At 68.5% G+C, this 54606-nt stretch carries 58 protein-coding genes and 1 pseudogene (2 of these 59 running past the window's edge); 21 read left to right on the top strand and 38 right to left on the bottom strand.

The genetic code is table 11. The features are described 5' to 3' along the window. A protein-coding gene (eccCb, locus tag AC5Y30_RS20385; protein WP_499920620.1) for a type VII secretion protein EccCb crosses the window boundary here: on the bottom strand, positions 1 to 1691 show its start. The gene continues 1966 nt to the left of window position 1, outside the view; the window shows 1691 of its 3657 coding nt (coding positions 1-1691); it begins with the start codon at positions 1689 to 1691; the stop codon falls past the left edge of the window. 128 nt (positions 1692 to 1819) lie between these two features. On the opposite strand from eccCb, the gene eccD reads away from it, so the two are divergent. Together eccD and mycP are read left to right on the top strand one after the other, a co-directional pair. Next, complete coding sequence (gene eccD / locus AC5Y30_RS20390; protein WP_499920622.1) at positions 1820 to 3190, top strand: type VII secretion integral membrane protein EccD; 1371 nt, start codon at positions 1820 to 1822, stop codon at positions 3188 to 3190. Beyond that, positions 3190 to 4500 carry a type VII secretion-associated serine protease mycosin gene (mycP, locus tag AC5Y30_RS20395; RefSeq protein ID WP_499920623.1) on the top strand — a complete coding sequence of 437 codons (1311 nt, stop codon included), beginning with the start codon at positions 3190 to 3192 and terminating at the stop codon, positions 4498 to 4500. Before eccD ends, mycP begins: the two co-directional genes overlap by 1 nt. On the opposite strand, the gene eccB is transcribed toward mycP, so the two are convergent. Continuing rightward, positions 4465 to 5835 (bottom strand): type VII secretion protein EccB, encoded by a 1371-nt coding sequence (gene eccB, locus AC5Y30_RS20400; protein WP_499920625.1) that lies wholly within the window; start codon positions 5833 to 5835, stop codon positions 4465 to 4467. The two genes, mycP and eccB, sit on opposite strands and share 36 nt — an antisense overlap. A gap of 181 nt (positions 5836 to 6016) precedes the next feature. On the opposite strand from eccB, the gene AC5Y30_RS20405 reads away from it, so the two are divergent. From AC5Y30_RS20405 to AC5Y30_RS20415, 3 genes are read left to right on the top strand one after another with little or no spacing between them, the layout of a single operon-like run. Then, positions 6017 to 6844 (top strand): cutinase family protein, encoded by an 828-nt coding sequence (locus AC5Y30_RS20405; protein WP_499920776.1) that lies wholly within the window; start codon positions 6017 to 6019, stop codon positions 6842 to 6844. Positions 6845 to 6886: 42 nt separating this feature from the next. Continuing rightward, entirely contained in the window at positions 6887 to 7522 is a 636-nt protein-coding gene (locus tag AC5Y30_RS20410) for a cutinase family protein (RefSeq protein ID WP_499920627.1), read from the top strand. Positions 7523 to 7524: 2 nt separating this feature from the next. Continuing rightward, positions 7525 to 8175, top strand: a complete 651-nt coding sequence (locus AC5Y30_RS20415) for a cutinase family protein (protein ID WP_499920629.1) — start codon at positions 7525 to 7527, stop codon at positions 8173 to 8175. Positions 8176 to 8179: 4 nt separating this feature from the next. On the opposite strand, the gene truA is transcribed toward AC5Y30_RS20415, so the two are convergent. The 8 genes from truA to infA all read right to left on the bottom strand — a co-directional run bounded on the left by truA (position 8180) and on the right by infA (position 12872). After that, on the bottom strand, positions 8180 to 9091 hold the full coding sequence (gene truA, locus AC5Y30_RS20420; protein WP_499920631.1) for a tRNA pseudouridine(38-40) synthase TruA: 912 nt from the start codon (positions 9089 to 9091) through the stop codon (positions 8180 to 8182). Beyond that, a complete protein-coding gene (rplQ, locus tag AC5Y30_RS20425) occupies positions 9021 to 9653 on the bottom strand; it encodes a 50S ribosomal protein L17 (RefSeq protein WP_499920633.1) in 633 nt (210 codons plus the stop codon). Before rplQ ends, truA begins: the two co-directional genes overlap by 71 nt. 58 nt (positions 9654 to 9711) lie before the next feature. Next, entirely contained in the window at positions 9712 to 10755 is a 1044-nt protein-coding gene (locus AC5Y30_RS20430) for a DNA-directed RNA polymerase subunit alpha (protein WP_007773471.1), read from the bottom strand. Positions 10756 to 10886: 131 nt separating this feature from the next. Continuing rightward, entirely contained in the window at positions 10887 to 11492 is a 606-nt protein-coding gene (gene rpsD / locus AC5Y30_RS20435) for a 30S ribosomal protein S4 (protein ID WP_067833946.1), read from the bottom strand. 9 nt (positions 11493 to 11501) lie between these two features. Further along, a complete protein-coding gene (gene rpsK, locus AC5Y30_RS20440) occupies positions 11502 to 11921 on the bottom strand; it encodes a 30S ribosomal protein S11 (protein WP_499920635.1) in 420 nt (139 codons plus the stop codon). Positions 11922 to 11927: 6 nt separating this feature from the next. After that, positions 11928 to 12302 (bottom strand): 30S ribosomal protein S13, encoded by a 375-nt coding sequence (gene rpsM / locus AC5Y30_RS20445; RefSeq protein WP_067129331.1) that lies wholly within the window; start codon positions 12300 to 12302, stop codon positions 11928 to 11930. Between the two features lie 183 nt (positions 12303 to 12485). Then, positions 12486 to 12599 (bottom strand): 50S ribosomal protein L36, encoded by a 114-nt coding sequence (rpmJ, locus tag AC5Y30_RS20450; protein WP_003879483.1) that lies wholly within the window; start codon positions 12597 to 12599, stop codon positions 12486 to 12488. A gap of 51 nt (positions 12600 to 12650) precedes the next feature. After that, complete coding sequence (gene infA, locus AC5Y30_RS20455) at positions 12651 to 12872, bottom strand: translation initiation factor IF-1 (RefSeq protein WP_003418601.1); 222 nt, start codon at positions 12870 to 12872, stop codon at positions 12651 to 12653. A gap of 252 nt (positions 12873 to 13124) precedes the next feature. Here infA and AC5Y30_RS20460 point away from each other — a divergent pair, with 252 nt between their 5' ends. The 5 genes from AC5Y30_RS20460 to rfbC are packed head-to-tail and all read left to right on the top strand — an operon-like array spanning position 13125 to position 18859. Continuing rightward, entirely contained in the window at positions 13125 to 14789 is a 1665-nt protein-coding gene (locus tag AC5Y30_RS20460; RefSeq protein WP_499920637.1) for an NAD(P)/FAD-dependent oxidoreductase, read from the top strand. A 7-nt stretch (positions 14790 to 14796) separates the two neighbouring features. Further along, positions 14797 to 16332 carry an ATP-binding protein gene (locus AC5Y30_RS20465; protein ID WP_499920638.1) on the top strand — a complete coding sequence of 512 codons (1536 nt, stop codon included), beginning with the start codon at positions 14797 to 14799 and terminating at the stop codon, positions 16330 to 16332. Between the two features lie 28 nt (positions 16333 to 16360). Next, positions 16361 to 17212, top strand: coding sequence for an LLM class F420-dependent oxidoreductase (locus AC5Y30_RS20470; protein ID WP_499920640.1), 852 nt, complete (start codon positions 16361 to 16363; stop codon positions 17210 to 17212). Positions 17213 to 17238: 26 nt separating this feature from the next. Next, positions 17239 to 18234: a dTDP-glucose 4,6-dehydratase gene (rfbB, locus tag AC5Y30_RS20475; protein WP_499920641.1), complete on the top strand. Its 996-nt coding sequence runs from the start codon at positions 17239 to 17241 to the stop codon at positions 18232 to 18234. Position 18235: 1 nt separating this feature from the next. Continuing rightward, positions 18236 to 18859, top strand: a complete 624-nt coding sequence (rfbC, locus tag AC5Y30_RS20480) for a dTDP-4-dehydrorhamnose 3,5-epimerase (protein ID WP_499920778.1) — start codon at positions 18236 to 18238, stop codon at positions 18857 to 18859. Here the strand turns inward: rfbC and AC5Y30_RS20485 are convergent. The 6 genes and pseudogenes from AC5Y30_RS20485 to AC5Y30_RS20510 form a co-directional block, all read right to left on the bottom strand. After that, positions 18831 to 19217: a hypothetical protein gene (locus AC5Y30_RS20485; protein ID WP_499920642.1), complete on the bottom strand. Its 387-nt coding sequence runs from the start codon at positions 19215 to 19217 to the stop codon at positions 18831 to 18833. The two genes, rfbC and AC5Y30_RS20485, sit on opposite strands and share 29 nt — an antisense overlap. Further along, positions 19214 to 20149 carry a metallophosphoesterase family protein gene (locus tag AC5Y30_RS20490; RefSeq protein ID WP_499920644.1) on the bottom strand — a complete coding sequence of 312 codons (936 nt, stop codon included), beginning with the start codon at positions 20147 to 20149 and terminating at the stop codon, positions 19214 to 19216. The genes AC5Y30_RS20485 and AC5Y30_RS20490 overlap by 4 nt, the downstream gene beginning before the upstream one ends. Further along, positions 20146 to 20535: a cupredoxin domain-containing protein gene (locus AC5Y30_RS20495; RefSeq protein ID WP_499920646.1), complete on the bottom strand. Its 390-nt coding sequence runs from the start codon at positions 20533 to 20535 to the stop codon at positions 20146 to 20148. The genes AC5Y30_RS20490 and AC5Y30_RS20495 overlap by 4 nt, the downstream gene beginning before the upstream one ends. A 41-nt stretch (positions 20536 to 20576) precedes the next feature. Further along, entirely contained in the window at positions 20577 to 21284 is a 708-nt protein-coding gene (locus AC5Y30_RS20500) for a QcrA and Rieske domain-containing protein (protein WP_499920648.1), read from the bottom strand. After that, positions 21281 to 21820 carry an RNA polymerase sigma factor gene (locus AC5Y30_RS20505; protein WP_499920650.1) on the bottom strand — a complete coding sequence of 180 codons (540 nt, stop codon included), beginning with the start codon at positions 21818 to 21820 and terminating at the stop codon, positions 21281 to 21283. Before AC5Y30_RS20505 ends, AC5Y30_RS20500 begins: the two co-directional genes overlap by 4 nt. A gap of 124 nt (positions 21821 to 21944) precedes the next feature. Then, positions 21945 to 22244: pseudogene (locus tag AC5Y30_RS20510) on the bottom strand (DUF7956 family protein); the annotation flags it as partial. A gap of 119 nt (positions 22245 to 22363) precedes the next feature. Here AC5Y30_RS20510 and AC5Y30_RS20515 point away from each other — a divergent pair. The 3 genes from AC5Y30_RS20515 to mmsB are packed head-to-tail and all read left to right on the top strand — an operon-like array spanning position 22364 to position 25959. Further along, positions 22364 to 23884 carry a CoA-acylating methylmalonate-semialdehyde dehydrogenase gene (locus AC5Y30_RS20515; protein ID WP_499920652.1) on the top strand — a complete coding sequence of 507 codons (1521 nt, stop codon included), beginning with the start codon at positions 22364 to 22366 and terminating at the stop codon, positions 23882 to 23884. Positions 23885 to 23893: 9 nt separating this feature from the next. Then, positions 23894 to 25060, top strand: a complete 1167-nt coding sequence (locus AC5Y30_RS20520; protein ID WP_499920655.1) for an acyl-CoA dehydrogenase family protein — start codon at positions 23894 to 23896, stop codon at positions 25058 to 25060. Between the two features lie 14 nt (positions 25061 to 25074). Further along, complete coding sequence (mmsB, locus tag AC5Y30_RS20525) at positions 25075 to 25959, top strand: 3-hydroxyisobutyrate dehydrogenase (protein WP_499920657.1); 885 nt, start codon at positions 25075 to 25077, stop codon at positions 25957 to 25959. Here the strand turns inward: mmsB and AC5Y30_RS20530 are convergent. From AC5Y30_RS20530 to secY, 14 genes are all read right to left on the bottom strand, one after another. Next, entirely contained in the window at positions 25934 to 27052 is a 1119-nt protein-coding gene (locus AC5Y30_RS20530) for a methyltransferase (protein ID WP_499920659.1), read from the bottom strand. The genes mmsB and AC5Y30_RS20530 overlap by 26 nt on opposite strands. Continuing rightward, positions 27052 to 28266 carry an FAD-dependent oxidoreductase gene (locus tag AC5Y30_RS20535; protein ID WP_499920661.1) on the bottom strand — a complete coding sequence of 405 codons (1215 nt, stop codon included), beginning with the start codon at positions 28264 to 28266 and terminating at the stop codon, positions 27052 to 27054. Before AC5Y30_RS20535 ends, AC5Y30_RS20530 begins: the two co-directional genes overlap by 1 nt. 75 nt (positions 28267 to 28341) lie before the next feature. Further along, complete coding sequence (locus AC5Y30_RS20540) at positions 28342 to 28848, bottom strand: MarR family winged helix-turn-helix transcriptional regulator (RefSeq protein WP_499920663.1); 507 nt, start codon at positions 28846 to 28848, stop codon at positions 28342 to 28344. A 33-nt stretch (positions 28849 to 28881) separates the two neighbouring features. Next, entirely contained in the window at positions 28882 to 29919 is a 1038-nt protein-coding gene (locus tag AC5Y30_RS20545) for a pyridoxal phosphate-dependent aminotransferase (protein WP_499920665.1), read from the bottom strand. Beyond that, positions 29919 to 30938 carry a 3-oxoacyl-ACP synthase III family protein gene (locus tag AC5Y30_RS20550; protein WP_499920667.1) on the bottom strand — a complete coding sequence of 340 codons (1020 nt, stop codon included), beginning with the start codon at positions 30936 to 30938 and terminating at the stop codon, positions 29919 to 29921. Before AC5Y30_RS20550 ends, AC5Y30_RS20545 begins: the two co-directional genes overlap by 1 nt. Before the next feature lie 10 nt (positions 30939 to 30948). Next, positions 30949 to 31614 carry an SRPBCC family protein gene (locus AC5Y30_RS20555; protein WP_499920669.1) on the bottom strand — a complete coding sequence of 222 codons (666 nt, stop codon included), beginning with the start codon at positions 31612 to 31614 and terminating at the stop codon, positions 30949 to 30951. Next, positions 31595 to 33337, bottom strand: a complete 1743-nt coding sequence (locus AC5Y30_RS20560) for a thiamine pyrophosphate-binding protein (RefSeq protein WP_499920671.1) — start codon at positions 33335 to 33337, stop codon at positions 31595 to 31597. Before AC5Y30_RS20560 ends, AC5Y30_RS20555 begins: the two co-directional genes overlap by 20 nt. A 92-nt stretch (positions 33338 to 33429) precedes the next feature. Continuing rightward, positions 33430 to 34770, bottom strand: coding sequence for an FAD-binding oxidoreductase (locus tag AC5Y30_RS20565; protein WP_499920673.1), 1341 nt, complete (start codon positions 34768 to 34770; stop codon positions 33430 to 33432). A gap of 9 nt (positions 34771 to 34779) precedes the next feature. Next, positions 34780 to 35970: a flavin-containing monooxygenase gene (locus AC5Y30_RS20570; protein ID WP_499920675.1), complete on the bottom strand. Its 1191-nt coding sequence runs from the start codon at positions 35968 to 35970 to the stop codon at positions 34780 to 34782. Positions 35971 to 36015: 45 nt separating this feature from the next. Next, positions 36016 to 36726 (bottom strand): anti-sigma factor family protein, encoded by a 711-nt coding sequence (locus AC5Y30_RS20575; RefSeq protein ID WP_499920780.1) that lies wholly within the window; start codon positions 36724 to 36726, stop codon positions 36016 to 36018. Positions 36727 to 36765: 39 nt separating this feature from the next. Continuing rightward, positions 36766 to 37284, bottom strand: coding sequence for a sigma-70 family RNA polymerase sigma factor (locus tag AC5Y30_RS20580; protein ID WP_499920782.1), 519 nt, complete (start codon positions 37282 to 37284; stop codon positions 36766 to 36768). An 88-nt stretch (positions 37285 to 37372) separates the two neighbouring features. Continuing rightward, entirely contained in the window at positions 37373 to 38173 is an 801-nt protein-coding gene (map, locus tag AC5Y30_RS20585; protein ID WP_499920677.1) for a type I methionyl aminopeptidase, read from the bottom strand. 2 nt (positions 38174 to 38175) lie between these two features. Beyond that, positions 38176 to 38721, bottom strand: a complete 546-nt coding sequence (locus tag AC5Y30_RS20590) for an adenylate kinase (protein WP_499920679.1) — start codon at positions 38719 to 38721, stop codon at positions 38176 to 38178. After that, the gene (gene secY / locus AC5Y30_RS20595) at positions 38718 to 40043 is read right to left on the bottom strand and encodes a preprotein translocase subunit SecY (RefSeq protein ID WP_499920784.1); all 1326 of its coding nucleotides are present in this window, start codon (positions 40041 to 40043) and stop codon (positions 38718 to 38720) included. Before secY ends, AC5Y30_RS20590 begins: the two co-directional genes overlap by 4 nt. A 230-nt stretch (positions 40044 to 40273) precedes the next feature. Between secY and AC5Y30_RS20600 the strand changes: the two genes are divergently transcribed. After that, positions 40274 to 41188, top strand: coding sequence for a class I SAM-dependent methyltransferase (locus AC5Y30_RS20600; protein ID WP_499920681.1), 915 nt, complete (start codon positions 40274 to 40276; stop codon positions 41186 to 41188). Between the two features lie 4 nt (positions 41189 to 41192). Here AC5Y30_RS20600 and AC5Y30_RS20605 read toward each other — a convergent pair whose 3' ends face one another. After that, positions 41193 to 41858 carry a GNAT family N-acetyltransferase gene (locus tag AC5Y30_RS20605; RefSeq protein WP_499920683.1) on the bottom strand — a complete coding sequence of 222 codons (666 nt, stop codon included), beginning with the start codon at positions 41856 to 41858 and terminating at the stop codon, positions 41193 to 41195. Positions 41859 to 41867: 9 nt separating this feature from the next. After that, the gene (locus AC5Y30_RS20610) at positions 41868 to 43238 is read right to left on the bottom strand and encodes a xylulokinase (protein ID WP_499920685.1); all 1371 of its coding nucleotides are present in this window, start codon (positions 43236 to 43238) and stop codon (positions 41868 to 41870) included. 30 nt (positions 43239 to 43268) lie between these two features. Between AC5Y30_RS20610 and AC5Y30_RS20615 the strand changes: the two genes are divergently transcribed. Genes AC5Y30_RS20615 through AC5Y30_RS20625 form a run of 3 tightly spaced genes read left to right on the top strand, consistent with a single transcriptional unit; the run spans position 43269 to position 45956 of the window. Continuing rightward, entirely contained in the window at positions 43269 to 44249 is a 981-nt protein-coding gene (locus tag AC5Y30_RS20615; protein ID WP_499920687.1) for an NAD(P)-dependent oxidoreductase, read from the top strand. Further along, the gene (locus AC5Y30_RS20620; protein ID WP_499920689.1) at positions 44246 to 44899 is read left to right on the top strand and encodes an L-fuculose-phosphate aldolase; all 654 of its coding nucleotides are present in this window, start codon (positions 44246 to 44248) and stop codon (positions 44897 to 44899) included. Before AC5Y30_RS20615 ends, AC5Y30_RS20620 begins: the two co-directional genes overlap by 4 nt. Before the next feature lie 22 nt (positions 44900 to 44921). Then, positions 44922 to 45956 (top strand): NAD(P)H-dependent amine dehydrogenase family protein, encoded by a 1035-nt coding sequence (locus AC5Y30_RS20625; protein WP_499920691.1) that lies wholly within the window; start codon positions 44922 to 44924, stop codon positions 45954 to 45956. Here AC5Y30_RS20625 and AC5Y30_RS20630 read toward each other — a convergent pair. Together AC5Y30_RS20630 and AC5Y30_RS20635 are read right to left on the bottom strand one after the other, a co-directional pair. Beyond that, a complete protein-coding gene (locus AC5Y30_RS20630; protein ID WP_499920693.1) occupies positions 45953 to 47185 on the bottom strand; it encodes a zinc-dependent alcohol dehydrogenase in 1233 nt (410 codons plus the stop codon). The two genes, AC5Y30_RS20625 and AC5Y30_RS20630, sit on opposite strands and share 4 nt — an antisense overlap. After that, complete coding sequence (locus tag AC5Y30_RS20635) at positions 47182 to 47958, bottom strand: SDR family NAD(P)-dependent oxidoreductase (RefSeq protein WP_499920697.1); 777 nt, start codon at positions 47956 to 47958, stop codon at positions 47182 to 47184. The genes AC5Y30_RS20630 and AC5Y30_RS20635 overlap by 4 nt, the downstream gene beginning before the upstream one ends. Before the next feature lie 97 nt (positions 47959 to 48055). On the opposite strand from AC5Y30_RS20635, the gene AC5Y30_RS20640 reads away from it, so the two are divergent. Genes AC5Y30_RS20640 through AC5Y30_RS20650 form a run of 3 tightly spaced genes read left to right on the top strand, consistent with a single transcriptional unit; the run spans position 48056 to position 50829 of the window. Continuing rightward, positions 48056 to 49000: a class I SAM-dependent methyltransferase gene (locus tag AC5Y30_RS20640; RefSeq protein WP_499920699.1), complete on the top strand. Its 945-nt coding sequence runs from the start codon at positions 48056 to 48058 to the stop codon at positions 48998 to 49000. Continuing rightward, on the top strand, positions 48993 to 49889 hold the full coding sequence (locus tag AC5Y30_RS20645) for a class I SAM-dependent methyltransferase (protein ID WP_499920701.1): 897 nt from the start codon (positions 48993 to 48995) through the stop codon (positions 49887 to 49889). Before AC5Y30_RS20640 ends, AC5Y30_RS20645 begins: the two co-directional genes overlap by 8 nt. A gap of 10 nt (positions 49890 to 49899) precedes the next feature. After that, complete coding sequence (locus AC5Y30_RS20650) at positions 49900 to 50829, top strand: class I SAM-dependent methyltransferase (RefSeq protein ID WP_499920704.1); 930 nt, start codon at positions 49900 to 49902, stop codon at positions 50827 to 50829. Here the strand turns inward: AC5Y30_RS20650 and sppA are convergent. Continuing rightward, positions 50826 to 52598 (bottom strand): signal peptide peptidase SppA, encoded by a 1773-nt coding sequence (gene sppA / locus AC5Y30_RS20655; protein WP_499920705.1) that lies wholly within the window; start codon positions 52596 to 52598, stop codon positions 50826 to 50828. The genes AC5Y30_RS20650 and sppA overlap by 4 nt on opposite strands. Positions 52599 to 52636: 38 nt before the next feature. Between sppA and AC5Y30_RS20660 the strand changes: the two genes are divergently transcribed. Then, positions 52637 to 53563 carry an LLM class flavin-dependent oxidoreductase gene (locus AC5Y30_RS20660; RefSeq protein WP_499920707.1) on the top strand — a complete coding sequence of 309 codons (927 nt, stop codon included), beginning with the start codon at positions 52637 to 52639 and terminating at the stop codon, positions 53561 to 53563. Here the strand turns inward: AC5Y30_RS20660 and rplO are convergent, their stop codons facing one another. The 3 genes in view from rplO to rpsE are tightly spaced (each overlapping or abutting the next) and all read right to left on the bottom strand, a layout consistent with a single transcriptional unit that may run on beyond the window. Beyond that, complete coding sequence (rplO, locus tag AC5Y30_RS20665; protein ID WP_064950241.1) at positions 53564 to 54007, bottom strand: 50S ribosomal protein L15; 444 nt, start codon at positions 54005 to 54007, stop codon at positions 53564 to 53566. It lies immediately after the preceding gene. Beyond that, entirely contained in the window at positions 54004 to 54222 is a 219-nt protein-coding gene (rpmD, locus tag AC5Y30_RS20670; RefSeq protein ID WP_499920710.1) for a 50S ribosomal protein L30, read from the bottom strand. Before rpmD ends, rplO begins: the two co-directional genes overlap by 4 nt. Further along, positions 54219 to 54606: the 3' portion of a 30S ribosomal protein S5 gene (gene rpsE, locus AC5Y30_RS20675; RefSeq protein ID WP_067346345.1), read on the bottom strand. Its footprint extends 296 nt past the window's final position; only the last 388 of its 684 coding nucleotides appear in the window; its start codon lies off the right edge, out of view; its stop codon occupies positions 54219 to 54221. The genes rpmD and rpsE overlap by 4 nt, the downstream gene beginning before the upstream one ends.

A 54606-nucleotide genomic window follows, 5' to 3' on the forward strand; every position in this document is an offset into this window, starting at 1 on the left:
GCCAGCAGCAGATGCATGCCCAGCGACCGGCCGAGGCGGCCGATCGCGGCGAACGTGTCGGCGAAATCGGGATGCTGGCTGAGCAGTTCGGAGAACTCGTCGACGATGACGAACAGCGTGGGCAGTGGGGGTAGCCTTCGGACACCGCGTGCCCGTTCGTATGCCGCGACGCTGGGGCAGCCCGCCGTCCGCAGCAGCTGCTGGCGGCGGTTCATCTCACCGGAGAGGGCATCGCGCATCCGCGCCACCAGTGGCGCGTCGTCGGCCAGATTGGTGATCACCGCCGCGACGTGTGGGGCCTGGGCGTAGTCGAGAAAGGTTGCGCCGCCCTTGAAGTCGATGAGCAGCAGGTTGAGCGCGTCCGGCGGGTTGTGCGTCATCATGCCCAGCGCGATGGTGCGCAACAGCTCTGACTTGCCGGACCCGGTCGCGCCGATGCACAGCCCATGCGGGCCCATTCCGTCTTCGGCCGGCTCCTTGATGTCCAGCTCGAGCGGGGCGCCTCCGGCCGTGGTTCCGATCGGTACGCGAAGTCGGTCGCGGCCTCGTCGGCGGCGCCACCACGCGACCGGGTCGAGTCGGTCCAAGTCGGAAAGCCCCATCAACTGCAGCCAATTCGGCTCAGCGCCGCCCGGGCGCGGGTGATGCCGGGCCAGCCGGCGCGCACATATCAGCGCATCCAAGGGCGCCATCCGGTCCGGACACCATCCAGGTGCCGGACCGGCGGGCGTCCGGATCGTCAGCGGGGCGCCGTCGCAGCTGGTGCCTATCCCGATCGTGGTGACGTCGGCGATCGGGTCGATGCCCGGGGCCAGGTCCGTGACCACCACCGCTTCGGGTCCTCGGATCGCGGCGAGCGCGCGCTGAGCTTCCGTCGTGCTCGGGTAGATCATCCGCACCGGGCCCGCCTCATCAATGTCGACCGGGTGTTGATTGTGCGGAAGCCATTTCAGCCAATCCCAGTGACCGCGATTCTCGTCGTCGACAACCGCGACGATCAGCATCTGGTCGGGCGCGTGCAGCACGGCGATTTGGCAGAGAATCGCGCGGAGCAGCCCGCGCACCTCGTCCCGATCGCCGTCGATCGTCACGCGTGTCCCCGCATGCAGGCCGATCGCGACGGGAGCGCGGACCGTCGAGCGCACATGCAGGAAACGTTCGAGCGCGGTGGCGGTGACCGGGTCGCGGAGTTCTTCCGACGGAAGCCGCGGCGCCACCAAGCGGCGGGCGAGCGGCTGTGTCCCCATGCCCACACGCACGAGGCCGAAGTCCGTGTCGGTTGGCCGCCGCTCCCACATCCGCGAGCCGCCGATCAGCGTCCACAGCGTGTCGGGATCCGGATGCCGACCGATCGATGAACGGTATTGTGCCACAGCGATTTCGGACACGGACCGGTCCAGCTCGCTGAGGTAGCTCAAATATCGATCGCGGTCGGCATCGACGCTACCGCCCTGCCTGCGGGCACGACCGGCCAGCCCCGTCACCACGGTCGAAACCAGCATGGTGGCCGGGAATGCCAGAAACACGGGGCTACGGGCCGCACCAGTCCCAGCGGTGAACATCGCGGCCATGGCGCCCAGTCCCACCAGAGACAGCGCAACCGGCAGCAACCGCGCGAGTGTGCCCGGCGCTGTAGGTGACGGCAGGTCCGGGGGCGCCTCGACAATGATGTCCGCGGCAGCCTCGGTCACCTCATCCCCTTCCCGTGCGACGACGCTAAGTAGCGCCGACGCCGGCGGCAAGTCACCTGTGCACAACCGGATACCGGGTCGTACCGGCCTGGCTATGTTTCTTCGCAATCCGACGGAAGGGTTCGCTGTTGCCTGCATCCGATACCGGACTGCGGCGCGTCTCGGTGTATTGGGACGCTGCGGTCGCCGATGTCACGCTGCCCGCGAAAATCTCTATCGCCGTGCTGATTCCCTCGGTCGTCGACATCCTCGGGGCTGCCCATCACGGCAACGAGGCCTGGCGCTACCGCTTGTCGCTGCCCGGCGCATCCGGGTTGGATCCGTCGATGACGCTGGCGCAGCACGGCATCGAGGACGGCGCAACCCTGGTGCTGAGCCGGAGCACCGCGCCGTTGCCCGACGTCCGCTACCTCGACGTGGCGGAGGTCGTGTCGGCCACCCTCGACGCGGGGACCGAGCCGCGCGGCGGCGCTTCACACGCGCGCGCTGTCCGACTCGTCGGGGCGGCGGCTGCGATCGTCTGGTCCGCCGCAGGTGGCCTGACGATTGTGCGTAACGCGTTGCGCCTCAACGATAACCGAGATGTGGCCACGACGGTCGCCGCGTTGGTGGCGGCCGGCGGCCTCGCCGTCGTGCTGGCCGCCGTCGCGCACCGCGGCTATCAGGACCCGACCGCCGGATTGACGTTGGGCCTTGTCGCTACGGTGTTCGCCGCGGCCGCCGGCTTTGTGGCGGTGCCCGGCGCGCCAGGCATGCCCAATGCGCTGCTGGCCGCGGCGGCCGCCGGTGTCACCGCGGTTGTCGCGATGCGCGTATCGGGCTGCGGTGTGGTCACTTCGACCGCCGTGGCGACCTGTGCCGTGGTCATGGCGATGGCGGGGCTGGTGGGCGTGGTCAGCGCGGCGCCACTGCGCATCGTCGCTTCTGCGGCTGCGCTGGTGTCCGTCGGCCTGCTCTCCGTGGCGGCGCGCGCATCGATCGCTGTGGCCGGGTTGTCGCCCCGGCTGGGGGTACCGGAGAGTCAACCGAGCGACGCGACGCTGCGTTCTCAAGCGGTCCGCGCCGACATGTGGTTGACAAGCCTGCTTGCCGGCTTGTCGTTATCGGCGACCCTGGGCGCGGTGGTTACCGTGCTTGCCGGCGCGCCAAATTTGGCCTGCACCGCCTTCGGCACCCTCACCGGTGCGCTACTGCTGCTGCGCTCGCGGTCCACCGACACGGGAAAGATGCTGGTGTTCGCGATCTGCGGGATCATCGTTACCGCAACAACCTTCGGCGTTGCGGCATCGCGCGCCCCGGTGCCCGCTCCATGGATCGTGACGGCGACGATACTGGCGGTCGCGATGGCGGTGTACTTGGGCTTCGCGGCACGGCCGGCCTCGGCCGTCCTGCGCCGGAGCCTCGGGCTACTGGAGCTGGTGGCGCTTGTCGCGATGGTTCCGTTGACTTGCTGGATCGGTGGCCTGTACGGCGCCGCCCGGGGATTGAACGTCACGTGATGGGTCCGCGCGCTACCGGCCGCCTGCTGGCGGTGTCGGCGCTGACGCTGGCAGCCACATTGGAAATGCCAATGGCGCAAGCGGTTTCGCCGCCGGACATCGATGAGAGCCGGCTGCCGAAGCCCGCCTTGCCGGCCCCCCCGTGGCCGACCGTGCAACGCGAGATTTGCGCGACGATGACGGTCGAGGCGGGACCGGGCCGCAATCCGCCGACGGGCCTGGGGGACCTGGCGGCGGTCTGGCAATTCGGCCGCGGGGCCGGACAGCGGGTCGCGGTCATCGACACCGGGGTTTCGCGACACCTCCGGCTGCCCGATGTGGTGCCGGGCGGCGACTACGTGTCCACCGGCGACGGCACCCAGGATTGCGACGCGCACGGCACGCTGGTGGCTGGAATCATCGCGGCCGCAGCCGATTCCAAGGCCGACGGCTTCAGCGGGATGGCACCGGAAGCCACATTGATCAGCATCCGTCAGTCCAGCGCGAAATTCGCCCCGACCGGCGACCGGTCCCGCACCGGAGTCGGTGACGTCGACACACTGGCGAAAGCCGTTCGGACGGCGGCCGATCTGGGCGCCTCGGTGATCAACATTTCGTCGGTTGCGTGCGCACCGGTGGCTTCGGCGCTCGACGACCGCGCGCTCGGCGCGGCACTGGCCTACGCCGTGGACGTCAAGAACGCCGTCGTCGTGGCCGCGGCGGGCAATGCCGGCGCGGGGCAATGTCCCGCTCAGCGTGCCGATGCAACCTGGCAGACCATCACGGTGGCCGTGAGTCCGGCGTGGTACGACGACTATGTGCTGACCGTCGGCTCGGTGAATGGCGGCGGGGCGCCGTCGGCGTTCACCCTTGCCGGCCCCTGGGTGGACGTCGCGGCGCCGGGTGAGGCGGTGACGTCACTCGCGCCGGAGCCGGTGTCCGGCACGAGCTATGCCGCCCCGCTGGTCAGCGGACTGGCCGCGCTGATCCGGGCCCGGTTCCCGGCTTTGACCGCCCGCCAGGTGATGCAGCGCATCGAGACGACGGCGCATCATCCACCCGCCGGATGGGATCCCCTCGTCGGCAACGGCACCATCGACCCGCTCGCGGCGGTCAGCACGGGCACGGGCCCTCCCGGCGACGGTCCCGTCCCTTCGAAGGCAGCCGTGCCGCTCACCGCGCCGCCGCGGGCGCAACCGCGCGATTCTCGCGCGCGGGACACCGCGCTGCGCGGGGCCGCGATCTGCGTGGTTGCGCTGACCCTCGCCCTGGCCACCGGGGCGATCAGGGGTCGCCTACGGCGAGCCCGGGACCACATCGCGTGCGATTGATGCGTTCTGTCGGCTCAACTCGGGTCCGGCGGGCAACAGCGTGAGAAGCGGCCACGGTGCCGGGCCCGCTTCGTCGACCCCGAGGGCGTGCGCGGCGTCGTCGTCGTGAATGGCGAACCGGACGCCGGTGTCGGTGATCAGGTAACGCGTACCGGCGTTGTCACCCGCCCGCACGTACGCGCTTGCGCCGGGCGGCACGTATACGGCGTCCAGCGCGGGGCCGGGGCCGTCGGCTTGCGCCAAGGCCACTGGCGCCCGGCCCGACGGGATCGGTAGCCGGCTCTCGGCCAGGAACACGACGTCGCTGTGGCCGGATCCCACCCGCTCCCAGCCGGCGCACAACGCGCCGGCCGGCTCGGTCAGCGTTGGCGCCCGGTCGGGAAAGAGGCCAACCGGCAGCTCGGCGACGACGGGCGCGGCCCGGATCGCGTCGGGCGCGACGGTCACCGGGTGGGTCGTCTCCTGCGGGTTGTCGAACCGCAGGAGGTCGGCGGCCACCTGCCCGATGCGCTGCACCCCGGCGGCTAACACCACGTAGTGGTCGTCGCCGTCGGAGCGTGTGACGCGAAGCACACTGCCGACCGCGAATCCGGGCAATCGCGGCGTCGTGGTACCCCGACCGTGGATGCGTGGCGGCGCGATCGGCGGCGCTTCCGGCACCGCATTCAGCAATGCCTGCGAAACGAGGAGCGGCGATCTGCCCTCGAGGCGCAGCGCGCGCACCACTGCAGCGTCGCCGAGGTCCACCAGCGCCCGGTGCCCGTCGTAGAGCAGGTAGGCAGGTGAGCCGGAAGCCGTACCCACCAGGATCGCTTGCCCGGTGAGAACGCGGTGCACCGCTGGTGCCTCGGAGCGGCGGCCGATGATGACGGTCGTGGTGCTAGTGCCGCTGCTAGCGCATATCAACCAATCCACCTCCCCGGGCGGCAACGACCTGCCGAGAAACTGCGGTGCGCCCGGAATGCCCAGCAGCGGGCCGCGTTTGGTGGCGTTGAGGTCGGACTCGGTGACCGCCTGCGGGTTGGCGGCCGTCGCGGCGATGAGCCGGGCGGACGCCAGGTTGAGCACCGGATGCCAGACGTCGCCCACTCGTACGAATAAAGCGCCCGACGCCGGGCTCACCACGATCTGCGCGCGATCCAGCGCCACATGAGGCCGCAGCACGGCCAGCAGCGCGCAGCCGGCTACGGCAACAGCGGTGATCACGCACCCAAACGCCACCGGCCGCGGGCGCGAGCGAAACCCGGCATGCTGCCCCAGCAGCGCGCTTTCGGTGCGCCGCAGCAAATACCGGTACGCGCTGACCTGCAGCCACATGGCCGGCTGACGCGGCACGTGATCTCCTGACTCGATGGTTGCGCTGACCGCCACGGTAGGCCGCCGCTTCGGGGTGCCAGAGCGGTTATCCACAGGTCATTCGGGTTCGGGCGCATCACGAGTCGGATAAAATTGCCCGGTGCAAACTCACCGTGTACGTACCCGTCGGGCGGTTACCGCGCGGTCAGCGGGCCCTCTGATCGGCCTGGGCGTTTCTGCCCTGGTTATCGCTGCCGGCCTGGTCGCGACGCCCGCCGCAGCGCCGAAAGCCTCCGCCGACGACTGCCCGGACGTCGAGGTGATCTTCGCCCGCGGCACCAACGAGCCCCCTGGCCTGGGCCGGGTGGGCGACGCGTTTGTGGACTCGCTGCGCCAGCAGACCGGCCTGAACATCCTGCCCTACGGCGTCAACTACGCGGCCAGCAAGCTGCAGCTGCACGGCGGCGACGGCGCCAACGACACGATCGACCGCGTCAAGAAGAGCGTGGAGAAGTGCCCCAACACCAAGATCGTGCTGGGCGGTTACTCGCAGGGCGCCTCGGTGATGGACATCGTGGCCGGCGTCCCGATCGGTGGCATCAGCTGGGGCAGCACGCTGCCTGCGCAGTACGCCAACAACATCGCGGCGGTCGCTACCTTCGGTGACGTGGCCGACCGCGCCGGCGGCACGCTGCCCAGCCAGAGCGCGATGCTGGGCTCCAAGGCCATCGACCTGTGCAACCCCAACGACCCGATCTGCCATGCCGGCCCCGGCAACGAGTGGAGTGGGCACACCGAGGGCTACGTCCCCGTCTACACCACCCAGGCCGCGGCCTTCGTCGCGCAGAAACTGGCCGGCGCCGGTCTCGGCCAGCAGTCGCCCGCCTTCGGGCCACCGCTAGGAACCGGCCCGCAGACCTCCCCCGGCTACGGTCCACAGCAGCCCGGGTCGGGCCCGTCGATCCATGGCGGTACCGGCCCCGGTCCGGCGCCCACGCCGGCGGTGCCCGCGCCGGCTACGGCTTCACCGCAAGCACCTCTCGTCTAAATCGTTACCGTCGGGTTATCAACGCCCCCTTAACATCGCTGTGTGAGGCTTATCCCGTTCGGGCTGGGCATCGGAGTTGGCGTGACGGGAGCGTTATTGATTGCTCCCCAACTGATTCCGCATGCGTCGGCGTCGTGCCCCGGCGTTGAAGTGGTGTTCGCCCGGGGCACCGACGAGCCACCGGGCGTCGGCAAGGTGGGCGGTGCCTTCGTCAGCGCGTTGCGCGAGCAGACCCGCAAAAGCGTTGGCGCATATGCGGTGAACTACCCGGCCAGCAAGGACTTCCTGGCCGCCACCAACGGCGCCAACGACGCCAGCACCCACGTTCAGCAGATGGCCGTCAACTGTCCCAACACCAAACTGGTGCTGGGCGGCTACTCCCAGGGCGCCGCCGTCGTCGACATCGTCACGGCCGCACCGATATCCGCCCTCGGCTACCGCCAGCCGTTGCCGCCCCAGGCCGCCGACCATGTCGCAGCCGTCGCCCTGTTCGGCAATCCGTCCGGCCGCGCGGGTCAGCTGATGAGCGCTCTGTCCCCGAATTTCGAGGGCAAGACCATCGACCTGTGCAATCCGGGCGACCCGATCTGCTCGGGGGGCACGCAATGGAGTTCGCACCTGAGCTACGTGCCCGGATTGACCAACAGGGCCGCGAATTTCGTGGCGGGCAGGGTCTGATTTTGAGTCAGCGCTGGTACGGCGCGGCGGGTGCCGCGTCCATCGCCGGGGCATCGCTGCTCACCCTGGCGGTCACCACCCTCCCCCTACCGGCCGCATCGGCGGAATGCCCAGGCGCCGAAGTGGTTTTCGCCCGCGGCCGCGAGGAGCCACCCGGCGTCGGTTATGTCGGCGCCGCATTCGTCAATTCTTTGCGCGCCAAGGTGCGTATGCCGGTGGGGGCCTACGGCGTCAACTATCCCGCCGATGTCAGCCCGGCCAAGGGCGCGAACGACATGAGCGCGCACGTCCAGCAGATGGCGAGAACCTGCCCGGGTACCCGCGAGGTGCTCGGCGGCTATTCGCTGGGTGCCGTTTCCGCCGATCTGGTTGTCGCCGTGACGCAACCGGCATTCGGATTCACCAACCCGCTGCCGCCGGCATTCGATCAGCAGGTGGCGGCCGTCGCCTTGTTCGGTAACGGCACCCGCAAAGTGCTTGGCCCGGTCCCGGACTTCGACCGCGCCTTCGCCGCCAAGACCATCGATGTGTGCGCGAAGGGGGACCCGATCTGTTCGGCGGCCGGCCTGAATTGGCCTTCGCATCTGCAGCCCTCGTATATCGACTCCGGGCTGGTCGATCAGGCCGCCGACTTCGTCGCTGCCAGGCTGTGACCGCTCAGTCCCGCGAGCGCACATCCCGGGTGATCAAGTTGCGCGCGGCGAGTTGGTCATCCGGCGGGTAGTCGACACCGACCAGCGACAAGCCGTGGGCGGGCGCGGCGGCAAAATCGCTGGATCGTGCCGTGGCGGTGAGCAATTCGCGGCAGTAAGAGACCGGGCGGCGATGTTCGCCGACGGCCAGCAGCGCGCCGACCAGTGAGCGCACCATCGACCAGCAGAACGCGTCGGCGCTGACGGACGCGGTGATCAGGTCACCGTCGCGAGCCCAGTCCAGTCGCTGCAGGTCGCGAATGGTGGTGGCGTTCTCGCGATGACGACAGAACGCGGCGAAATCGTGCAACCCCAACAGATCTCGTGATGCGGCGGCCATCGCCTCGACATCCAGTTGACGCGGCCAGGCGGTGACATAGCGGGCCTGCAGCGGCTGCACACCCCAGGGCGCCGTCGAGATGCGATACACATAGTGACGGCGTAGCGCAGAGAACCGGGCGTCGAAGCCCGCAGGCGCGCGGGTGATATCGACGACCCGGACATCGGTGGGCAGAAACCGGCCCAGCCGCCGCAGCAGCGGCAGGAACTCGGGTTCACCGACGTGCGGTGCGCGCGGGTAGGCGTTCGGCAGCGCGTCCAGCGGCACGTCGACGTGAGCCACCTGGCCGGTGGCGTGCACTCCGGCGTCGGTGCGTCCCGCCGCGCGCAGCCGCACCGGCGTGCGAAGGACGGTCGTCAGCGCTTCGTCGAGCACTCCCGCCACGGTCCGTTGGCCGGCTTGAGTGGCCCAGCCCGCGAAACCTGTTCCGTCGTAGGCGATGTCGAGCCGCAGACGGACGTGATCGTTAACTCTCGTCAGCCTCGTCGTTCGCCTCGGCGGCTTCGGCTTCGGCTCGCGCGGCCACGGCCTCGTCATGCTTCTCTTCAGCGGCGGCCTCGGCCGGCGTGGCCTCGGTTTCCGCCGCCTCGGTCTCGGCCGGCTCGGTGACTTCCTCGGCCGTCGGGCCGACGGCTTCTTGCGGCTCGACAGCCGCCTGAGGCGCCGCCGCCGCCGCGACAGGAGCGTCGGCCTTCTTCGACGCCTTCACCCGGCGAGCCCGATCGGCCTCGGAGGTGACCGTCTTCTCCCGCACCAGCTCGATCACGGCCATGGGCGCGTTGTCGCCCTTACGCGGCTCGACCTTGATGATGCGGGTGTAGCCGCCGTTGCGGTCGGCGAAGAAGGGACCGATCTCCTCGAACAGGACGTGCACCACGTCCTTGTCGCGGATCTTCTTCAGCACCTCTCGACGGTTGTGCAGCGCACCCTTTTTCGCGTGCGTGATCAGCTTCTCCGCGTACGGCCGCAACGCGCGCGCCTTGGGCTCGGTCGTCTTGATTCGGCCGTGCTCGAACAGCGAGGTGGCCAAGTTGGCCAGCAGGGCCTTCTGGTGCGAAGACGACCCGCCGAGGCGAGGTCCCTTGGTGGGCTTGGGCATTGCGACTATCTCCTCATTGGGGCCGGCCCCCGTATCAGGTAGGGCCGGGACGGATTGATTACAGCTGTTCGGTTTCCGCGTAGTCCTGGTCGTCGTAGGACGCCTCGCTGGACCAGGTGCCCGTTGCGACGTCGTAACCCGCGACCTGCGAGGGGTCGAAGCTCGGCGGGCTGTCCTTGAGCGACAGGCCCAGCTGGTGCAGCTTGACCTTCACCTCGTCGATGGACTTCTGACCGAAGTTGCGAATGTCGAGCAGGTCGGACTCGGTGCGGCTCACCAGCTCACCGACGGTGTGCACGCCCTCGCGCTTGAGGCAGTTGTAGGACCGGACCGTCAGGTCCAGGTCGTCGATCGGCAGGGCGAACGACGCGATGTGGTCGGCCTCGGCCGGCGACGGCCCGATCTCGATGCCCTCGGCCTCGACGTTGAGTTCGCGTGCCAGACCAAACAATTCGACCAGCGTCTTGCCGGCCGACGCCAGCGCGTCGCGCGGGTTGATCGAGCTCTTGGTCTCGACGTCCAAGATCAGCTTGTCGAAGTCGGTGCGCTGCTCGACACGGGTGGCGTCCACCTTGTACGTGACCTTGAGCACCGGCGAGTAGATGGAATCGACTGGGATACGGCCGATTTCGGCACCGGAGGCGCGGTTCTGCACGGCGGGCACGTAGCCACGGCCGCGCTCGACGACCAGCTCGACCTCGAGCTTGCCCTTGTCGTTCAGCGTCGCGATGTGCAGGTCGGGATTGTGCACGGTGACACCGGCCGGCGGCACGATGTCACCCGCGGTGACCTCGCCCGGGCCCTGCTTGCGCAGGTACATGGTGACCGGCTCGTCCTCCTCGGAGGACACCACCAGACTCTTGAGGTTCAGGATGATCGCGGTGACGTCTTCCTTGACGCCCGGCACGGTGGTGAACTCGTGCAGCACGCCGTCGATGCGGATGCTGGTGACGGCCGCACCGGGAATCGAGGACAGCAGCGTCCGGCGCAACGAATTGCCCAGGGTGTAGCCGAATCCCGGCTCCAGCGGCTCGATGACGAACTGGGAGCGGCTGTCGGTGAGAACTTCCTCCGACAATGTGGGTCGCTGAGAGATCAGCATGGTGTTTCTTCTTCTCCTTCTCGGCACCCGCTATTTGATGCCGCGGTGTTGTCTCGCGGTGACCCGCTGCGCCCGGCTTCGCCGCGCTTGCGATCCCCGCAAGTTCCCGGGCCGGGCGGCCCGGAAGTCCGTTACTTCGAGTAGAACTCGACGATGAGCTGCTCGGTGAGCGGCACGTCGATCTGCGCCCGCTCGGGCAGCTGGTGGACGAGGATGCGCTGACGCTCCCCCACCACCTGCAGCCAGCTTGGGATCGGCCGGTCGCCCGCAGTCTCCCGCGCGATCTGGAACGGCACGGTGTTCAGCGAGCTGTCCCGCACATCGATGATGTCGTGCTGGGACACCCGGTAGCTCGGCACGTTGACGTGCACGCCGTTGACGCTGAAGTGTCCGTGGCTGACCAGCTGACGCGCCATCCGCCGGGTCCGCGCCAGACCGGCGCGGTACACGACGTTGTCCAGTCGGCTCTCCAGGATGCGCAGCAGCTCCTCGCCGGTCTTGCCGGATTGCCGCACGGCCTCTTCGTAGTAGCGACGGAACTGCTTTTCCATCACGCCGTAGGTGAAGCGGGCCTTCTGCTTCTCCTGCAGCTGCAGCAGGTATTCGCTTTCCTTGATCCGCGCGCGGCCGTGCTGGCCCGGCGGGTAGGGACGCTTCTCGAAGGCCTGGTCGCCACCGACGAGGTCGGTGCGCAGCCGGCGCGACTTGCGAGTGATGGGTCCGGTGTAACGAGCCATGGTTGTCTCCTAGACCCTTCTGCGCTTCGGCGGTCGGCAGCCGTTGTGCGGCTGGGGGGTGACGTCGGCAATCGCACCGACCTCCAGGCCGGCGGCCTGCAGCGACCGAATCGCGGTCTCGCGGCCCGAACCCGGGCCCTTCACGAACACATCGACCTTCTTGACGCCGTGCTCCTGCGCCTTGCGCGCGGCGTTCTCGGCGGCCAGCTGGGCTGCGAACGGGGTCGACTTGCGGGACCCCTTGAAGCCGACGTGACCCGACGAAGCCCAGGCGATGACGTTGCCCTGGAGGTCGGTGATCGTGACGATCGTGTTGTTGAAGGTGCTCTTGATGTGGGCGGCACCGTGCGGGATGTTCTTCTTTTCCCGCCTGCGGGTCTTCTGACCCTTCTTGGGCGCCGAGGCGCCCGCCTTCTTTGCTGGTGGCATCGGGGGTTACCTGGCCTTCTTCTTGCCGGCGATGGTGCGCTTGGGGCCCTTGCGGGTACGCGCGTTGGTCTTGGTCCGCTGACCGCGTACCGGCAGGCCGCGGCGGTGCCGCAGGCCCTGGTAGCAGCCGATCTCGATCTTGCGGCGGATGTCGGCCTGCGTCTCGCGGCGGAGGTCACCCTCCACCTTCAGGTTTGCCTCGATGTAGTCACGCAGGTGGGTCAGCTGGTCATCGGTCAGATCTCTGGTGCGCAAGTCCTTGTCGATGCCGGTAGCTGCCAGGATCTCGTTCGACCGCGTGCGGCCGACGCCGAAAATGTAGGTCAGGGCGATCTCCATCCGCTTATCACGCGGAAGATCGACGCCGACTAGTCGAGCCATAGGTGGCGTTTCCTCTTTTTCTAGGCGGAGGTCTGTTCCCAGCCCGTTCCCCTTGATGGGGGCCCGGCCTCCGTCCGGGCGTGGATGAGCTAGCCCATCTCTATAGATGCCAGCCGCTCACTGGTGCTGGGAGGTCTGCATTCAGTTGTGTGGGTACTACCGGGGCGCCGCAGCGCCTACCGGCTAGCCCTGGCGCTGCTTGTGGCGCGGATCGGAGCAGATCACCATGACCCGCCCATGCCGACGGATCACCCTGCACTTGTCACAGATTGGCTTGACGCTCGGGTTCACCTTCACGGCTGTTCGATCCTGTTCTGTTTCGTTCGAGTTGTTGGAGATCAGGCGCTTTTACTTGTACCGGTACACGATGCGGCCGCGGGACAGGTCGTAGGGAGACAACTCCACCACCACCCGGTCCTCGGGCAGGATGCGGATGTAGTGCTGCCGCATCTTGCCGCTGATGTGGGCAAGCACCTTGTGACCGTTCTCCAGCTCAATGCGGAACATCGCATTGGGCAGGGGCTCGACCACCCGGCCTTCCACCTCGATGGCGCCGTCCTTCTTGGCCATAACTAGTTAAGAATCCTCGTCGTATAGTTTCGTTCTCGTCTGCGCCCGCCTCGACGCAACATTGCACCGACTTGGAACGTGAGCCGGTGACAGGAAATTCCTAGGAACTTGGCACACAAAAAGTCGGCGCGGATGCCGCACCGTTGTTCCACGATACCTGGTGAATCCGCTCCACCAAAATCGCTGTCGGCGGAACGCGGCGGCCGCCCTCGACCTCCCACACGGCCGCTGACGAGCGCATACTTGACGCCGATGACCAACCCCTCAAGCCCGCGCAAGCCCGTCATGCTGACCGTCGACGACGATCCCTCGGTGTCCCGGGCGGTCGCCCGCGACCTGCGCCGCCACTACGGCGAGGCCCATCGGATCGTGCGCGCGGAATCCGGGCCCGACGCCCTGGGCACGCTCAAGGAGCTCAAACTGCGCGGCGAGACGGTCGCTGTGCTCATCGCCGACTACCGGATGCCGCAGATGAGCGGCATCGAGTTCCTCGAGCAGGCGATGGACCTGTATCCCGCGGCGCGCCGGGTGCTGCTGACCGCCTACGCCGATACGCATGCCGCCATCGACGCGATCAACGTCGTCGACCTGGACCACTACCTGCTCAAGCCGTGGGATCCGCCGGAGGAGAAGTTCTACCCCGTCATCGACGGGCTATTGGACGCCTGGCGGGCCGCGCCCGAGCACCCCGTCCCACACACCAAGGTGGTCGGCCACCGCTGGTCGGCGCGGTCATGGGAGGTCCGCGACTTCCTGGCCCGCAACGGCCTGTACTACACGTGGTTCATGGCCGACGAGCCCGCCGGCGAGCGGCTGCTCAACGCCGCCGGCGCCGACAGCCTGCGGCTACCCGTCGTCATCACCGAACGCGGCCACCCGCTCGTCGAACCCACCGACGCCGAGCTGGCCGACAAGCTCGGCCTGACCACCACGCCGTCGCAGGAGTTCTACGACCTGATCGTCGTCGGCGGGGGCCCCGCGGGCCTGGCCGCCGCCGTATACGGCGCCTCCGAGGGCCTGCGCACGGTGCTCATCGAGCACACTGCCACCGGCGGTCAGGCGGGCCAGAGCTCGCGCATCGAGAACTATCTGGGCTTCCCGGACGGGGTTTCGGGAGGTCAGCTGGCCGACCGCGCCCGCCGGCAGGCGGAGAAGTTCGGCGCCGAGCTGATCACCGCCCGCAAGGCCGTCGCCCTGGAGGTGAACGGATCCAAGCGCACCGTGCGGTTCGCCGACGGCGGCTCCATCGATGCGCACGCGGTCATCCTCGCCACCGGGGTCGCCTACCGCCAGCTGCAGGCCGAGGGCTGCCCGGAGCTGACCGGCTGCGGCATCTACTACGGGGCGGCCGTCTCCGTCGCGTCGGACTGCGAGGACGAAGACGTCTACGTGATCGGCGGGGCCAACTCGGCCGGCCAGGCCGCCATGTACCTGTCCCGGACGGCCAAGTCGGTCAACATCGTCGTGCGCGCCCCGTCGCTGGAGGCGTCGATGTCCTACTACCTGATCCAGCAGATCGAGGCGAACCCGAAGATCAACGTCCTGACCTGTACCGAGGTGCGGCGCGCGACCGGCGAGGGCCACCTGGAGAAGCTGACCCTGGTCAACAACCGGACCGAAGAGACCCAGGAAGTCGCCTGCGCCCGGATGTTCATCTTCATCGGGGCCGCCCCGCGCACCGACTGGCTGGACGGGGTGGTGGCCCGCGACGACCACGGCTTCATCCTGACCGGTCCGGACCTGCGCAACGTGTGCGGCTGGACGCTGGATCGCCCGCCGCATCACCTGGAAACCAGCGTCCCGGGGGTGTTCGCCACCGGCGACGTCCGCTCGACGTCGGCCAAACGGGTCGCGGCCGCCGTCGGTGAGGGATCGATGGCCGTCATGCTGGTTCACCGCTACCTGGCCGAGAGCTAGGAGGGGCATGACCGCCACCGAATCGAGGCCGATGCCGTGTGAGCCCGACGAGCTGCGCAGCCTGTTCCTGTTCGAGGCGCTGACCGACGAGCAGCTCGCGGTGCTGTGCGCCAACGGGCACATCCAGCGCTACGAACCGGGTCCGATCTGCGTGGAAGGCGAACCGGCGACCTGCTTCTACGTCCTCATCGACGGGGAGCTGACCATGAGCAAGCTGTCCGGCGGCCAGGACATCGAAACCAACCGCACCTCGCAGCGCGGCGTGTACTGCGGGGCCTGGCGGGCGTTCACCGGCGGCAACCAGAAGAGCTACGACGCCTCGGTGCACGTGACCAAGCCGTCGCGCTTCTTCGTGATGGATGCGCCGGTGTTCGCCCGGTTCATGAAGGACCAGTTCCCGATGGCGGTGCATCTGCTCGACGGCATCGCCGTCGGCACCGACCGGACCCGCCGGATCATCGGCAATCGGGAGAAGCTGCTGGCCCTGGGCCGGCTGTCGGCCGGGCTGACGCATCAGCTGAACAACCCCGCGGCCGCGATCTCACGGTCCGCGGCGGATCTGCGCGAGCGCGTGGCCAACATGCGGCACAAGCTGGCGATGCTCGCCGACGGCACCATCAGCGCCGAGGCATTGAGCGCGCTTGTGCGGTTGCAGGAGAGAGTCGCCGAGCAGGTCGCCAAGTCGGCGTCACAGCACCTGAGCGCGCTCGAGACCTCCGATCGCGAGGACGCCGTCGGCGACTGGCTGGAAGACCACGGCATCGACGACGGGTGGGACATCGCGCCGACGTTCGTCGAGGGCGGCATCGACACCGATTGGCTGGAGCGCATTTCCGCGGTCAGCGAGGAGCTGGGGTCGACGTCGCTGGAGCAGGCGATCCGATGGATCAACTACACCATCGAGAGCGAGCTGCTGATGAACCAAATCATGGAAGCGAGCAAACGGATCTCGGCACTGGTCGCCGACGCCAAACAGTATTCGCAAATGGATCGGGCCCCGTTCCAGGTGACGAACGTGCACGACCTGCTGCGCAGCACGCTGGTGATGTTCGCCGACCGGTTGACCAAGGACGTGGGCAAAGGCGCCGGCAAGGACCACGCCGTCACGGTGGTCAAGGACTTCGACCAGACGTTGCCCGAAATCCCTTGCTATCCAGGCGATCTCAACCAGGTGTGGACCAACATCATCGACAATGCGATCGCGGCGATGCGCGATACCGGCGGCACCCTGACCATCCGCACCTGCCGGGAAGGCGACAACCTGGCCCGCATCGAGATCTGCGACACCGGGCCCGGGATACCCGAGGACGTGCGCGAGCACATCTTCGAGCCGTTCTTCACCACCAAACCCTTCGGCGAGGGCACCGGCCTGGGCCTGGACTTGGCGTTCAACATCGTCGTGAAGAAGCATCGCGGGGACCTGCGGGTGGAGTCGGCGCCCGGCGACACCCGGTTCATCGTGCTGCTGCCGCTGGAGCCCCCCGCCGTCGACGCCGCCGTCGCGGACCTCGCCGCCGACGAGGATGTCGCCGCCCCGGAATAGGTCTCCCGGGGTGCGGGTTACGAACACCATGACCGATGCAGCGAGCAAACCCAATCTTGGCCGGTTCGGATCGTTCGGACGCGGCGTCACCCCCGAGCAGGCCAGGGACATCGAAGCGCTGGGCTACGGCGCCGTCTGGGTCGGCGGTTCCCCGCCCGCCGAGTTGGCGTGGGTCGAGCCCCTCCTGGAGGCGACGACGACGTTGCAGGTGGGCACCGGCATCGTGAACATCTGGACCGCGGCGGCCAAGCCGGTCGCCGAATCCTTCCACCGCATCGACAAGGCCTACCCGGGCCGCTTCCTGCTGGGCATCGGCGTCGGTCATCCGGAGGCTCACACCGAATACCGCAAGCCCTACGACGCGCTCACCGACTACCTGAAGCAGCTCGATGACTACGGCGTGCCCGCCAACCGCCGGGTGGTGGCGGCGCTGGGCCCGCGCGTGCTCAAGCTCTCCGCGGAACGCTCGGCCGGGGCGCACCCCTACCTGACCACCCCGGAACACACCGCGCAGGCACGCGAGCTCATCGGACCGTCCGCTTTCCTGGCCCCCGAGCACAAGGCCATCCTGACCACCGACCCGGAGAAGGCCCGGGCCGTGGGCCGCAAGGCCCTCGACATCTACTTCAATCTCGCCAACTACCGAAACAATTGGAAGCGGCTGGGTTTCACCGAGGACGAAGTGAACCGCCCCGGTAGCGACCGCCTGGTGGACGCGGTGGTGGCATATGGCACCGTGGACCAGATCGCGGCGCGGCTCAAAGAACACCTGGACGCCGGCGCCGACCACGTCCCGGTGCAGGTCCTGACGAAGGATGAAAACCTGGTCTCGGCGCTGGCCGAACTGGCGGGGCCCCTGGGGCTGACTCGTGCAACGTGACCGATCGGCTCGGTTAGGGTTTGGGCATGCGGTTACTGGTCACCGGCGGCGCTGGATTCATCGGCGCGAACTTCGTGCACAGCACGGTCCGCGAACACCCCGAGGACTCCGTGACGGTGCTCGACGCCATGACCTACGCCGGTCGGCGTGAGTCACTGGCCGACGTCGAGGACGCCATAGAGCTGGTGGTCGGTGACATCACCGACGCCGAGCTGGTGTCGGGGCTGGTCGCCGAATCGGACGCGGTGGTGCATTTCGCCGCGGAGAGCCACGTCGACAACGCATTGGACAGTCCCGAGCCTTTCCTGCACACGAACGTCGTCGGCACCTTCACCATCCTCGAGGCGGTGCGCCGTTACGGCGTGCGGCTGCACCACATCTCGACCGACGAGGTCTACGGTGACCTGGAGCTCGACGACCCGCAGCGGTTCACCGAGGCGACGCCCTACAACCCGTCCAGCCCGTATTCGGCGACCAAGGCCGCCGCCGACATGCTGGTGCGCGCCTGGGTCCGCTCCTATGGGGTGCGCGCGACGATTTCGAACTGCTCCAACAATTACGGGCCGTACCAGCATGTGGAGAAGTTCATCCCGCGCCAGATCACCAACGTGCTCACCGGGCGCCGGGCCAAGCTCTACGGCGCCGGCGCCAACGTGCGCGACTGGATCCACGTCGACGACCACAACAGTGCGGTCCGGCGCATCTTGGAATCCGGCGAAATCGGGCGCACCTACCTGATCAGCTCCGAAGGAGAGCGCGACAACCTGACCGTGCTGCGCACGCTGCTGCAGATGATGGGCCGCGAGCCCGACGACTTCGACCGGGTCACCGACCGCGTCGGTCACGATCTGCGCTACGCCATCGACCCCTCGTCGCTGTGTGACGAATTATGTTGGGCGCCAAAGCATACCGATTTTGAGGACGGCCTGCGTGCCACCATCGACTGGTATCGCGCGAACGAATCGTGGTGGCGTCCGTTGAAAGACGCCTCGGAAGCCCGCTACGAAGAGCGTGGGCAGTAGCGTGCACGTACGCGAACTGAAAATTCCCGGTGCCTGGGAGATCACGCCCACCCTTCATGGTGATTCGCGCGGTCTGTTCTTCGAATGGCTCAGCGACACGGGATTCCGCTCCTTCACCGGCCACGGACTGGAGGTCATGCAGGCCAATTGCTCGGTGTCGTCGGCCGGCGTGTTGCGCGGATTGCACTTCGCGCAGCTGCCGCCTAGCCAGGCCAAATACGTGACCTGCGTTCGCGGTGCGGTGTTCGACGTCGTCGTCGACATCCGGGTGGGCTCGCCGACATATGGGCAGTGGGATTCGGTCCTGCTCGACGACTCCGATCGCCGGACGATCTACATTTCCGAAGGCCTGGGGCATGGTTTCCTTGCTTTGCAAGACAATTCGACCGTGATGTATTTGTGCTCGGCGGAATACAGCCCACAGCGCGAACACACGATCTGCCCGACCGATCCGGAGCTGGCCATCGACTGGCCGCTGGTCCACGGGGCGGCGCCCAACTTGTCGGACCGGGACGCCGCGGCACCCAGCTTCGCTCAGGTGCGCGCCTCCGGCCTGCTACCCACCTGGGACGAGACCACGGCGTTTGCGGACAGACTCAAGCAGAAGCGGCCCGATTCCGCCTAGCCGCCGCAGCGCTCGCCCACAAGGCCACCGTGAGCACTTCGGCCATCACGCTGACGGCGGCGTACGGTGCTGGATCCCAACCCCGTTCAAGGAAGCCGGACAGGCCGACGGTGCGCGACATGACGAACGCGACCAGCGAACCGGCGGCCAGCGCGGCGCCGGCCCAGCGCAGCCACTCGGGACCGCCGATCAGGATCAGCAGCGCGACCGCGAACGACAGGCTGGCCTGAACCAGGAACGCCGTGCCGATCGTCGGAATATGCCGGTAGCCATGCACATAGAGGTAGGCGTGACTGGCGGCGCTGACGGTCAACGACACGGCGAGGCCGAGGCGGACCAGGATGCTCGTCAAACTCATTGCAGTGTCGTCTCCTTCAGGGCCAGAGCGGTCTGCCCCTTGGCGTAGCTGACCTCGCGGATGCCCAGCGCGTCGCGCAGCTTGCCGGCCGGAAGCGTGACCGGCTTGGGCGCGGGCCCGTCGCCCGGCCGCGGCAGCGGGTACGCAGTGGTGGTGCCGCTGTAGAAAGTGACGTTGTCCTCCGTCTTGGAGAACAGTTGGTGGACATGGCCGTTCAGACACGTCACCGACGAGAAGCGGCGCAGGTAGCTCAGCGCCTGGGTGGCATCGTCGGTGCCCCAGCCCCATTGCGGGTACATCGCGAACAGGGGGATGTGACTGAACACGATGATGGGAGTGTCGCTGGAAAGTCCCGCGACGTCCTTCTTGACGAACTCCAACTGATCGGCACCGAGATGACCGAGCTTGCGCAGATTCAGCGTGTTGACCAACGCGATCAGGTGCACACCGGCGATGTCGTGGCTGTACCACCCGTCGCCAACGGAGCCGGCGCCGAACGCGTTTCGATACTTCTGCCCCGCGTCGTCGATCGAGTCGTGCTCTCCGGGGACGGTGAACACGTGTGGCGTCTTGAGTCCGTTCATCATCTGCTTCACCTGGTCGAACTGCTCCGGGCTGGACAGGTGGGTGAGGTCCCCGGTGTGGATGACGAAATCCGGTGTGTAACCGAGGTTGTTGACCAGATCGATCGCGTGGCCGAACGTCGCGGTGACGTCGGGGTTGGGCGGCCCGCTGAACCCGAGGTGGCTGTCGCTGATCTGGGCGAACCGCAGGGTGGGCTTGGCCGCCGCATGCTGCGCCCCCGCCTGGCCCGCGACGTGCGAGATGACCTCGCCCCCGGCCACGGCGAATCCGACCGCCGCACCGAACCATGCCGTGTGCCGGATGAGTTGGCGGCGAGTCATGCCCTTGTCGTCGCCGGCGCGGTTCATCCCGTCACCACCACGGTGCCGTGCATCATCGGATGTATCGAACAGACGTACTCGAAAGTCCCTGCGGTGGAAAAGGTGTGGGTGAAGGTGGCACCCGTTCCCATGCCGGGTGAGTGAAACGAGCCGTCGCTCGCTGCCACCGTGTGGGGTTCCTCGTCGCGATTGGTCCACGTGACGGTGGTCCCGGCGGGCACGGTCAGGGTCACCGGCGCGAACGCGAATCCGTCGATGCTGACCTGGTCGCCGCGCACCGGAGCCGCCGGCGCGGTGATCGACACCGCGGTGGTCGTGGGCGCGGCGGTGGTCGCCGTCGGCCGGGGCTGGGAGCAACCGGCCAGCAGTAACACGCCTACGGCCGGAACGGCCGCCAAAAGTCTTCGTCGCATGGGGATATCCATGCCAAGAGATAGCGCGGCGGGTTACACGCTCAGGCCGGGCGCTCGGGGGCCGCCGGGGCGAACACCTCGATGACCCCGTTGACCTCACGAACCATCAAGGCCGGCAGCGGTTTCGGCGCTATCGGCAACTGGTGGGCGAGCACCTGCCCGGCGGGCGAGAACGACGTGGTGTGGCAGGGGCAGCGCAGGGTGTCCTCCGGTGCGTCGAACCAGAGCCTGCAGCCCTGGTGGGTACACACCCCGGAGATCGCCTGAATTCTGCCGCCGACGCGGCGGACGAACCCGGTCACCGAGCCGAGGTCGAACGCGTGCATGGCACCGTCGGGCACGTCCGAGCCGTCCGCGACGCGCTGCCAGCTGCCCTCGGTAGGCGTGAGTTGCCCGGCGGCAGTCTCGGGGGTGCGACCGTCGCCGGCTCGGCCCGAGATCAGGGCGCGGTCGACGGACACCGCGGCGACCGCCGCGGTGGCGGCGGCCGACGTGCCGACGATGACCTGGCGCCGCGTGCTGCCGTGGCCCCGAGCCGTTTCCGTTGGCGCGCCCGACATCTGCTCGGCGACTCGCCGGTGCAGGTCGGCGACGAACTCCGGGCGCGGCGCGTCACCGCCCTCGCGAGCCGCGCGCAGTTCGATCGCCGTGCGGACCTGCGCGGCCTCGAAGTCGTCCGGCGCGAAGGGCCTGGGCCGGCGCCCCCGCAACAGGTCGTCGACATACCGTCGCAGCCCTCGCGCATTCATGGCTGGCCCCCATCGTTGACCTGCGCCGCCAGCCGCAGGGCGCGGTGCTGGAGCACTTTGGCGTTGGCCACGCTGATTCCGAGTTCCGCGGCTGACTCCTTGATCGAATTACCCCGCAGGAAGCGGGATTCCAAAATCTGGCGGTAGCGGTCCGGCAGGCTGTCCAGAACCCGGGCAACGCGCTGCGGCGCGGTGCTGATCGCCTCCTGGCTGTCGGCGGGTTGTTCGATGTCCTCGATCGAGGTTATCTCTCGCCCCAGCGTCTCGCGCCAATGCGCGGCCAGCACCGTCCTGGCGGTCGCCCGCAGGTACGCGCGCACCTCGGCGACGCTCGCGGTCAGCCGCAGCGGCCGCAGCGCGGCGAGGAACACCTCGGCGGTGAGGTCTTCGGCGTCGGTTTGGTTGCCGACGCGCGCGAACAGCGTGCGGTACACCCAGGTCACGTTGTCGGAGTACACGGCTTCCCAGTTCGGGTAGCCGTCGTCGGGCACCGCGCGCAGGGGTCGCGGCCCGACGGGTTCGTTTCTTGCGGCCACTTGCCTCCTTCACCCGATGAATAGCGGCTCGGGTTACACGGCTCAGGGCGCGTAGTGGGCCTCGATGGTGCGCATACAGGTGTCAGGCTAGCCTGGCTTACGGCCTTCAAGAGTCGTCCACGCGCCACCCGACTGACCGGTTGCGCCATCCTTCGGGAAACTCCGGCAACGTGAAGTCGTTCTCGTACGGTGAGCAGCCCACCGTGCGGCCGATGTCGAGCAACGCCTGCTGTTTCGCGACGGCCGTTTCGATGTCGATCGCGATGGCGTCGAGCTGCCGCCGTCCCCGCAGTGCACTTTGATAGGCGGCACGCAGCGTGGGGCCGACTGCTCGATCTGCCGCGCCGGGCACCCGCGCAGCCTCGGTCAGCTCCACCTCTCGACCGCGGGCCGCATCGGCGCCGCGCCCGGTCTGCTCCGCCACGCCGAAACGGTAATTACTGCAGGAAATGGCGACAAGTCACCCACCTTGCCAACGTCGGATCCGGGTTACTAGGATATGCAAGTATCCGCTTAAGCGCGTCAACCACACTCGAGGGCCCCATGACCACACAGATTCCGCACTTCATCGATGGGCAGCGCACCGCCGGACGGTCCGTCCGCAGCGCTGACGTCTTCGATCCCAGCACCGGCCAGGTCCAGGCGACGGTGCCGATGGCCGGCCAAGCCGACATCGACGCCGCGGTGGCGTCGGCCGTCGAGGCCCAAAAGGGTTGGGCCGCAACAAATCCGCAGCGCCGCGCGCGGGTGATGATGCGCTTCATCGAGCTGGTCAACAAACATGTCGACGAGCTGGCCGAGTTGCTGTCGCGCGAGCACGGCAAGACCCTGGCCGACGCCAAGGGCGACATCCAGCGCGGCATCGAGGTCATCGAGTTCTGCATCGGCATCCCCCACCTGCTCAAGGGCGAGTACAGCGAAGGCGCCGGCCCGGGCATCGACGTCTACTCGCTGCGCCAGCCGCTGGGCGTGGTCGCCGGCATCACGCCGTTCAACTTTCCGGCGATGATCCCGTTGTGGAAGGCCGGCCCGGCGCTGGCCTGCGGCAACGCATTCGTGCTCAAGCCCAGCGAGCGTGACCCGTCGGTCCCGGTGCGGCTGGCCGAACTGTTTCTAGAGGCGGGCCTGCCGCCCGGCGTGTTCCAGGTCGTGCACGGCGACAAGGAGGCCGTCGACGCCATCCTGAACCACCCCGACATCCAGGCGGTCGGGTTCGTCGGCAGCTCCGACATCGCGCAGTACATCTACGCGGGGGCCGCGGCCACCGGCAAGCGCTCGCAGTGCTTCGGGGGAGCCAAGAACCACATGATCGTGATGCCCGACGCCGATCTGGACCAGGCCGTCGACGCCCTGATCGGCGCCGGGTACGGCAGCGCCGGCGAGCGCTGCATGGCGATCAGCGTCGCGGTCCCGGTCGGTGACAAGACCGCCGACCGGTTGCGCGCCCGGCTCATCGAGCGGATCAACAACCTGCGCGTCGGCCACAGCCTGGACCCCAAGGCCGACTACGGCCCGCTGGTGACCGAGGCCGCCGTGGCACGGGTGCGCGACTACATCGCCCAGGGCGTCGACGCGGGGGCCGAACTGGTCATCGACGGCCGCGAACGCGCCAGCGACGACCTGACTTTCGGCGACGCCAACCTCGAAGGCGGCTTCTTCATCGGCCCCACCCTGTTCGACCACGTCACCCCGGAGATGTCGATCTACACCGACGAGATCTTCGGTCCCGTGCTGTGCATCGTAAGGGCGCACGACTACGAAGAAGCGCTGGCGCTTCCTTCTCAGCACGAATACGGCAACGGCGTGGCGGTCTTCACCCGCGACGGCGACGCGGCCCGTGACTTCGTCTCCCGCGTGCAGGTCGGCATGGTCGGTGTCAACGTGCCCATCCCGGTGCCGGTGGCCTACCACACCTTCGGCGGCTGGAAGCGTTCCGGCTTCGGTGACCTCAACCAGCACGGCCCGTCGTCGATCATCTTCTACACCAAAACCAAGACGGTGACGTCGCGGTGGCCGTCCGGCATCAAGGACGGCGCCGAATTCGTCATTCCCACAATGGATTGAGACTGCTCTATGGCTTCTTTTACCCTCGACGACGACGAACGGGTGATCACCGAGACGGCCGCCGCGTTCGCCGCCAAGCGCCTCGCCCCGCACGCCCTGGAATGGGATGCGGCCAAACACTTCCCGGTCGACGTGCTGCGCGAATCGGCAGAGCTCGGCATGGCGGCGATCTACTGCCGCGAGGACGTCGGCGGCAGCGGCCTGCGCCGGCTCGACGGGGTGCGCATCTTCGAGCAGTTGGCCATCGCCGACCCGGTCACCGCCGCGTTCCTGTCGATCCACAACATGTGCGCGTGGATGATCGACAGCTTCGGCACCGCCGAGCAGCGCAAGGACTGGGTCCCGCGGCTGGCGTCGATGGACGTCATCGCCAGCTACTGCCTCACCGAGCCCGGCGCCGGGTCCGACGCCAGCGCGCTGAGTACCCGCGCGGTCAGACAGGGCGGCGACTACGTGCTCGACGGCGTCAAGCAGTTCATCTCCGGCGCGGGCGCCTCGGACGTCTACGTGGTGATGGCCAGGACCGGCAGTGAGGGGCCGCGGGGCATATCGGCGTTCGTGATCGAAAAGGGCGCTGCCGGGCTGAGTTTCGGGTCGCTCGAGGAGAAGATGGGTTGGCATGCCCAGCCCACCGCGCAGGTGATCCTGGAGGGCGTCCGGGTGCCGGCCGAGGCGATGCTGGGCGGCGCCGACGGCGAGGGCGCCGGATTCGGCATCGCGATGAAGGGCCTCAACGGCGGTCGGCTCAACATCGCGGCGTGCTCGCTCGGCGGCGCCCAGGCCGCCGCCGACAAGGCCGGCGCCTACGTGCGCGACCGGCAGGCGTTCGGGTCGTCCCTGCTCGACGAGCCGACCATCCGGTTCACCCTGGCCGATATGGCCACCGGCCTCGAGACGTCGCGAATGATGTTGTGGCGGGCGGCCAATGCGCTGGACGCCGACGATCCCGACAAGGTCGAGTTGTGCGCGATGGCCAAGCGCTACGTCACCGACACCTGCTTCGAGGTCGCCGACAAAGCCCTGCAGCTGCACGGCGGCTACGGCTACCTGCGCGAGTACGGTCTGGAAAAGATCGTCCGCGACCTGCGCGTGCACCGAATCCTGGAAGGCACCAACGAAATCATGCGGGTGGTCATCGGCCGGGCCGAGGCCGCACGGGTCCGCGCAAACGCGTAGAAGGGTCTTCGGAGATGACCGAGCACCTGACGGTGGCCTTCCTTGGCCTGGGCCATATGGGTGGGCCAATGGCGACGAATCTCGTTGCGGCCAAGCACGCGGTGCGCGGATTCGATCCGGTGCCGGCGGCGCTGTCCGCGGCGACCGAGGCCGGGGTCACCGGATTCGGCAGCGCCACCGACGCGGTGGCCGGCTCCGACGTGGTCATCACCATGTTGCCCAACGGGGAACTGGTCAAACGCTGCTACGCGGAAGTCCTGCCCGCGGCGCGGCCCGGCGCGTTGTTCATCGACAGCTCCACGATCTCGGTCAACGACGCCCGCGAGGTGCATGCGCTGGCCGAATCGAACGGCGTGACGCAGCTGGACGCACCCGTGTCCGGCGGGGTGAAGGGTGCCGTCGCCGGGACGCTGGCGTTCATGGTGGGCGGCGACGAGGACGCCCTGCGACGGGCGCGGCCGGTGCTGGAACCCATGGCGGGCAAGATCATTCACTGCGGTGCGGCCGGGGCGGGGCAGGCCGCCAAGGTGTGCAACAACATGGTGCTGGCGGTGCAGCAGATCGCGATCGGCGAGGCGTTCGTCCTGGCCGAGAAGCTCGGGCTGTCCGCCCAGTCCCTGTTCGATGTGATCACCGGGGCGACCGGCAACTGCTGGGCCGTGCACACCAATTGCCCTGTGCCCGGCCCGGTCCCGACGTCACCGGCCAACAACGACTTCAAGCCGGGTTTTGCGACGGCGCTGATGAACAAGGATCTGGGGCTGGCGATGGATGCGGTGTCCTCCAGCGGATCGGCGGCGCCGCTGGGCGCCCACGCCGCCGAGATCTACGCGAAATTCGCTGCGGATCACGCGGATAAGGACTTCAGCGCGGTCATCGAGATGCTGCGCGGCAGCTGAACTCACGCGGACTGGCTTCCACCACGCTGAGCGGCGAAGCGGTTCGTCGGATCCTGGTCATCTCGAACCCCGCTTCGCTCAGCAGATATCGATACTCGGCGGCCGTACGCTCCCGAGCGCCCAGATTCAACAGCATCTCCAGGTCCACCCAGTTTCCCGGGAAGTCGCGGTCGTGCTCCGGAATGACCATCTCGACCAGCAGCACCCTGGCCCGCGGGCCCGCCGCGGCGCGAACGTTACGCAGGATCCGGACCGCCATATCGTCGGGCCAGTCGTGGATGATGTTCTTGAGGATGTAGGCGTCACCCCCACCCGGAACGGTGTCGAAGAACGATCCCTCCGCGATGCGCACCCGGTCGGCCACACAGTGCTTTTCGAACAATGGCCGCGCGCTCGCGACGACCGAGGGCAAGTCGTACAGCACACCGCGCGAACCGGGCGCCGCCGCGAGGACGGCGGCCAGCAGCGGGCCGTGACCGCCGCCGACGTCGACGATCGTGGGGTAGGCGCCGAAGTCGTATCCGGCCACTACCGACGCGGTGGTCAGCTCCGAAATGTTCGTCATCGTCTCGTTGAAGAGCTCCGCGAGCTCGGGCTCATCGGCGAAGTAGGCGAAGCTGTCCTTGCCGTGCAGCGCCGGGACGACGGACAGACCGGTGCGGACCGAATCGACGAGCAGGGTCCATCGTTCGCGCTGCTCCCGCGATCCATAGAATCGTGCCGCCGATGTTGTCGACACCGGCGCATCCGAACGCAGCGTCGCCGCAAGGGGATTCAGCTCGTAGCGGCCGTCGCGGCGGCGGCGGAAAACCCCGCGGCCGATCAGCGCGCGCAGCAACCGTCGTAGCGCGTCGGCGTCCGCGCCAGCCCGGTCCGCCAGTTCCGCGATCGGCAGCGGGCCGTGGGCCAGCGCGTCGGCGATGCCCAACTGGGCCGCCACCGTGATCGCCTGCGAAGTCCAAGTGGCGGTGATCATTTCCATCATCGCCGCCGGCGGGGGGACCAGCCGCTGATGCGCCCGATACAGGTGATGACGGATCCACTCGACAACGCGGGCCAGCTGCGGCGGCGGCGGCTTGGCGCTCGTCGGCATCACCTCACCTCCGATCGGACGCGCGCCGGCGCGCCCGCCGCGAGCTCCCGACTGATCTGGGCGGACATCCGGCTGTGACTCACCTTGTGCAGGAACGCCGCCAGCGCCCAGGTCATGAACCGGTCCGAGATCATCGCCGCCGGCCTCAGCATGGACTCGCTGCGGGACACCTGCTGCGTGGTCACCCAGGACACGGCCCTGACCTGGCGCCGCCGGGTCTTTTCGTACCGGCGCAGCGCGCTCGCGAGATCACGTCTGCTGCCGGGAGGAACTGTCCGGACGAGATGAGAAAGCGCCTGGCACAACACCATCGTGTCGAGCAGCGCCTGGTTGGTCCCCTGCGCAAGGGTGGGCGGCATCGTGTGTGCGGCATCGCCGAGCAGCGTGACGGCGCCACGGCCCGCGCGGGGAATCGGATGGCGGAAATGCGGGAACGGCGAAGGGGCAAGGTCCTCATCGCTCAGCGTCACCAGCACGCGGTCGACAAGTTCGGACCACCCGGTGAAGTGGGAACGCAGCGTGTCGAGCGGGCGCGGCGGCCTGACGAAATCCGACGACCACGGCAAGTCGAACCACCACTGCAGATCCGAGCCTCCCGCCGGCCACAGGCCGAGGTTGCCATGCTCGCCGATGATCATGAGCGCGACGTTCCGATCGACGTCGCCCGGAAGCGTCACAAGTCCCTGCCAGCTGCACCAGCCCGTGGGCCGCGCGGCCGGCCCGCCGACATAGTCACGGACCCTCGAGTGCAGGCCGTCCGCGCCGATCAGCAGGTCCCCTTCGACCGAAGTGCCGTCGTCGAATTCGGCTCGCACCCCAGTGGGGGTGTTGGCGAAATGGGTGGCGCGGCGGTTGAACCGAATGCGCTGCGCGGGAAACCCTTCCAGCAGGCGTTCGAGCAGGAGCCGACGCGGGACCATCCGGACCGGTGCGCCCAATCGTGCCGTGACGGCAGTCAGGTCCACCGTGGTGATCCGGCGGCCGGTGGGTGTCGTGACGCGCACACTGGAAAGTAGCTGCCCGGCGCCGTCCATATCGACGCCGAGCTGGTCCAAAACCCTTGCGCCATTGGGCCAAATGGTTACGGCGCCCCCGCCCGGCTGCGAATCCGGGCGCCGCTCGAAGACGGTGACGTCATGCCCGTCGCGCATGAGTCCCCGGGCAACGGAGATGCCGCCGACACCGGCGCCGACGACGAGGACGCGAAGCGGCATCGGCGTCAGTTCCGCGTAGGGCCAAGGTTCATCGCAGACCTCCTACCGCTACCACGTAGGACGTCGGCGAGAGGTTCAAAAGTCGCCGGCGTGGCGCCGCAGTGTCTCAATGGACGACACGAGCGCTTCGGACTCATCGGCGTCGATTCCGATGTCGGCGAACACCTGCTCGTTGAGCGTGATGGTGGCGTCCTCGACGGTCGAGCGCCCGAGATCGGTGATCTGCACCAGTGTGGTGCGCCCGTCGGTGGGGTGGGGCACCCGCTGCACCAGCCCGTTGGCCTCGAGCCGGCGGATCGCATGCGTGACGCTGGTGACGTGGACCTGCAGGCGGTCGGACGCCTTGGTGATAGGCAGCGCGCCGCTGCGGCTGAAGGCCAACAGCCGCAACAATTCGAAGCGCGAAAAGCTCAAGTCGTAGGGGCGCAGCGCGTTCTCGACGCGGGCGAGCAGGATCCGGTGGGCCCGCATCACGGACGTCACCGCAACCATGCCCGGCGCCACGTCACCCCAGCCGGCCCGCGTCCAGTTCGCCCTCGCCAGTGCGATCGGGTCGGGTTTGTCGGATGCAGAAGGGGCCACGCCCTTTCTTACCGCACTTGGCCGCGATTTACCTCAGGCTCGTGGCTTTGCCACCGCGGCCAGCACCGCTCGGGTGGATGCGCGGCTCCCGACGGTGATCCGCGCACCTCCGTCGGGATAGTGCCGGACCTTCAGCCCGGCCTCACCGAACACCTGTTGCCAGTGCCGCCCGACGGGCGGCAGGTAGACGAAGTTGGCGTGTCCGTCGGTGGTGCGCACCCCCAACGCGGCGAGGCGCCGGGACAGGTAGTGCCGCTCACCGGCGATTCGCAGAATCCGTTGCCGCAACTGGTCGTCGGCCGCATAGGATGCGGCCACCGCGACCAGGCTGGTGATCCCCATGCCGAACGGCAGCTGCATCTTCCACAGGATCGCGGCGAGCTGCGGTGCGGCGAACCCGTAGCCGATACGCAGTCCGGCCAGGCCGTAGGCCTTCGAGAACGTCCGCAGCACCACGACATTCGGGAAGCGGCGCACCAGATCCGGCCCGCCGACGCGGTGCTGGGGGGCGACGAACTCGATGTAGGCCTCGTCGAGCAGCACGACGGTGTCGTCCGGCACGCGGCGCAGGAATCGTTCGACCTCCGCGACGGGCTCCATGGTTCCGGTCGGATTGTGCGGCCGGCACAGCACGACGACTTTCGCGTCCGCCGCCGCCTCGGCCATGGCCCGCAAATCGTGGTGACCGGATTCGTGGAGCGCAACGGTGACCGGCGTCAGGTGGGCCATCTGCGCGAAGATCGGATACCCGTCGAATGTCGGTTCGCTCAACACAACTCGGTCGCCGGGCCGCGTCACCGCGTACAGGACCTGCATCGCCACCCCGCTCGCCCCGGCTCCGAGGACGACCTGCTCGTCACCGACCCCGACGTGCCGGGCGACCAGGGTCCGCATCCGTTCGGGCCGGAATTCGGGGTAGCGGTTGGCGGCGTCGATCGAGCGGATCAACGCCGACCGCACGGCCGGCAGCGGCGGGAACGGGTTCTCGTTGAGGGACAGCGCCAGCGGATCGATCGCGTCCGGCAGTGCGCCGCCCAGCTCGACGGGGTCCGCTTCCAGCACGGCCGACATCAGTCTCGCCCGCCCCACCGGACGGCGGCCGCGCCCGCGAAGTCACCGGCGTGCGCGAAGGCGGCCATCAGCACCATGTCGCCGGCCTTGAGCTGGCCGTCGGATATCGCGCGGTCGAGGTTGATGGGGATGCCGGCGCCGAACAGGTTGCCGCACTCGTCGAAGGTGTCGCGATGGCGTTCGGCCGGCACGTCGAGCGCCTCGCGCCAGTTGCGCAAGAACACCCGATTGGGCTGATTGGTCACCAGCAGGTCGATCTCTTTGGACGGCAGGCCGATCCGGTCGCACACCGCGAGCGCGACTTCGGGGACCTGCCTGTTTCCGCGCGCCAACACCTTGGTGATCTTGCTTTCGGTGAAACCGATGCAGCCTTCACCCGGTCCGGGTTGCCACCATTTGCGGGGCGGGTCGACGGCGATCGTCATGTCGCCGGCGTATTCGCCGTAGGTGCGGCACTCGACGTCGAGAATCGGTGAATCGTCCGACAGCGTGACGAGTCCCACGGCGGCGCCGTCGCCGGGCACCGACGACTGCGCCTTCGCCCGCACGCCGGGTTGGTCGAAGATCTGCCCGGCGGCGTTCTGCGCGACCGCGATCAGTGCGGTGCGCCCTTCGCCGGACGTCAGGAGACGTCGGGCTACCTTGAGCGCCAGCACGAACGCCGCGCACCCGCCGTTGTGCAGATCCAATACCCAGTCGGGTCGCATGCCCAGGCGGTGCGCGATGCTGCCGCCCCCGCCGTAGAACGGCATGTCGGGCATTTGAGTGTGGGTGATCAGCACGTCCACGTTGGCGATGACGTCGTGGCCGTTGCGTTCGATGACACCGGCGGCGGCCCGCTCCACCATGTCGACCGCGGTTTCGTCGGCCGCGACGTGATGGCGGAATTTAGGGGCGCGGAACATCAGGTTGTCGGCCAGCTCATCGGAGCCGGCGAACTGCGCGTAATAGCTTGCGCCGATGGGCTTTCCGGGCAGGTAGGTGGAGACGTCGGTCAGGCTCGCGCTCGGTTGCTTCATTGTGCGGTGCTCATCTCATCCAAACCGGCGTGATCGGCAGGCCGTTGCGGTGGCGGTACTCGGCGATGGTCTTGAGGTTGTGCAGTTCGACCCCGTGGCCGGCACCGAAGATGTCCCAGAAGTCACCCACCCAGCCCGTCCGATCCGGCGGCGCGGCGTCGGTGTACGGGTTGTTGTCGTAGAAGGGGTGGTGGCAGTTGGTCCACAGCACAACGGAACCGGGCTTGTTCAGCACCAGCTGCGCGTCGACGACCCGCATCAGGTAGATCATCCACAGGTGCTCGCCCTGGTCCCAGGCGCAGTGGTAGTCGACGGTGCCCGCCTCGGCGTTGGCCACCGTTCGGGTGAAAATCTTGGTATCCGGCAGCAGCCGGTCGTGGGCCAGCCACAGCCCGGGCTCATTGGTGGGGGTGAAGTCGCGCAGCGTGTAGGTCCACTCCTCGAGGCTGCGCGTGTCGGCCAGGTATTCGAACAGCTCGTCGGGTGGGCAGTCGACGTAGTCGCTGACCGTGCAGTACCGCCCGAAGACCTCGTCGTGCGGGTACACGGACCGCATCTGTGCCATGAACATCGGCGCGGTCTTCTCGAGCGGCGAGGTCTCGATGCGGACCAGCCCCTCGATCGGCTCGGTGGTGCCGGTGTGAACGTGAATGTCGTCAAGCGCGGGCAGGGACATCTGATCTTTCCCCTTCAGGTGTCGGTCGGCCAATGCATTTGGTCGCTTGCTGGTTCAAAAATGTTGCGAAGGGCGGGATTTCGTCGGCGGAGCACTCAACGCTGATCACCGACGGGCCATCGGTGGTCAGCGTCCCGTCGAGCACGGCGGCCAGCGCGTCGACGTCGGCCACGTCTATCGCCGAGAGCCCCGGGAACATCGCCGCCAGCCCGGCGCCCAGCCGGCTGGGGCCGAACCGGTTGTAGCTGTACAGGTCGTCGTAGAACAGCTGCTCGCGGGTCACGCACATGGCGTGGGCGTTGTTGTTGAACAGGACGAACGTCACCGGCAGCCGGTACTGCACCGCCGTGTGAACTTCCATGCCGTGCATGAAGAATGCGCCGTCGCCGGCGATGACGACCGTGCGCCGGCTGAGCCGGCTGCCCACGGCACGGCCGAAGGCCATCCCGATGGCGGCACCGAAGCTGTAACCCATGCCCCCCATGCCGAGCGCGACGGCGAACCGCCCAGCACGGCGGACCGGCAGATGATGAATGGCCGCCGCACCGGTGTTGCCCGCGTCGACGACGATGTCCACCCCGTCGGGCAGCATCCGGTCCAGCACCGTCAGCGCATCGCGGTAGCGGACGCCGGGACCGCGGTACGGCGGTGGGCGCAGTTCGGTGTCGATCACGAAATCGGGCACCCGCAGGCCCCGCGGCCGGCCCCGCCCGGACAGTTCCATGGCCACCATGCGCAACGAGGTCCGCAGGTCGTCGGTGTACACGTGCGCGCATTCGACGTAGGGAGCCGCGGACCCGATCGAGACCGTCCGCGCCGCCGTCAGCGCGTCGTCGAGGCCCGCCCGGGCCGTCACCGACAGGCGGGTGCCCACCACCAAGCACACCGTGCTGTCACCGACCGCCTCGGCCACGCCGGGATGCCCCATGACACCGGTCACGCCCAGCGCCGAGGACGAGCCCGAACCCGGCGTGCCCGCGACGTCTTTGGCGTCGGGCACGCATGCCACCCGTGCGCGCAGCAGCGCGCGCAGCGCCTCCAGCTCCGCTCGGGCGTCGTCGCGGGCCACCTGCTCGCCGGCGATGATGGTGACCGGCCCATCGGGGGCGCGTAGCGCGCGCAGTACCGGATCCAGATCACCGATCCGGGGCGCCACCGACGGACCGGCGGCATGCCCTTCGCGACTGATGACCGTGACCGGCTTCTGCTGAATGTCCTTGGGCAACAACAGGACAGCCGGGCCACCGCCGCGTGCGGCCGCGATGGCCTCGGGCAGGGCGGTGACGATGTCGGAGGGCGTCAGCACTCGTTGGCACCAGACCGATACCGCCGAGAACAGCGCCTCGGCATCCAGCGCGCCATTGCGGCCGCTGGTGTCCTGGAAGCTGCCCCGACCGTCCATCGTTGTCGCCGGCTGGCCGACCAATGCCAGCACCGGGACGCGACTGGCCAACGATTCCCCAAGGCCGGGAACAAGATTGAGAGCTCCCCCGCCGGAAGTCGCCGCCACGACGCCCAGGCCCGCGCCGCTGCGGCTGTACCCGTCGGCCATCGTGGCCGCGGAGAATTCATGCTTGGCCAGCACGGCGGTGATGTCCGCGCAGAAGTGTGCGGCGTCGTAGAGATCTTCGATGTTGGCGCCGTCGACACCGAAGATGTAGTCGGCGTCGGTCCTCGCGAGATGCTCGACGATGTGGTCGACCACCCGGTGTTGCCTCGACATCTGCTCACCTAACTTATGACGATGCCAGTGACACGACCCGCGGGTGACTTCAGTTCACTCCGGCAGCGGATGCCCGCGGACTGCCAGCGCTTTTAGATATGTGTCAAATAGCTGTGGAACCGGCCATCCGGGTCGTAGGCGGCGCGCACCCGGTCCAGCCGTGCCATGTTCGGTTCGGTGACGAATCGCGCGGGGCGCCGGCACAGGTTCTCGTCCGCCAGCGAGATACCGGTCGCCAGGTGCGACATGGCGGCCATGTTGGACGCGGCCCAGTCGCGGTACCGTTCGTCGTCCGCCGGGTCCCGCCAGATGGTGTACAGCGCCAAATAGATGTCGTCTTCGAGGCCGTACGCCATCTCGGTGCGGCTCGGCGACGTCTTCCAGCCCGTGAAGATGAAGTGTGACGGGTGCGGCGGCATGGTGTCGATGATCCGGCGGATGCCGGGCAGTAGTTCTTCGGCGGAAGCCGCGGTGAACATGCTGTCCGCAATGTAGCGGTGGCCCTTCGGGTAACTGGTCATCACCGCCGTGTACCAATTGGCCAGGGTCGTCGGCGCGTAGGGAAGGCCGACGATCGCCTTATCGACGACCGGGCAACTGCCCAGCGGCGCAAGGGCTTTGGCCGCCTCGTCTTCCGAATCGGCGAAGACGGGCGAGGCGATCGTGATGCCCGGCTGCTCGAGGCCGGCTCCCGGGAAGCTGCGGGCGGTATGCATCTGCAGTTCGACCCGGTCGTCGAGCTCGGCGCTGATCGAGCGCGCCCACGTGAAGACGTCGTCGGCGAGTTTGATCGGGTACATGTACAGGCAGGTGCCCCACACCGCCGGACGCGGATAGACCCGTAGCTTGAACGAGGTCACCACGCCGAAGAAGCCGGGGCCCGAACCTCTTGCAGCCCAATACAAATCGGGGTGGTTCTCGGGATCGCAATAGATCCGCTCACCGTCCGCGGTGATCACCTCCAGCCCCAGCACGCTCTCGCACGCCGGCCCGAGGGCCCTGCTGTTCCAGCCGTAGCCGCCCTGCAGCAGATAGCCACCGAGGCAGATCCCCTCGCAATGGCCCGCGGGGAAGAACAGGTTTTGCGCGTCGAGTTCGGCCGCGAAGGCGCTGGCGCTCTTTCCCGGGCCGACGTTCGCGGTCATCCGTTGCGGATCGACGCTGCAGTGGTCGAGGCGGCTGACGTCCAGGAGCAGGCCGTCGTCGCGAAGGTGGCTGGCGACCCAGCTGCGCCCTCCCGAACACACCCCGACGCGGTGCCCGTTCGCCCCCGCGTAACGCAGCGCCGAGACCACGTCGTCGGCGTCGCGCGCCTGCACGATGACATCCGGAAACCGTTCCGGCACAAGGCCGTTCCACACGGTGTCGAGACGGGCCGTTTCGTAGCCGGCTTCGCCGCGAAAGAAAGTGCGTTCGGTGGTGAGCAGGGCCATTCGCGTTCCTTACACCGTCGCCAGTTGGTCGCTGTTCTGCGACCTTTTGAGGTAACCCGCGACCTTGGCGGCCAGCGGCGTGGCGGCCAGCCGGATCGCCCGCAGCGGGCCGTTCGGCGGAATCCCGTATCCGATCGCGAAGAGTCCCTCGCCGACGTGGCAGGCGAAGCCGCCGCGCGGGTTGCCGTGCTCGTCGAGGACGCCGAGGTGGCCGACCACACCGCGCAGGTTCGCCTCGAACCCGGTTGCGGTGATGATCACCTCGGGTGCCACCGACGTGCCGTCGGCGAGGATGACGGAGCCGGATTGCAGCCTGGTGACCGCGCCGACGACTTCGACGCGGCGCGCTCGCACCGCGTCGACCAGCCCGTCGGCCAGCGTGGGAATGCGTCCGCGGGTCTCGACGGTCGCTTTGAGTCCGACCGCCGGCCGCCGAAAACCGTAGCGGGACAGGTCGCCCCACATCAGGCGGGTCGCGCGGGCGATCAGCGGATCGACCATGCGGGCGGGGACCCGTGCGGACAGTTCGAGGAAGATGTCCGACGGGAACCCGCCGATGGCCCGCCGCACCAGGTGCGGCGGGGTGCGCACCGCCAGCCAGATCCGGCGGGCGCCGTCGTCGGCCAACTGCACGGCGATGTCGGCGGCGGAGTTACCCGCCCCGACGACGAGCACGTCTCGGCCGCGATACGGCCACGCGTTGACGAAGTCCGCGGAGTGAACGATCTCGCCTTCGAAGCTTTCCAGCCCCGGCCAGCGAGGGGCGACCGGCGCGCCATAGTTTCCGGTTGCGAGAACGACTGTCCGGCTTTTGATTTCGCCCGTCGATGTGTCCAGCCGCCACACTCCCCCGCAGCGGTCGAGCGAGTGGACTTCGCACCCGAGCAAGAGCGGGATCTGCTGCCGCACGACGTAGCGATCGAAGTAGCGGACCATGTCCTCCTTGGTAGGCCAACGGCCGGCACTCAACGGGATACGTTGTCCTGGTAGGTGAGACAAGAACCCCGTCGTGTTGAGGCGGAAGTCGTCATAACGCGTGCGCCAGGAGATCGCCGGGGCCGCCGCCCGGTCGAGCACGAGCGCTGTGACACCGTGCCGATGGTGGAGTTGCCGCGCGACGGCCAGGCCCGCGGGCCCGGCTCCGATGACAACGGCATCGACGCTGTCCCGAAGCCCGGCCGCGAGGTGGGTCCTTGGCATGCCGGTGTAACGACAGGCGAGGCCGTTGGGTTCACCGCGCGGTGTTTACAGAGAGCGCTGCAACAGGACCTGTCCGGTGTCGGCGGCAACCACCTGCACGGCGGCGATCTGGTCGACCGGAGTCGAGATCGCACCCGCCGGGGTCGCCGTGTGCCCGGGCACGGCCACCCATGTCGCCAGCCGGGTCTGGCTGCCGTCGCGGCCCAACACGACCATCGCGAGGGTGTCATGGTGCGCGGTCAGCGGAGCCAGGCACACGCAGCGCAGGTTGATCGACGTCCCCCAGTGCTGGCCGCTGACGGCCACCGTCGACGTCAGCAGGCTGGTGCCCACCTGCGCCATCGGCTCCGCCGACGCGGTCATCTGCTGCGACGGGGCCGACGACCACCCGTGCAGGCCGACGAACACCGCGATGGCCAGCACCGCGGCCGCGGCCGTCGACGCCACCCAGGTCACCACCCGGGCGCGGCGGCGCCGCCAACGAACCGTCGCCAGCAGGGACGGCAGCAATTCCTCAGACATCTGCGGGGCCGGACCGGACTGGTCGATGGCGGCCACCTCGTCACGGTCGAGCTGTGACAGCAGCGCCGGCACCCCGCTGAGATCGGCGACCGCGGACCGGCAGGCCGGGCAGTGGGTCAGGTGCGTCTCGAATTCGCGCCGTTGCGCGGCCGACAACGAGCCCAACACGTATGCGGCGTCCCACATCGCATAACGATCTTCGGGAGGGCCGATATCGCGCACCGGCGTCCTCATTTCATCCATCTCTCTCACCCCTCGCGCATTCGGAGCCCCTCATCGGGTGACCCCAAGTTCTTGCAGAGTGAGCCGCAACGCCCGCACGGCATAGTGTAGTCGCGACTTCACCGTCCCCTCTGCGATTCCTAGGTCTGCAGCAGTCTGTGTGGTGGTCCAACCGCGGTAGTAGGACCGTTCGATCACCGCGCGGTGCTCGGCGGACAATTGGGCGATCGCGTCCGCTATCAGCAACCGGTCCAGCGCCGCATTGACCTCGTCCGGCGTGGACTGTTCGGGCGCGCCCTCGACGTCTGTGGAGCCGACGACGTTGCGGAAACGCGCGCTGCGCCGGTCGTCGATGATCATGTTGCGGGCCACGGTGAACAACCACGCCCGCGCCGAGCGCTCGGTGTCGCCGATGACCTCGGGGTGTTGCCACGCCCGCAGCAGCGTTTCCTGAACCACATCCTCGGACTGGCTCGCGTCCCCCGTCAGCCGCAGCGCATACCGCCACAGCACCGCGGCGTGCTCGTCGTAAAGCGCCTTCATCAGAGCGGCTTCGGCGGGGCCGGTCACTCCGCGACTGCCAGGAACCCGAGCCACTCGATCACCTCCTGCCGGGGAAACGAGGCGAGTGGGCGTTTAGTTCAAGGCTAGTCGGCGACTAAGCCGAGGTCAGGATGCGTGGCCCGGCGTCGGTGACCGCCACGGTGTGCTCCCAGTGGGCCGCCCGCGACCCGTCGGTGGTGGTGACCGTCCACTGGTCATCGAGCACCACGGTCTTGCCGGTTCCCAGCGTCAGCATCGGTTCGATGGCCAGCACCGATCCGGCGGCCAGCAGGGGGCCGCGTCCCGGCGAGCCCTCGTTGGGCAAAAACGGGTCCATGTGCATCTGGCGGCCGATGCCGTGGCCGCCGTAGCCCTCGACGATCCCGAACGACCGCGCATGGCGGGCCTCGGCGTCGCGGGTGCCCATCTCGATGGCGTGCGAGACGTCGGTCAACCGGTTACCGGGCACCATGGCCGCGATCCCCGCCTCCAGCGATTCCCTGGTCGCCTGCGACAAGGCTTCGTCGGCCGCATCCAGCGTCCCCACTCCGAAGGTGATCGCGGCGTCGCCGTGCCAGCCGTCGAGCACCGCCCCGCAATCGATCGACACCAGGTCACCGGGCGCCAAAATCTCGGCGGCCGAGGGAATCCCGTGCACCACGCGCTCGTTCACCGACGCGCAGATCGACGCGGGGTACCCGTGATAGCCCAGGAACGACGGCACCGCGCCGGCGTCCCGGATCACGGATTCGGCGATCTGGTCCAGGCTCAGCGTCGACACCCCGGACGCCGCGGCCGCGTGGACCGCCCGCAAGGCCGCCGCCACCACCGCGCCGGCCGCGGCCATCGCGTCGAGTTCGCCGGCACTGCGCTGCGGCACCACCTTGCGACCCCGCAGCCGCGCCAGCGGGTTCATCCCTACTTGCCCAGCGCCTGCAGCGCGCGGGCGAACACTTCGTCCATGGTGCCGATGGCGTCGACCGTCTTGAGTTCGTCGCTGTAGTAATCCAGCAGCGGCGCGGTCTCGGCGCGGTAGATCTTCATCCGGTTCAGGATGACGTCGTCGGTGTCGTCGGCGCGCCCGCGGCCCTTCAGCCGTTGCAGCAACTCGTCTTCGGAGACCCGGAATTCCAGCACGGCGTCGATGTCGGTGCCCCGGCGTCCCAGCATGTCGTGCAGCGCCTTGGCCTGCTCGATCGAGCGTGGGTACCCGTCCAGGATGAAACCGTTGGCCGCGTCCGATTCGTTCAGCCGGTCGTCGACGAGCTGGTTGGTCAATTCGGAGGGCACCAGGTCGCCGGCATCGAGGTAGCGCTTGGCCTCCAGGCCGAGCTTGGTGCCGTTCTCGATGTTGCTACGGAACAGCTCCCCGGTGGAGATTTGCGGGATCCCCAGCTTCTCCGCGAGCTTCTGGGCCTGCGTCCCCTTGCCCGCCCCCGGCGGTCCCAGCAAAACGACTCTCACTTGAGGAACCCTTCATAGTTGCGCTGCATGAGCTGGCTCTCGATCTGCTTGACCGTATCCAAGCCCACGCCAATCATGATCAACACCGCGGTACCGCCGAACGGCAGATTCTGCACCGCTCCGCTATTGCCGATCTGCAGGAACAAGTTGGGCAGCACCGAAATTGCGCCGAGGTAGATCGAGCCCGGCAGGGTGATGCGGCTCAGCACGAAACGCAGGTAATCGGCCGTCGGCTTGCCCGGCCGGATGCCGGGAATGAAGCCGCCGAACTTCTTCATCTCGTCGGCGCGCTCGTCGGGGTTGAAGGTGATCGAGACGTAGAAGTACGTGAAGAAGATGATCAGGCCGAAGTAGATGGCGATGTACACCGGGTCGCTCGGGTCGGACAGGTAGGTGCCGACGAACTTGTCCCACCAGCTGTTGCCCACGCCTCCGGCGCCGCTGCGGATCAGCTGGGTGATCAGGTGCGGGATGTAGATCAGCGAGGACGCGAAGATCACCGGGATAACACCGGCCTGGTTGACCTTGAGCGGCAGATACGTCGACGTTCCGCCGTACATGCGGCGCCCGACCATGCGCTTGGCGTACTGGACGGGGATCCGGCGCTGGCCCTGCTCGACGAACACCACGCCGACGATGATGACCAGCGCGGCGATCAGGACCGCGCCGAAGATCATCCCGCCGCGGCTGTCCAGGATCTGCTTGCCTTCGGCGGGGATGCGCGCCGCGATGCCCACGAAGATCAGCAGGGACATGCCGTTGCCGATGCCGCGCTCGGTGATCAGCTCACCCATCCACATCACCAGCGCCGCCCCGCTGGTCATCACCAGCACGATGACGACCAGCGTGAAGATGCTCTGGTCGGCGATGATGTCGAGCGAGCAGCCCTGCAGCAGCCCACCGTTGGCCGCCAGGGCCACGATGCTGGTGGCCTGCAGGATGGCCAGCGCGATGGCCAGATACCGGGTGTACTGCGTCATCTTGGCCTGGCCGGATTGGCCTTCCTTGCGCAGCTCCTCGAACCGCGGGATGACCACCGTGAGCAGCTGCACGATGATGCTGGCGGTGATATAGGGCATCACCCCCACCGCGAACACGGTGAGTTTGAGCAGCGCACCACCGGAGAACAGGTTGATCAGCGAATAGATCTGTCCGGCCGCGCCGCCGCTGGCCTCTTTGATGCACTGCTGGACGTTAGGAAAGTTGACGCCAGGGGACGGTAGCGCGGCGCCGACCCGATACAAGACGACGATGCCAAGCGTGAAGAGGATCTTCCGTCTCAGGTCGACTGTCCGCAGCGATGAGATGAAAGCGGAAAGCAACTCTTCCTCCTGCGCAGCCGGGGTTTCCTGCATCACGCGCCCAACACCCGCAGGCCAGGACGTACGGCCGCCTTATCTAAAGCGCGTCAAACCGTGTACGAGACTAACAGCTGGTACGCCAAGGTCTGGTCAGGGCCTTTGCGTCGGCCTTTCGATACCCCGCAGCCGTAAGCCGTGAGGCGTAGAGTTCGTCGTGACTCGTTGCATTTGCTAAATAACTTGGGAGCAGCATGACACGCACTGACCAGGACAGCTGGGACCTGGCCTCGAGCGTCGGTGCCACGGCCACGATGGTCGCCGCGGCCCGCGCACTGGCCAGCGAGGCCGGCAACCCGATCATCAACGACCCGTTCGCCGCGCCCCTGGTGCGCGCCGTCGGTCTGGATTTCTTCCGGCGCCTGGTCGACGGTGAGGTCGCCGGGTCCGAGGGCTACGAGGGTAGGGGCAAGGATCTGGGGCTGGAGACCGACTCCATCGCGGTGCGCACCCGCTTCTTCGACGACTTCTTCACGGGCGCCGCCCGCGACGGGGTCCGCCAGGCCGTGATCCTGGCGGCCGGCCTCGACGCCCGCGCCTACCGGCTGAGCTGGCCGCCCGGCTGCGTGGTCTACGAGGTCGACCAGCCGGCCGTCATCGAGTTCAAGAGCGCCACCATGTCCAGCCTGGCCGCCACGCCGGCCGCCGAGCGGCGCACTGTCGGCGTCGACCTGCGCGACGACTGGCCGGCCGCGCTGCGCGCCAGCGGTTTTGACGCGACGCAACCGAGCTCGTGGAGCGCCGAAGGCCTCCTGATGTACCTGCCGCCCGAGGCCCAGGACCGGCTCTTCGACAACATCACCGAGCTCAGCGCCCCCGGCAGCGTGCTGGCCACCGAGTACCACCCCGCCGCCGCGGGCACGACGATGTCGCAGCGCGCCCAGGAATTCAACGACAGGTGGGCCAAAGTCGGCTGCGACATCGACCTGTCGGGCCTGTTCTTCGACGGCGAGCGCAGCAACGTCGTCGACTACCTGACCGGCAAGGGCTGGGAGGTGGCCGCCCGCCCGCGCCGCGAGCTGTTCGGCGACTACGGCCTGGAATTCCACGACGACGAGGCGACGGCGCAGTTCCGCAACATCGTCTCCGTCACCGCCACCCTGCGCTGAAAGCTCAGCGGGGGTTGGCCGCCGGTGCGCGCACGACCATGGGCACCGCGGGGAAACACCACGCCATCTCCGAGCGCGACTTGCGCAGCGCGGCGGTGCCGTAGCCCCGCTTGCGATGATCGGGGTGGATCCAGATCCGGACGTCGACCTCGCCGCGGACCAGCTCGCCGAACACCATGCCGACCTTCTCGCCGGAGTCGATGGCCACGAACCACGCGGCCTCTTCGTCGGCGACGCGTGCCAGCGCGGCCTTGATCTCGTCGTCCACGTTGCCGGCGGGTCCACCGGAGCCGTCGCCGGCGAAGCCGATGTCCTCGGTGCGCACGGCGAAGATGTCGCGGTCGGCCGCGGCGGAGAAGGGCCGCAGCTCGAGCGTCTCGCCCAGGCTCGCCGGACGCTCGCCCAGGGTGAAGCTCAGCTGCTTGTTCAGGTCTTCGAGCTCGGCGAGGATCTTGCGGCGCGAGTCGACGGTGAGCTGATCGAACGACATGCCCATCACCGCTTCGGCGGCGACGTGGGAGGTGTCGAGCAGGCGGACGATCGCCTCCACCGCGGCCGCCTTGTTCTCCGATTCCACGACGACGTCGGCGATTTCGTGCCGTCGCTCAAGGGCTTTCAACAGTGCGTCCGCGATTTCGCGGCGGGCGGCTTTGCGGTCCTGGTCGGTCATTGCACCAGCCTAGAACGCCGGTGGTGTCACCGCGCTACATCTGCGGCTCCCCAGCTCCCCGAAGCGCTGATAGCGATCCTCGACCGCGCTCGCCCAGGCGGGATCTGGCTCGACGATGCGATCGATGCGGGCCCATCGGGCGGCATCGGCGATGGTCGTCTCCAGCCCAACCGCCATCCGCGCCAGAAATGCCGCTCCCAGCGCCGCCCCTTCCGCCACCCCGGAGACCTCGACCGGCCGCCCGGTGGCGTCGGCGATCGCCTGCAGCCACGGCCCCACTCGTGTGCCGCCGCCGGTGGCCACGATGCGCGACACCGGGGCGCCGCCGAGTTCGATGAGGCTGCGGACCACGAAGCCGGACGCCTCGTAGGCGGCGCGCCGCAGCGCGGCGGCGTCGTGGGTGAGATCCAGGGCCTCGAGCACGCCCCGGCGGTCCCGATCGTGAAACGGCGTGCGCTCACCGCGCAGGTAGGGCGCCCACACCGGAACGCGCCCTGGTTCGACATCGGTCGGATCCGCCGCTGCCACAACGCGATCCACCCAGCCCAGGAACAGCCCGCCCGCGTTGCTGGCACCGCCGATCTGGCTCTTGCCGGGCGTGGTGTGCGGAATGGTCCACAGGCCGGGCATCTGCCGCGCCTGCGAGATGGTGGTCCACACGATCAGCGTGGTGCCGCACATCACCAGTACGTCGCCGTCGTGGTCGGCGCCGGCGACGATCTGCTCGCACAGCGCGTCGATGGCGCCGGTGGCCAACGCGGCGTCGGTGCCGCGCACCTGCCCGACGACGGCTCCCATGCTCTCCACTCGGGGCATCTGTTCGACGGCCGCGCCGCGCTCGGCGCAGGCCTCGGCATTCCAGCCGGTCCCGTCGAACAGGGGGAACGCGGTGGCGGCGGTGGCGATGTCGATCACCGGCTGGCCCGCCAGCGCGTGGTTGGCCACCGCCGGCGCGGGCCAGTAGCCGGCCGCGCCCGGTGCGTGGGCGGCCGTCCAGCGCAGGAACTCCGCGGCCTCGCCGAGCGCGGGCAGCGGCTGCGCTTGTTGTTCCGGGCCGCCGGGCGCGCGGCCCCGGCCGTCGCCGTAGAGAAGCCCCGGGGTGATGGGCGTGCCGCTGTCGTCGACGGCGGTCATCGACGGCACCATCGCGGAGACGGCCGCCGCCGCGATGCCGGGCTGGTGGATCAGCTCGCCCAGGGCCGCCGACGGCCCACGGCGCCACGCCGCCTCGGCGTCGTGCTCGAGCTGGTCGGGCGCCGGCACCCGCAGCTCATGCGGGATGCGCACGCGGCCCGTCACGTTGCCGTCGGCGTCGGCGGCTATCGCCTTGACCGCGGTGCTGCCGACGTCGATGCCGATTGTGACGTCTTTGCGTGACACGGGCGTCACCGTACGCCAGCATTGGCACTCGTGACGTCTAAACCGCGCGCCTTGGTGACCGCCCCGCTGCGGGGGGCGGGCTTCGCCAAACTGCGTGAGCTGGCCGACGTCGTGTACGACCCCTGGATCGAGCAGACCCCGCTGCGCATCTACAGCCCCGAGCAGCTGGCCGAGCGAATCACCGCCGAATCCGCCGAAATCGTGGTGGTGGAAGGCGATTCGGTGCGCGGCCCGGTGTTCGGCCTCGGCGTGCGGGCGATCGCGTCCACCCGCGGCGACCCCAACAACGTCGACATCGCGGGCGCCACCGCGGCCGGTATCCCGGTGCTCAACACCCCGGCCCGCAACGCCGATGCCGTCGCCGAGATGACAGTGGCCCTGCTGCTGGCCGCCACCCGTCACGTGCTGAGCGCGGACGCGGATGTCCGCAGCGGCAACATCTTTCGGGACGGCAGCATCCCGTATCAGCGGTTTCGCGCCGCCGAGATCGCCGGCCTCACCGCGGGCCTGGTGGGCCTGGGCGCCGTCGGCCGGGCGACGCAATGGCGGTTGTCCGGATTGGGCCTGCGGGTCATCGCGCACGACCCCTACAACCCCGACGCCCGGCACAGCCTCGACGAGCTGCTGAGCGAGGCCGACGTGGTCTCGCTGCACGCCCCGGTCACCGACGACACCGCAGGCATGATCGGCGCGCGGGAGTTCGCCGCCATGCGCGACGGCGTGGTCTTCCTCAACACGGCGCGCGCCCAGCTGCACGACACCGATGCCCTGGTGGACGCCCTGGCCGCGGGCAAGGTGGGCGCCGCGGGGCTCGACCACTTCGCCGGCGAATGGCTGCCGGTCGATCACCCGCTGGTGGCGATGCCCAACGTGGTGCTGACGCCGCACATCGGGGGCGCCACCTTCGACACCGAGGCGCGGCAGGCGCAGATGGTGGCCGACGACCTGGAGGCGCTGCTGGCCGGCAAGGCGCCCGTTCACATCGTCAACCCGGAGGTGCTGGGGCCATGAAGTACGTCGACAACCCGGAAGCCGCGGTGCTGGACGCCGCCAAGGACATGCTGCGCCGCGGCCTGGTGGAGGGGACCGCGGGAAACATCTCGGCCCGGCGCGCCGACGGCAACGTCGTCATCACCCCGTCGTCGGTGGACTACCGCGACATGCAGCTCGACGATCTGGTGCTGATCGACGCGGACGGCTCGGTGCTGCAGGCGGCCGAGGGCCGCTCACCGTCGTCGGAGATGCAGCTGCACCTGGCCTGCTACCGGGCCTTCGACGACATCGGCAGCGTCATCCACAGCCATCCGGTGTGGGCGACCATGTTCGCCATCGCCCACGAAGCGATCCCGGCGTGCATCGACGAGTTCGCGGTGTACTGCGGCGGCGACGTCCGGTGCGCCGACTATGCCGCATCGGGCACGCCGGACGTCGGCACCAACGCCGTGAAGGCGCTCGAGGGACGCGGCGCCGCGCTGATCGCCAATCACGGCCTGGTGGCGGTGGGACCGCGGCCGGACAAGGTCCTGCACATCACCGCCCTGGTCGAGCGGACCGCCCAAATCGTCTGGGGCGCACGCGCACTCGGCGGCCCGGTGCCCATTCCCGAGGACGTCAACCGTAACTTCGCATCGGTGTACGGCTATCTGCGCGCCAACACGTGACGCGAACCTTACGGTGTGAGTCATGGCGCCATATCGCGTAGTCCAGTGGTCGACCGGCAACATCGGCAGTCGAGCGCTCGGCGTCCTGCTGGACCGCGGCGACTTCGACGTGGTGGGCGTTCACGCGTTCGGTTCGGACAAGGTGGGCCGCGATGTGGGTGTGTTGGCCGACCGAACCCCCATCGGTGTGCAGGCAACAGCGGACGCCGACGCGTTGATCGGGCTTCGGCCGGACTGTGTGAACTACATGCCCCGCGTCATCGACTACGAGCTGGTGATCAGGATGCTGCGCTGCGGCATCAACGTCGTCACGACGGGAGATTTCCTGACCGGCACCCATCACCCGGCCGAACTGCCGGCTCTCGAGGAGGCGGCGCAGCAGGGGCGGGCGACCTTTTTGGGCACGGGATTCGAGCCGGGCTTCATCAACGTCGTCGCCGGGTTCCTCACCGGTGCCTGCCGACGCGTCCGCAGCGTCAAGCTCGTCGAAACATTGGACTGCACAACCTATCCCGTAGAGGCCGTGTGGAAGGTGCTCGGATTCGGCAAACCACCCCGTGAGCGGGTGACTTACCTCGACCCGGAGACGCAGCGATACGGTCTCGGCTACTTCGAGACGCTGGACATGATCGCCGCCATGTTGGGCACCGAGCTCGACGCCAAGCAGGCATTCGTCGAACCCGCCGTGGTGACAAGGGATTTGAATCTAGGCTGGGTAAACTATGCCGCCGGCACCGCCGGGGGCCAGCGGCGCACCTATCGCGGCTATCGTGGCGGCCGCCCGGTGGTCGAGTTGGCCATCTGCTGGACCATGAGCGACGACGCGCTCGACCCGAAATGGACCGACCCCAAGGGATTCAGTGTGGTGATCGACGGTGAACCACTCATCGACGCGACCATCCGGTTCGGCAGACCCGGTGAGGACGTGATGACCGTGTTGATGGACAGCACCGCCGTCGCGGCGGTCAACGCCATACCGTTCGTTTGTGACGCGCCGCCGGGTGTCATCACCCCGATCGACCTGCCGATCACCGGATCCCAAGGGGCACTTGCCTAGCGCTGGTCGATCCCCACCTTCACCGCGCCGCTGTCCCCCTGGTTCGCGATCGCCGAGAAGGCGTCCCGCCATTGCGCCAGCCCGAAGGTGTGGGTGAGCATGGGACGCAGGTCCATCCGCCCGGCGGCGGCCAGGTCGAGGTAATGGGCGATGGCGTGCTTGCGCTGCCCGTCCACCTCTTCGATGCCGAACGCGTTCGAGCCGACGTACGAGATCTCCTTGAAGTAGAGCGGGCTGTCCTCCCAGCGGCCGGGGGCGTGAACACCGGCCTTCACCAATGTCCCCCGCGATCGCAGGACCCGCACGCCGACTTCGAAAGTCTCGGGCTTGCCGACGGTGTCGTACACGACGTCGACCGCGCCGGGGTGAGCCATCGGCAATCCCTGCAACGGCTGGCGCAGCCGGCCACCGCCCCACGCGACCAATTCCTCGATGACGGCCAGGCGCGGTTCGTGCGCAAGGACTTTCGCGGCACCGAACCGGCGAGCCAGCTCGGCCTGCGCGGCGAAGCGCGCCACCACCGCGACGGCCACGTCGGGATACAGCGCCCGCAGGATCGCGACCGCACACAACCCCAGCGAGCCGGCGCGGTACACCAGCGCGGCGCCGGAGCGGGGCGGCGGGTGGCGGGTGATCGCGTGCAGCGACACCGAGAACGGGTCGGCGAACACGGCCATCTCGTCGGGCATCGACTCCGGCACGGCGAACAGCATGCTGTCGTGCGCGGGCATCAGTTCGGCGTAGCCACCCGTCACGTCGGCCGAGACCCCGGTGTGAATGCCCGGCTTGATGTCGCCGTCGGCGAAACTCCAGCACAGGGTGTAATCACCGGCTTCGCATGCGGGACAGGGCGGTTGGATGCCGCGCGGCCCGCAGGACAGCCACGGGTTGAGCACTACTCGCTCGCCGACCTGCAGCCCTCGGGCCCTGGGGCCGAGCGCCACCACGTCGGCGACCACCTCGTGGCCCATGACTTGCGGGAACGAACAGAACGCCGCCATGGCGTTGTCGGTGTCGCCCTCGCCGAAGTCCATCAGGATCTGCTTGGAGTCCGACCCGCAGATCCCGGTCAGCCGCGGCCGGGTGATCACCCAGTCCTCATGCGGCAGTTCCGGATCCGGCAGATCGCGCAGGGCGGTCGGGGTTTGCGCCAGGTTCCGGGTCAACGCGTTGGCGTCGTCGGGGACCTCGAAAGGCTCCGGCGGCACGCCGTAGACGAGGGCCTTCACCGGGACGCCATCCCCGCCGCCCCGGCGATGAACGCATCCAGGTCGGCGTTCTTGGCGTCGACGACGGCCTTCATGTCGGGCACGTAGTGCTCGAAGCGCTCACTGCCCAGGGCCTCGATGATGCCGTTGGCCACCACGTCCGCGGCCACCTTGGGTCCCTGGTAGAGCGGTTCCTCGCTGCCCGGGTGGTCCCATATCTCGGTGTCGACCGGGCCCGGCTCGATCAGCTTCACACTGATCGGTGTGCCGTGCAGGTCGACGGCCATCGACTCGCTCCAGCCGCAGAGCGCGAATTTGCTTGCACAGTAAGCGGCTTCGTGGATTATACCGAGCCGGCCGCCGACGCTGGACACGTTGACGATCATGCCGGATCCGCGTGTCAGCATCCGCGGCAACAGCGCCAGCGTCAGGCGCATCGGGGCGAAGAAGTTGACCCGCATGACGTCTTCGGCCTCGTCCGGGTCCAGTTCGACGACGCTGCGCCGCTTGGGCATCGCGGCGTTGTTGATCAGCACGTCGATGCCGCCGAGCGCATCCCAGGCCCGCAGCGCCAGGTCACCCAGCGCCGACGCGTCGGCCAGGTCGGCCACGAACATCGCCGATCCGGGTGAGGTGTGCCGGCAGTCGGCCAGTACCTCGCCCAGCCGGTCCCGCCGGCGCGCTATCAGCCCCACCACCGCGCCGCGGGCGGCCAGCTGCCGCGCCAGGGCCGCCCCCAATCCCGACGAGGCACCCGTGATGAGCACCCGCTTGCCAGCCGCCGCGTACGTCATCAGTAAAGGTTGCCGCTAAACGCGGGAAGCGTACAGTGGGGGAAGCTTGTTATATCGGCTAAATATTAGATTGACTATCTCCGATAGGGGCACAAACATGACTTCCACCAGGTACGAAGGCGACACCTGGGACCTGGCCTCCAGCGTCGGGGCGACCGCGACGATGGTCGCGGCGGCCCGCGCGATGGCCACCCGCGCCGAGCGCCCACTGATCGACGACCCGTTCGCCGAGCCGCTGGTCAAGCTGGTCGGCGTGGACCTGCTCTCGCGGCTGGCCAGCGGCGAGCTCGATCCCGCCGAGCTGAACGACGTGCACGACGGCGCCGCGGGGTCCGCCGGGGCGATGTCGCGGATGGCCGACAACATGGCGGTCCGCACCAAGTTCTTCGACGAGTTCTTCCTGGCCGCGACCAACGCGGGTATCAAGCAGGCGGTGATCCTGGCCTCCGGCCTGGACGCCCGCCCCTACCGGTTGGCGTGGCCGGCCGGAACGGTGGTCTACGAGGTGGACCAACCGCAGGTCATCGAATTCAAGACCCGCTCCCTTGCCGATCTTGGGGCCGTCCCCACCGCCGAGCGCCGGGTGGTGGCCGTCGATCTGCGCGACGACTGGCCCACCGCGCTGCGCAACGCCGGCTTCGACCCGTCCCAGCCCACCGCCTGGAGCGCCGAGGGACTGCTGGGCTACCTGCCGCCCGAGGCGCAGGACCGCCTGCTGGACACCATCACCGAGCTCAGCGCGCCGGGCAGCCGGCTGGCCACCGAAAGCGCCCCCAACCCTGAGCCCGGCGACGAGGACAAGGTGAAGGAGCGCATGCAGACGATCTCCGAGCGCTGGCGTGCGCACGGGTTCGAGCTGGACATGGCGGGCCTGGTCTACTTCGGCGACCGCAACGAGGCGGCTGGATACCTGGCCGATCGCGGGTGGCGGCTGAACAGCGCCAGCATCGCAGAACTGTTCGCGGCCAATGGACTTGACCCGCTCACCGACGACGACATGCGCATGGGCGAGATGCTGTACACCTGGGGGATCTATGAGTGAGGGACGCGCCGAGGGCGACAGCTGGGACCTGGCGTCCAGCGTGGGAGCGACGGCCACGATGGTCGCCGCATCCCGCGCCGTGGCGTCGCAGGGACCCAACCCGCTGCTTGACGATCAACTGGCCGATCCTCTGGTCCGCGCCGTCGGGTTGGACCCCTTCATCCGGATCATCGACGGTGAGGTCGATTTCGGCGACGACCCGCTGATGAACCGCAAGACCAGGGCCGAGCAGATCACGGTGCGCACCAGGTTTTTCGACGATTTCTTCGCCAACTCCGGTGTCCGCCAAGCGGTGATCCTCGCTTCCGGCCTGGATACCAGGGCCTACCGCTTGTCGTGGCCCGCGGGCACGGTGGTTTACGAGATCGACCAACCGCAGGTCATCGCGTTCAAGACCAATACGCTGGCCGGCCTCGGTGCCACCCCGACCGCCGAGCGCCGCACCATCGGCATCGACTTGCGCGACGACTGGCCAACCGCCCTGCGCGAGGGGGGATTCGATGTTTCCCAGCCGACCGCGTGGAGCGCCGAAGGGCTGCTGCCCTACCTGCCGCCCGACGCCCAGGACCGGCTGTTCGACAACATCACCGCGCTCAGCGCGCCGGGCAGCCGGCTGGCCACCGAACACGTGCCGGACCCCAATTCCTTCACCGACGAGCGCCTGCAGCGCATCACCGAGCGGTGGCGGCGTGCCGGGTTCGGCCTCGATGCGGGTGACCTGTTCTACCGGGGCGATCGCAGCGTCGTCGTCGACTACCTGACCGAGCACGGGTGGGATGTGAGGGCCCACGCCGTCAGGGAACTGTACGCGCGCAACGGCTTCGAATTCCCCGAAGAACTGGTCGCCGCCTTCGGCGACCTGAGCTACGTCGCCGCGACTCTCAAGTAGGGTTCCACCTATGTCACGCACTCACGACGATGAGTGGGATCTGGCGTCCAGCGTCGGCGCGACCGCGACCATGGTCGCCGCCGGGCGCGCGATGGCGACCAAGGATCCCCGCGGTTTGATCAACGATCCGTTCGCCGAGCCGCTGGTGCGCGCGGTCGGAGTGGAGTTCTTCACCAAGATGATGGACGGCGAACTCGATGTGGATGCCATCGAGAATGCCTCGCCGGTGCGTCTCCAATCGATGGTCGACGGAATGGCCGTGCGCACCAAGTACTTTGACGATTACTTCGTCGATTCCACGCGTGGCGGAGTGCGCCAGGTGGTGATCCTGGCCTCCGGCCTGGACTCGCGCGCCTACCGGTTGCCCTGGCCGGCCGGCACGGTGGTCTACGAGATCGACCAGCCGCGGGTGATCGAGTTCAAGAGCGCCACCCTGGCCGATGTGGGTGCCGAGCCGACGGCATCGCGGCGCACCATCCCCATCGATCTGCGCGCGGACTGGCCGGCCGCGCTGAAGGCGGCGGGATTCGACACGGCGGCGCCGACGGCCTGGCTGGCCGAGGGACTGCTGATCTATCTGCCACCGGAGGCCCAGGATCGGCTGTTCGACAACATCACCGCGCTCAGCGCACCCGGCAGCACCATCGCCACCGAATTCGTGCCGGGCATTGTGGATTTCGACGCGGAACGGGTGCGCGAGATGTCCGGGTCGTTCCGGGAGCACGGTGTCGACATCGACATGGCGTCGCTCGTCTACGCCGGCGATCGCAACCACGTCGTCGACTACCTGTCCGGCATCGGATGGCAGGCGCAGGGCGTGACCCGCACGGAACTCTTTGGGCGCAGCGGCATCGAGGTGCCCGCGCCGGAGAACGACGATCCCCTCGGCGAGATCGTCTTCATCACCGCGAAGCTGACCGGGCCGCCGACGTCGGACTAGAGTCGCCCGGGTCCCAGCCAGAGCGCGCTGGCCCCGCTGTAGGACCTTTCGACGTTGTCCAGGATGCCGCCGATGGTGCGGCCCAGCACCGCGCCGAGCGCGTCGGGCAGCGACGCCGCGGCCGGCTGCGAGGAGGCCCGCGGCCGCAGCATGTCCAACAGCGATCCACCCGGGTAGGTCACGATGCGCACGTCGGTGTCCTCGTCCAGTCCGGCAAGGATTTTCGCCCGGCGCAGCGCCGTGCGGAAGCCGCCCAGTTCGTCGACCAGGCCCCGCTCGTGCGCGTCCGCGCCGGTCCACACCCGGCCACGGGCGACGCGTTCGACGGCCTCGGTGGTCAGGTTGCGACCGTCGGCGACGCGCTCCAGGAAGTCCGCGTACACCAAGTCGGCTTCGGCCTCGCGGTGGGCGCGCTGTTCCGGGGTGAACGGCGATTCGATCGACCAGGCGTCGGCATTGGCGTTGGTGCGCACGGTTTCCAGCCCGACGCCCAACCGCTCCAGCAGATCGCGAAGCACCAGCTTGCCGGTGAACACGCCGATCGAACCGGTGATGGTTGCGGGGCTGGCCACGATCGCGTCGGCGGCCACCGCGATGTAGTAGCCGCCGGATGCGGCGACAGCACCCATCGACGCCACCACCGGCTTGCCCCGCTTGCGGGCCCTTTTCACTTCGCGCCACAGGGTTTCCGATGCGGTGACCGAGCCCCCGGGACTGTTCACCCGCAGCACGATCGCGGACACCGATTCGTCGGCGGCGGCTTCCCGCAGCGCCGCGGCGATGGTGTCGCCGCCGACAGCGGGGCTGGCGAACGGCAGGAACTGGGGTCCACCACGACCATCGACGATCTCGCCGTCGACGTTGATGACCGCCACCGTCGGCTTGGCGCGGCGCCCGGGAACCGACGGCACCGGCGGGGTCAGCCGTGACCGGGCCGCACCCGCGTAGCGCGACACGTACAGCCGTGGTGGTGTCGTATCGGAAACATCCTCCGCCCCAACCAGTTCCGCAATGCGCTCGAAGGCTTCGTCCCGGAAGCCGATCCGGTCGACCAGGCCTGAGGCCACGGCCTGCTCGCGTAACAGCGGGGCACGATCGGCCAGCGCGTCGAGCGTGGCGGCGTCGAGCTTGCGTGATTTCGCGACCGCTTCCCACACCTGCTCTTGCACGCTGCGCAACATCCGCGTGACGGCCTCGCGGTGGGCCTCGGTGAATGTGTGCTCGGTGTAACGGTTTACCGCCGACTTGTATTCGCCGCGCGCGACGAATTGGGGTTCGATCCCTGCCTTGTCGAACGCGTCGCGCAGAAAGGTGGCATTGCTCGCGAAGCCGATCAGTCCGACGCTTCCGGCCGGCTGCATCCAGACCTCACCGAAGGCCGAAGCAAGGTAGTACGACAGCGTGCCCGGGTAGGTCTCGGCCCAGGCCAGTGACGGCTTGGCGGCGGTGAAGGCGACGACCGCCTCGCGCAGCTCCTGCACCGCGGCCGCCGGCGACGCCGTGAGTTGCACACGGGCGATCAGCCCGGCGACCCGCGGGTCCTCGGCCGCCCGGTGGATGGCGGCCACCATGTCGCGCAGCGCCGTCGGCCTGCTCCCCCCGCTGATGAGGGCCAGGGGATCAAAGCCCGACGCCTCCGGCGGCATCGCGCGCAGGTCCAGTTCGAGCACGCAGCCGTTGGGCACGCCATGATGGCGGGCGGTATCGACCCGTCCGGCGAGGGCCCGAACCTCATCGACGCCGGGGATCGAAGGCAGGAAAGCAAACATGCCTGCAGACTACCGATGCACGGCCGTACGGTGGTCGGGTGAGCTTTGCCATCGCGATCCCGCAGTTCGACTACGACGGCTTCGACGGAGCGGGACTGCGCGCCTTTCTCGCGCGCGCCGAAGAGCTCGGATTCGAGGGCGGCTGGCTGCTCGAGCAGATCGTCGGGCCCGCACCGCTACTGGCGCCCCTGGAGCTGCTGGCGTACTGCGCGGCCTGCACCGAGCGGCTGCGGTTGGGCGTCGCGGTGATGGTGACCTCGTTGCACGACCCGCTGCAGTTGGCGTCGGCGGCGACCGCGGTCGACCGACTGAGCCACGGCCGGCTCGACCTTGGTGTCGCACCCGGCGGCGGCAGGCGGAAATTCGCCGCCTTCGGCGTCGAGAAGGACACCTTCATCTCGTATTTCACCGAGGGCCTGGAGCTGATGAAGGCGGCGTGGTCCGACGAGCCGCGGGTGACGTTTCACGGTCGCTTCCGCGACGTCGACGACCTGCCCATCCAGCCCAAGCCGGTACAGCGGCCCCACCCGCCGATCTGGTTCGGCGGCCTCGCCCCGAAAGCCCTTGCCCGCGCGGTGCGCCACGGCGACTCGTTCCTGGGCGCCGGCTCGTCGACCACCGAGGCGTTCGCCGGGGCGGTGACCGTGGTGCGCCGCGAGCTCGACGAGCAACAGAAGGATCCCGCGAATTTCACCATCGGCAAACGGGTCTACCTGATGGTCGACGACGCCGCCGCGCGGGCGCGGGAGCGAGTACTCGACGGGCTGGACCGCATCTACGGACGCATGCCCGGCGTGCAGGACGTACCGGTTTCCGGCACACCCGATGACGTGGTGCGCGGGTTGCGTGAGGTCATCGACGCCGGGGCGCAAATGGTGCTGCTCAATCCCGTGGGCAAAGACACGGGAGAGAACCGCGAGCAGATGGAACGCCTTGCCGCGGAAGTGATTCCGCAGCTGAGCTAGCTAGGACAGCTCGGTCGCCGAACCGCCTGCGGCGGTGATCTTCTCGCGCGCACTGCCGCTGAACTTGTGCGCCGTCACCTCGACCTTGACCGTCAGCTTGCCGTCGCCGAGAACCTTGACCAGGGAGTTGCGGCGAACCGCGCCCTTGGCCACCAACTCGTCCACACCGATCGAACCACCTTGCGGGAAAAGCCGATTGAGGTCGCCGACGTTGACGATCTCGTACTCGGTGCGAAACCGGTTGCGGAAGCCCTTGAGCTTGGGCAGCCGCATGTGGATCGGCATCTGGCCACCCTCGAAGGTCGCCGGCACGTTCTTGCGTGCCTTGGTGCCCTTGGTACCGCGACCGGCGGTCTTGCCCTTGGAACCCTCACCGCGACCGACCCGGGTGCGGGCGGTCTTCGAACCGCGCGCGGGCTTGAGATCGTGCAGCTTGATCGTCATTTCTTGCTACCTCCGGTGCCCGTGGCCTTCGCCTCGGCCGGCTCCACCTCGACGAGGTGGCTGACCACCGCGATCAGGCCGCGGGTCTGCGCGTTGTCCTCGCGGATCACCGAGTGGCGAATCCGCCGCAGACCCAGGGTGCGCAGGGACTCGCGCTGCTTCCAGCGGGCCCCGATGGTGCTGCGCACCTGGGTGATCTTCAGTTGACTGCTCATGGTTGTGCCCCCGAAGTCTGGGCCTCTCGTGCGGCCGCACTGGCCATCGCGTCGCTTTCGCGGCGCGCCTTGAGCATTCCGGCCGGCGCAACGTCCTCGATGGGCAGGCCGCGCCGAGCGGCCACCTCCTCGGGACGCTGCAGCAGCTTCAGCGCGGCGACGGTCGCGTGCACCACGTTGATCGCGTTGTCACTACCCAGCGACTTCGCCAGGATGTCGTGCACGCCGGCGCATTCCAGCACCGCGCGCGCCGCGCCACCGGCGATCACACCGGTACCCGGGCTGGCCGGGCGCAGCAGCACCACGCCGGCGGCGGCCTCACCCTGCACCGGGTGGGTGATGGTCCCGCGGATCAGCGGCACCCGGAAGAAGCCCTTGCGGGCC

The sequence above is a fragment of the Mycobacterium sp. NGS27 genome (assembly GCF_059813005.1).

Excerpts from the sequence above, each read along its gene's own strand:
- mycP (WP_499920623.1), top strand. The coding sequence starts at position 3,190 with ATGGGTCCGCGCGCTACCGGCCGCCTGCTGGCGGTGTCGGCGCTGACG.
- truA (WP_499920631.1), bottom strand. The coding sequence starts at position 9,091 with ATGACGAGGCCGTGGCCGCGCGAGCCGAAGCCGAAGCCGCCGAGGCGA.
- rplQ (WP_499920633.1), bottom strand. The coding sequence starts at position 9,653 with ATGCCCAAGCCCACCAAGGGACCTCGCCTCGGCGGGTCGTCTTCGCAC.
- AC5Y30_RS20430 (WP_007773471.1), bottom strand. The coding sequence starts at position 10,755 with ATGCTGATCTCTCAGCGACCCACATTGTCGGAGGAAGTTCTCACCGAC.
- rpsD (WP_067833946.1), bottom strand. The coding sequence starts at position 11,492 with ATGGCTCGTTACACCGGACCCATCACTCGCAAGTCGCGCCGGCTGCGC.
- rpsK (WP_499920635.1), bottom strand. The coding sequence starts at position 11,921 with ATGCCACCAGCAAAGAAGGCGGGCGCCTCGGCGCCCAAGAAGGGTCAG.
- rpsM (WP_067129331.1), bottom strand. The coding sequence starts at position 12,302 with ATGGCTCGACTAGTCGGCGTCGATCTTCCGCGTGATAAGCGGATGGAG.
- infA (WP_003418601.1), bottom strand. The coding sequence starts at position 12,872 with ATGGCCAAGAAGGACGGCGCCATCGAGGTGGAAGGCCGGGTGGTCGAG.
- AC5Y30_RS20460 (WP_499920637.1), top strand. The coding sequence starts at position 13,125 with ATGACCAACCCCTCAAGCCCGCGCAAGCCCGTCATGCTGACCGTCGAC.
- AC5Y30_RS20465 (WP_499920638.1), top strand. The coding sequence starts at position 14,797 with ATGACCGCCACCGAATCGAGGCCGATGCCGTGTGAGCCCGACGAGCTG.
- AC5Y30_RS20470 (WP_499920640.1), top strand. The coding sequence starts at position 16,361 with ATGACCGATGCAGCGAGCAAACCCAATCTTGGCCGGTTCGGATCGTTC.
- rfbB (WP_499920641.1), top strand. The coding sequence starts at position 17,239 with ATGCGGTTACTGGTCACCGGCGGCGCTGGATTCATCGGCGCGAACTTC.
- AC5Y30_RS20485 (WP_499920642.1), bottom strand. The coding sequence starts at position 19,217 with ATGAGTTTGACGAGCATCCTGGTCCGCCTCGGCCTCGCCGTGTCGTTG.
- AC5Y30_RS20490 (WP_499920644.1), bottom strand. The coding sequence starts at position 20,149 with ATGAACCGCGCCGGCGACGACAAGGGCATGACTCGCCGCCAACTCATC.
- AC5Y30_RS20495 (WP_499920646.1), bottom strand. The coding sequence starts at position 20,535 with ATGCGACGAAGACTTTTGGCGGCCGTTCCGGCCGTAGGCGTGTTACTG.
- AC5Y30_RS20500 (WP_499920648.1), bottom strand. The coding sequence starts at position 21,284 with ATGAATGCGCGAGGGCTGCGACGGTATGTCGACGACCTGTTGCGGGGG.
- AC5Y30_RS20515 (WP_499920652.1), top strand. The coding sequence starts at position 22,364 with ATGACCACACAGATTCCGCACTTCATCGATGGGCAGCGCACCGCCGGA.
- AC5Y30_RS20520 (WP_499920655.1), top strand. The coding sequence starts at position 23,894 with ATGGCTTCTTTTACCCTCGACGACGACGAACGGGTGATCACCGAGACG.
- mmsB (WP_499920657.1), top strand. The coding sequence starts at position 25,075 with ATGACCGAGCACCTGACGGTGGCCTTCCTTGGCCTGGGCCATATGGGT.
- AC5Y30_RS20530 (WP_499920659.1), bottom strand. The coding sequence starts at position 27,052 with ATGCCGACGAGCGCCAAGCCGCCGCCGCCGCAGCTGGCCCGCGTTGTC.
- AC5Y30_RS20535 (WP_499920661.1), bottom strand. The coding sequence starts at position 28,266 with ATGCCGCTTCGCGTCCTCGTCGTCGGCGCCGGTGTCGGCGGCATCTCC.
- AC5Y30_RS20545 (WP_499920665.1), bottom strand. The coding sequence starts at position 29,919 with ATGTCGGCCGTGCTGGAAGCGGACCCCGTCGAGCTGGGCGGCGCACTG.
- AC5Y30_RS20550 (WP_499920667.1), bottom strand. The coding sequence starts at position 30,938 with ATGAAGCAACCGAGCGCGAGCCTGACCGACGTCTCCACCTACCTGCCC.
- AC5Y30_RS20555 (WP_499920669.1), bottom strand. The coding sequence starts at position 31,614 with ATGTCCCTGCCCGCGCTTGACGACATTCACGTTCACACCGGCACCACC.
- AC5Y30_RS20560 (WP_499920671.1), bottom strand. The coding sequence starts at position 33,337 with ATGTCGAGGCAACACCGGGTGGTCGACCACATCGTCGAGCATCTCGCG.
- AC5Y30_RS20565 (WP_499920673.1), bottom strand. The coding sequence starts at position 34,770 with ATGGCCCTGCTCACCACCGAACGCACTTTCTTTCGCGGCGAAGCCGGC.
- AC5Y30_RS20570 (WP_499920675.1), bottom strand. The coding sequence starts at position 35,970 with ATGCCAAGGACCCACCTCGCGGCCGGGCTTCGGGACAGCGTCGATGCC.
- AC5Y30_RS20575 (WP_499920780.1), bottom strand. The coding sequence starts at position 36,726 with ATGAGGACGCCGGTGCGCGATATCGGCCCTCCCGAAGATCGTTATGCG.
- map (WP_499920677.1), bottom strand. The coding sequence starts at position 38,173 with ATGAACCCGCTGGCGCGGCTGCGGGGTCGCAAGGTGGTGCCGCAGCGC.
- AC5Y30_RS20600 (WP_499920681.1), top strand. The coding sequence starts at position 40,274 with ATGACACGCACTGACCAGGACAGCTGGGACCTGGCCTCGAGCGTCGGT.
- AC5Y30_RS20605 (WP_499920683.1), bottom strand. The coding sequence starts at position 41,858 with ATGACCGACCAGGACCGCAAAGCCGCCCGCCGCGAAATCGCGGACGCA.
- AC5Y30_RS20620 (WP_499920689.1), top strand. The coding sequence starts at position 44,246 with ATGAAGTACGTCGACAACCCGGAAGCCGCGGTGCTGGACGCCGCCAAG.
- AC5Y30_RS20625 (WP_499920691.1), top strand. The coding sequence starts at position 44,922 with ATGGCGCCATATCGCGTAGTCCAGTGGTCGACCGGCAACATCGGCAGT.
- AC5Y30_RS20635 (WP_499920697.1), bottom strand. The coding sequence starts at position 47,958 with ATGACGTACGCGGCGGCTGGCAAGCGGGTGCTCATCACGGGTGCCTCG.
- AC5Y30_RS20640 (WP_499920699.1), top strand. The coding sequence starts at position 48,056 with ATGACTTCCACCAGGTACGAAGGCGACACCTGGGACCTGGCCTCCAGC.
- AC5Y30_RS20645 (WP_499920701.1), top strand. The coding sequence starts at position 48,993 with ATGAGTGAGGGACGCGCCGAGGGCGACAGCTGGGACCTGGCGTCCAGC.
- AC5Y30_RS20650 (WP_499920704.1), top strand. The coding sequence starts at position 49,900 with ATGTCACGCACTCACGACGATGAGTGGGATCTGGCGTCCAGCGTCGGC.
- sppA (WP_499920705.1), bottom strand. The coding sequence starts at position 52,598 with ATGTTTGCTTTCCTGCCTTCGATCCCCGGCGTCGATGAGGTTCGGGCC.
- rplO (WP_064950241.1), bottom strand. The coding sequence starts at position 54,007 with ATGACGATCAAGCTGCACGATCTCAAGCCCGCGCGCGGTTCGAAGACC.
- rpmD (WP_499920710.1), bottom strand. The coding sequence starts at position 54,222 with ATGAGCAGTCAACTGAAGATCACCCAGGTGCGCAGCACCATCGGGGCC.